General features: G+C 68.3%; 46 protein-coding genes, 1 tRNA gene and 2 pseudogenes (2 of these 49 cut by a window edge). 25 read left to right on the forward strand and 24 right to left on the reverse strand.

Annotation, left to right across the window (positions count from 1 at the left end):
- Positions 1–1,270 (forward strand): annotated as a pseudogene (locus tag AC1RRV_RS05600) (M14 family metallopeptidase); it begins 1,575 nt to the left of the window's first position.
- A gap of 246 nt (positions 1,271–1,516) precedes the next feature.
- Here the strand turns inward: AC1RRV_RS05600 and ggt are convergent.
- From ggt to AC1RRV_RS05625, 5 genes are all read right to left on the reverse strand, one after another.
- Positions 1,517–3,253 carry a gamma-glutamyltransferase gene (gene ggt / locus AC1RRV_RS05605; protein WP_492858592.1) on the reverse strand — a complete coding sequence of 579 codons (1,737 nt, stop codon included), beginning with the start codon at positions 3,251–3,253 and terminating at the stop codon, positions 1,517–1,519.
- Between the two features lie 74 nt (positions 3,254–3,327).
- Positions 3,328–6,585, reverse strand: coding sequence for a TonB-dependent receptor domain-containing protein (locus AC1RRV_RS05610; RefSeq protein ID WP_492858593.1), 3,258 nt, complete (start codon positions 6,583–6,585; stop codon positions 3,328–3,330).
- 129 nt (positions 6,586–6,714) lie between these two features.
- Positions 6,715–7,710: a FecR family protein gene (locus tag AC1RRV_RS05615; RefSeq protein ID WP_492858594.1), complete on the reverse strand. Its 996-nt coding sequence runs from the start codon at positions 7,708–7,710 to the stop codon at positions 6,715–6,717.
- A complete protein-coding gene (locus AC1RRV_RS05620; RefSeq protein ID WP_492858595.1) occupies positions 7,674–8,264 on the reverse strand; it encodes an RNA polymerase sigma factor in 591 nt (196 codons plus the stop codon). The genes AC1RRV_RS05615 and AC1RRV_RS05620 overlap by 37 nt, the downstream gene beginning before the upstream one ends.
- A gap of 89 nt (positions 8,265–8,353) precedes the next feature.
- A complete protein-coding gene (locus tag AC1RRV_RS05625) occupies positions 8,354–10,006 on the reverse strand; it encodes an MFS transporter (protein WP_492858596.1) in 1,653 nt (550 codons plus the stop codon).
- A gap of 213 nt (positions 10,007–10,219) precedes the next feature.
- On the opposite strand from AC1RRV_RS05625, the gene AC1RRV_RS05630 reads away from it, so the two are divergent.
- From AC1RRV_RS05630 to AC1RRV_RS05640, 3 genes are all read left to right on the forward strand, one after another.
- Positions 10,220–12,961, forward strand: coding sequence for an AMP-binding protein (locus AC1RRV_RS05630; RefSeq protein ID WP_492858597.1), 2,742 nt, complete (start codon positions 10,220–10,222; stop codon positions 12,959–12,961).
- 59 nt (positions 12,962–13,020) lie between these two features.
- Positions 13,021–13,626, forward strand: a complete 606-nt coding sequence (locus AC1RRV_RS05635; protein ID WP_492858599.1) for a peptidylprolyl isomerase — start codon at positions 13,021–13,023, stop codon at positions 13,624–13,626.
- Between the two features lie 164 nt (positions 13,627–13,790).
- Positions 13,791–15,482 carry an ankyrin repeat domain-containing protein gene (locus tag AC1RRV_RS05640; RefSeq protein ID WP_492858600.1) on the forward strand — a complete coding sequence of 564 codons (1,692 nt, stop codon included), beginning with the start codon at positions 13,791–13,793 and terminating at the stop codon, positions 15,480–15,482.
- Here AC1RRV_RS05640 and AC1RRV_RS05645 read toward each other — a convergent pair.
- From AC1RRV_RS05645 to AC1RRV_RS05655, 3 genes are all read right to left on the reverse strand, one after another.
- Positions 15,479–17,029, reverse strand: a complete 1,551-nt coding sequence (locus tag AC1RRV_RS05645; RefSeq protein ID WP_492858601.1) for a tryptophan halogenase family protein — start codon at positions 17,027–17,029, stop codon at positions 15,479–15,481. The genes AC1RRV_RS05640 and AC1RRV_RS05645 overlap by 4 nt on opposite strands.
- A gap of 10 nt (positions 17,030–17,039) precedes the next feature.
- Entirely contained in the window at positions 17,040–18,593 is a 1,554-nt protein-coding gene (locus AC1RRV_RS05650; protein ID WP_492858602.1) for a tryptophan halogenase family protein, read from the reverse strand.
- A gap of 223 nt (positions 18,594–18,816) precedes the next feature.
- Complete coding sequence (locus tag AC1RRV_RS05655) at positions 18,817–21,900, reverse strand: TonB-dependent receptor (protein WP_492858603.1); 3,084 nt, start codon at positions 21,898–21,900, stop codon at positions 18,817–18,819.
- 649 nt (positions 21,901–22,549) lie between these two features.
- Here AC1RRV_RS05655 and AC1RRV_RS05660 point away from each other — a divergent pair.
- The 3 genes from AC1RRV_RS05660 (at position 22,550) to AC1RRV_RS05670 (ending at position 27,118) form a co-directional block, all read left to right on the forward strand.
- Positions 22,550–23,593 carry a LacI family DNA-binding transcriptional regulator gene (locus AC1RRV_RS05660; protein WP_492858604.1) on the forward strand — a complete coding sequence of 348 codons (1,044 nt, stop codon included), beginning with the start codon at positions 22,550–22,552 and terminating at the stop codon, positions 23,591–23,593.
- Positions 23,594–23,655: 62 nt separating this feature from the next.
- The gene (locus AC1RRV_RS05665; protein WP_492858605.1) at positions 23,656–25,944 is read left to right on the forward strand and encodes a beta-glucosidase family protein; all 2,289 of its coding nucleotides are present in this window, start codon (positions 23,656–23,658) and stop codon (positions 25,942–25,944) included.
- A 250-nt stretch (positions 25,945–26,194) separates the two neighbouring features.
- Positions 26,195–27,118 (forward strand): Gfo/Idh/MocA family protein, encoded by a 924-nt coding sequence (locus tag AC1RRV_RS05670; RefSeq protein WP_492858606.1) that lies wholly within the window; start codon positions 26,195–26,197, stop codon positions 27,116–27,118.
- A 134-nt stretch (positions 27,119–27,252) separates the two neighbouring features.
- On the opposite strand, the gene AC1RRV_RS05675 is transcribed toward AC1RRV_RS05670, so the two are convergent.
- From AC1RRV_RS05675 to AC1RRV_RS05685, 3 genes are all read right to left on the reverse strand, one after another.
- A complete protein-coding gene (locus AC1RRV_RS05675; RefSeq protein ID WP_492858607.1) occupies positions 27,253–28,845 on the reverse strand; it encodes a fatty acid--CoA ligase in 1,593 nt (530 codons plus the stop codon).
- Positions 28,846–29,138: 293 nt separating this feature from the next.
- Complete coding sequence (locus tag AC1RRV_RS05680; protein WP_492858665.1) at positions 29,139–29,855, reverse strand: copper resistance protein B; 717 nt, start codon at positions 29,853–29,855, stop codon at positions 29,139–29,141.
- A gap of 56 nt (positions 29,856–29,911) precedes the next feature.
- Positions 29,912–31,588, reverse strand: a complete 1,677-nt coding sequence (locus AC1RRV_RS05685) for a copper resistance system multicopper oxidase (protein ID WP_492858608.1) — start codon at positions 31,586–31,588, stop codon at positions 29,912–29,914.
- Between the two features lie 48 nt (positions 31,589–31,636).
- Between AC1RRV_RS05685 and ybaK the strand changes: the two genes are divergently transcribed.
- The 3 genes from ybaK (at position 31,637) to AC1RRV_RS05700 (ending at position 32,896) form a co-directional block, all read left to right on the forward strand.
- Positions 31,637–32,113, forward strand: a complete 477-nt coding sequence (ybaK, locus tag AC1RRV_RS05690; protein WP_492858609.1) for a Cys-tRNA(Pro) deacylase — start codon at positions 31,637–31,639, stop codon at positions 32,111–32,113.
- A 251-nt stretch (positions 32,114–32,364) separates the two neighbouring features.
- A tRNA-Met gene (locus AC1RRV_RS05695) sits at positions 32,365–32,441 on the forward strand.
- A gap of 41 nt (positions 32,442–32,482) precedes the next feature.
- The gene (locus AC1RRV_RS05700; protein WP_492858610.1) at positions 32,483–32,896 is read left to right on the forward strand and encodes a GFA family protein; all 414 of its coding nucleotides are present in this window, start codon (positions 32,483–32,485) and stop codon (positions 32,894–32,896) included.
- A gap of 28 nt (positions 32,897–32,924) precedes the next feature.
- Here the strand turns inward: AC1RRV_RS05700 and AC1RRV_RS05705 are convergent, their stop codons facing one another.
- The 3 genes from AC1RRV_RS05705 to AC1RRV_RS05715 form a co-directional block, all read right to left on the reverse strand.
- A complete protein-coding gene (locus AC1RRV_RS05705; protein ID WP_492858611.1) occupies positions 32,925–33,464 on the reverse strand; it encodes a DUF1993 domain-containing protein in 540 nt (179 codons plus the stop codon).
- Between the two features lie 86 nt (positions 33,465–33,550).
- Positions 33,551–34,258, reverse strand: coding sequence for a histidine utilization transcriptional repressor HutC (gene hutC, locus AC1RRV_RS05710; RefSeq protein ID WP_492858612.1), 708 nt, complete (start codon positions 34,256–34,258; stop codon positions 33,551–33,553).
- Positions 34,255–35,643: a formimidoylglutamate deiminase gene (locus tag AC1RRV_RS05715; RefSeq protein WP_492858613.1), complete on the reverse strand. Its 1,389-nt coding sequence runs from the start codon at positions 35,641–35,643 to the stop codon at positions 34,255–34,257. The genes hutC and AC1RRV_RS05715 overlap by 4 nt, the downstream gene beginning before the upstream one ends.
- Before the next feature lie 85 nt (positions 35,644–35,728).
- On the opposite strand from AC1RRV_RS05715, the gene hutI reads away from it, so the two are divergent.
- Positions 35,729–36,934, forward strand: coding sequence for an imidazolonepropionase (gene hutI / locus AC1RRV_RS05720; RefSeq protein WP_492858615.1), 1,206 nt, complete (start codon positions 35,729–35,731; stop codon positions 36,932–36,934).
- Entirely contained in the window at positions 36,919–38,457 is a 1,539-nt protein-coding gene (gene hutH / locus AC1RRV_RS05725) for a histidine ammonia-lyase (protein WP_492858616.1), read from the forward strand. The genes hutI and hutH overlap by 16 nt, the downstream gene beginning before the upstream one ends.
- A gap of 47 nt (positions 38,458–38,504) precedes the next feature.
- On the opposite strand, the pseudogene AC1RRV_RS05730 reads toward hutH, so the two are convergent.
- Positions 38,505–38,576: pseudogene (locus AC1RRV_RS05730) on the reverse strand (hypothetical protein); the annotation flags it as partial.
- A gap of 5 nt (positions 38,577–38,581) precedes the next feature.
- On the opposite strand from AC1RRV_RS05730, the gene hutG reads away from it, so the two are divergent.
- The 5 genes from hutG (at position 38,582) to AC1RRV_RS05755 (ending at position 42,178) form a co-directional block, all read left to right on the forward strand.
- Complete coding sequence (hutG, locus tag AC1RRV_RS05735) at positions 38,582–39,403, forward strand: N-formylglutamate deformylase (protein WP_492858617.1); 822 nt, start codon at positions 38,582–38,584, stop codon at positions 39,401–39,403.
- Positions 39,400–41,064, forward strand: a complete 1,665-nt coding sequence (gene hutU, locus AC1RRV_RS05740; protein WP_492858618.1) for a urocanate hydratase — start codon at positions 39,400–39,402, stop codon at positions 41,062–41,064. Before hutG ends, hutU begins: the two co-directional genes overlap by 4 nt.
- 204 nt (positions 41,065–41,268) lie before the next feature.
- Positions 41,269–41,643: a hypothetical protein gene (locus AC1RRV_RS05745; RefSeq protein WP_492858619.1), complete on the forward strand. Its 375-nt coding sequence runs from the start codon at positions 41,269–41,271 to the stop codon at positions 41,641–41,643.
- Positions 41,640–41,906, forward strand: a complete 267-nt coding sequence (locus tag AC1RRV_RS05750) for a DUF5985 family protein (protein ID WP_492858620.1) — start codon at positions 41,640–41,642, stop codon at positions 41,904–41,906. The genes AC1RRV_RS05745 and AC1RRV_RS05750 overlap by 4 nt, the downstream gene beginning before the upstream one ends.
- Complete coding sequence (locus AC1RRV_RS05755; RefSeq protein WP_492858621.1) at positions 41,903–42,178, forward strand: DUF5985 family protein; 276 nt, start codon at positions 41,903–41,905, stop codon at positions 42,176–42,178. Before AC1RRV_RS05750 ends, AC1RRV_RS05755 begins: the two co-directional genes overlap by 4 nt.
- A 12-nt stretch (positions 42,179–42,190) precedes the next feature.
- Here the strand turns inward: AC1RRV_RS05755 and AC1RRV_RS05760 are convergent, their stop codons facing one another.
- From AC1RRV_RS05760 to AC1RRV_RS05770, 3 genes are read right to left on the reverse strand one after another with little or no spacing between them, the layout of a single operon-like run.
- Positions 42,191–43,102, reverse strand: a complete 912-nt coding sequence (locus AC1RRV_RS05760; protein WP_492858622.1) for a ribokinase — start codon at positions 43,100–43,102, stop codon at positions 42,191–42,193.
- A gap of 32 nt (positions 43,103–43,134) precedes the next feature.
- Complete coding sequence (gene fliP / locus AC1RRV_RS05765) at positions 43,135–43,935, reverse strand: flagellar type III secretion system pore protein FliP (protein WP_492858666.1); 801 nt, start codon at positions 43,933–43,935, stop codon at positions 43,135–43,137.
- Entirely contained in the window at positions 43,932–44,252 is a 321-nt protein-coding gene (locus tag AC1RRV_RS05770) for a flagellar biosynthetic protein FliO (RefSeq protein WP_492858623.1), read from the reverse strand. Before AC1RRV_RS05770 ends, fliP begins: the two co-directional genes overlap by 4 nt.
- Positions 44,253–44,360: 108 nt before the next feature.
- Between AC1RRV_RS05770 and flgB the strand changes: the two genes are divergently transcribed.
- The 3 genes from flgB to fliE are packed head-to-tail and all read left to right on the forward strand — an operon-like array spanning position 44,361 to position 45,561.
- Positions 44,361–44,804, forward strand: a complete 444-nt coding sequence (flgB, locus tag AC1RRV_RS05775; protein ID WP_492858667.1) for a flagellar basal body rod protein FlgB — start codon at positions 44,361–44,363, stop codon at positions 44,802–44,804.
- Positions 44,805–44,815: 11 nt separating this feature from the next.
- A complete protein-coding gene (gene flgC / locus AC1RRV_RS05780) occupies positions 44,816–45,235 on the forward strand; it encodes a flagellar basal body rod protein FlgC (RefSeq protein ID WP_492858624.1) in 420 nt (139 codons plus the stop codon).
- Between the two features lie 11 nt (positions 45,236–45,246).
- Positions 45,247–45,561 carry a flagellar hook-basal body complex protein FliE gene (fliE, locus tag AC1RRV_RS05785; protein WP_492858625.1) on the forward strand — a complete coding sequence of 105 codons (315 nt, stop codon included), beginning with the start codon at positions 45,247–45,249 and terminating at the stop codon, positions 45,559–45,561.
- A 99-nt stretch (positions 45,562–45,660) separates the two neighbouring features.
- Here fliE and AC1RRV_RS05790 read toward each other — a convergent pair whose 3' ends face one another.
- Positions 45,661–45,816 carry a hypothetical protein gene (locus AC1RRV_RS05790; protein WP_492858627.1) on the reverse strand — a complete coding sequence of 52 codons (156 nt, stop codon included), beginning with the start codon at positions 45,814–45,816 and terminating at the stop codon, positions 45,661–45,663.
- 147 nt (positions 45,817–45,963) lie between these two features.
- Here AC1RRV_RS05790 and AC1RRV_RS05795 point away from each other — a divergent pair, with 147 nt between their 5' ends.
- Together AC1RRV_RS05795 and AC1RRV_RS05800 are read left to right on the forward strand one after the other, a co-directional pair.
- Positions 45,964–46,758 (forward strand): ATP-binding cassette domain-containing protein, encoded by a 795-nt coding sequence (locus AC1RRV_RS05795; protein ID WP_492858628.1) that lies wholly within the window; start codon positions 45,964–45,966, stop codon positions 46,756–46,758.
- Positions 46,751–48,298 (forward strand): glycine betaine ABC transporter substrate-binding protein, encoded by a 1,548-nt coding sequence (locus AC1RRV_RS05800; protein ID WP_492858629.1) that lies wholly within the window; start codon positions 46,751–46,753, stop codon positions 48,296–48,298. Before AC1RRV_RS05795 ends, AC1RRV_RS05800 begins: the two co-directional genes overlap by 8 nt.
- Here AC1RRV_RS05800 and mopJ read toward each other — a convergent pair.
- The 5 genes from mopJ to AC1RRV_RS05825 all read right to left on the reverse strand — a co-directional run bounded on the left by mopJ (position 48,295) and on the right by AC1RRV_RS05825 (position 53,315).
- Positions 48,295–48,792, reverse strand: a complete 498-nt coding sequence (mopJ, locus tag AC1RRV_RS05805; protein ID WP_492858668.1) for a motility/cell cycle regulatory protein MopJ — start codon at positions 48,790–48,792, stop codon at positions 48,295–48,297. The genes AC1RRV_RS05800 and mopJ overlap by 4 nt on opposite strands.
- A gap of 195 nt (positions 48,793–48,987) precedes the next feature.
- Complete coding sequence (locus AC1RRV_RS05810; RefSeq protein WP_492858630.1) at positions 48,988–49,407, reverse strand: Ros/MucR family transcriptional regulator; 420 nt, start codon at positions 49,405–49,407, stop codon at positions 48,988–48,990.
- 226 nt (positions 49,408–49,633) lie between these two features.
- Complete coding sequence (locus tag AC1RRV_RS05815) at positions 49,634–50,857, reverse strand: DUF2336 domain-containing protein (RefSeq protein WP_492858669.1); 1,224 nt, start codon at positions 50,855–50,857, stop codon at positions 49,634–49,636.
- A gap of 56 nt (positions 50,858–50,913) precedes the next feature.
- Positions 50,914–51,798, reverse strand: a complete 885-nt coding sequence (locus AC1RRV_RS05820; RefSeq protein WP_492858631.1) for a crotonase/enoyl-CoA hydratase family protein — start codon at positions 51,796–51,798, stop codon at positions 50,914–50,916.
- Between the two features lie 182 nt (positions 51,799–51,980).
- Positions 51,981–53,315 carry a cytochrome P450 gene (locus AC1RRV_RS05825; RefSeq protein WP_492858632.1) on the reverse strand — a complete coding sequence of 445 codons (1,335 nt, stop codon included), beginning with the start codon at positions 53,313–53,315 and terminating at the stop codon, positions 51,981–51,983.
- A gap of 179 nt (positions 53,316–53,494) precedes the next feature.
- Between AC1RRV_RS05825 and AC1RRV_RS05830 the strand changes: the two genes are divergently transcribed.
- The 3 genes from AC1RRV_RS05830 to AC1RRV_RS05840 form a co-directional block, all read left to right on the forward strand.
- A complete protein-coding gene (locus AC1RRV_RS05830; RefSeq protein WP_492858633.1) occupies positions 53,495–55,162 on the forward strand; it encodes a GMC family oxidoreductase in 1,668 nt (555 codons plus the stop codon).
- Between the two features lie 26 nt (positions 55,163–55,188).
- Positions 55,189–56,727 (forward strand): acyl-CoA synthetase, encoded by a 1,539-nt coding sequence (locus AC1RRV_RS05835; RefSeq protein ID WP_492858634.1) that lies wholly within the window; start codon positions 55,189–55,191, stop codon positions 56,725–56,727.
- Between the two features lie 88 nt (positions 56,728–56,815).
- On the forward strand, positions 56,816–56,820 hold the 5' end (the start) of the coding sequence (locus tag AC1RRV_RS05840) for a MaoC family dehydratase (protein WP_492858635.1). The gene runs 445 nt beyond the window's last position; 5 of the gene's 450 nt are visible here — the first part of the coding sequence; its start codon is at positions 56,816–56,818; its stop codon lies off the right edge, out of view.

Here is a 56,820-nt window from a genome sequence, read left to right on the forward strand (position 1 = left end):
GGCCCAGGCCTATCGCCCGCACATCATGGACATGTTCGAGCCGCAGGATCATCCGCACGACCTGGACTATCCGGGCGGCCCGCCCAAGGCGCCCTACGACGTCACCGGCTACACCCTGGCCTACCAGATGGGCGTCAAGTTCGATCGCATCCTGGATGGCTTCGAGGCGCCCACCACGCGGGTCCCGGACCTGATCGCCGTGACACCGGGTTCAGTGAAAGGCTCCGGCGGCGCGGGCTGGCTGGTCAGCCACGAGACCAATGCCAGCTTCACCCTGACCAACCGCCTGCTGAAGGCCGGCGCCAAGGTCTATTGGGTCAAGGACGGCGCCAAGGCGGGTAAGGTCGCTTTCGGCCCCGGCGCCATCTGGATCCCGGCCTCGCCCACCGCCAAGGCGGTGATCGACAAGGGCGTGAAGGACTTAGGGATCGACGCCTACGCGGTCGGCGGCAAGCCCTCGGGCGCGACGATCGTCCTCAAGCCGGTCCGCGTCGGCCTGGTCGACGTCTATGGCGGCTCGATGCCCTCGGGCTGGAACCGCTGGATGTTCGAGAAGTTCGAGGCGCCCTTCCAGGTCGTCTACCCGCAGCGCCTGGACGCCGGCGACATCGCCAAGGACTTCGACGTGCTGGTGTTCCCGGACGGCGTGGTTCCGGCCCCCGCCGAGGGCCCGTTCAAGGCCGGCCGCGGCGGCCAGCAGCCCAAGCCCGAGGACATTCCGGCCGAGTACCGCGCCTGGCTGGGCCGGGTGACCGACGACAAGACCCTTCCCCAGATCGCCGACTTCGTGAAGGGCGGCGGCACGGTCGTCGCCATCGGCGCCTCCACCCGCCTGGCCACGGCCCTGGGCGCGCCGGTCGAGGTCGCCACCGCCAAGATGGAAGACGGCAAGCTGAAGGCCCTGACGACCCGCGAGCTCTACATTCCCGGCTCGGTGCTGCGCGCCAAGGTCGACCCGAAGCAGCCGCTGGCCTATGGGGCTTCCGACCAGGTCGACGTGTTCTTCGACCGCAGCCCCGCCTTCACCCTGAAGGCCGACGCCAAGGGCGTGGCGCGCGTGGCCTGGTTCGACGCCGACAAGCCCCTGCGCAGCGGCTGGGCGGTCGGCCAGGAGAAGCTGAAGGGCTCCACCGCCATGCTCGACATCGACGTCGGCAAGGGAAAGGTCTTCGCCTTCGGTCCCGAGATCACCCAGCGGGCGCAGTCGTACGGGACGTTCAAGTTCCTGTTCAACGGCCTGCTGTATGGGCCGGCGGTGAGCGGGAAGTAGCGCTCTCTAGCCTCCAAACCAAACAAGCCGTGTCATCCCGGGCGGCGTAGCCGACCCGGGACCCAGGGGGGTGAAAGAGCGCCATGCGCGCCGCCCCTGGGTCCCGGCTCTACGCTGCGCTTCGGCCGGGATGACACGGCTTTTGTGCGTCTGGTCAGCCACCCACAAATGAAGATCGCCGCCGGAGGGGCAGCTCCGGCGGCGAATGATCGTGCCCGTGGGGTGGCTCGGGGGGGAGTATGACCCCTAGGGCGCGATCGCCTCGGCTCCCGGACGACGCGGATCCGCGCCGCCCAGATAGAGACCCTTGTCGATCATGATCGACTGGGCGGAGCCCATGGTCTCGTCCGAGGATAGGGGGTGGCCCATCGCCTTGAGGGCGGCCACCGTGTCGGGATTGAAGTTCGGCTCGACGCGCAGGTTGTCGCTGGCGTCCTGGAAGATGCGCGGCTGATGCGTGGCCTCGGCCACGTTCATCTTGAAGTCGACGACGTTGACGATGACCTGCAGCACCGTGTCGATGATCGTGCTGCCGCCCGGCGTGCCGGTGATCAGCCAAGGCTTGCCGTCCTTGAAGATCATGGTCGGCATCATGGTCGACAGCACGCGCTTGCCCGGCTGCAAGGCATTGGGCGGCGCGGTCTTGCCGTCGCGCTTGGCGCGCCAGGCCGCCTCGTGGGCGTAGTTGTTCATCTGGTTGTTCAGCACGAAGCCCGCGCCCTCGACCATCACGCCCGAACCGAAATCGGCGCCCAGGGTGAAGGTGTTGGAGACCGCGTTGCCCTCGGCGTCCGCCACCGAGAAGTGGGTGGTGTTGTGGCTCTCGAACGCCCACGGATCGCCGACGCCCATTTCCTTGGCGCTCTTGGCCTTGTTGGGATCGATCAGCTTGGCGCGCGCGGCGCCGTATTCCTTGGAGACGTAGCCGCGCAGCGGGACCTGCACGAAGTCGGTATCGCCCAGATAGCGATACCGGTCCGCGTAGCCCAGCTTCATGGTCTCGGCCATCAGGTGCAGCGACTTGGACGAGCCCGCGCCGGACGCCGTCAGGTCGAAGGTCTCCAGGATGTTGAGCATTTCCAGCAGCGTCGCGCCGCCGGCGCTGGCGGGCGGCGAGGTCTTCACCGTCAGGCCACGATAGCTCCCGACCAGCGGCGGCCGGAGGACGGCCTTGTACGCGGCCAGGTCTTCCGCCGTGATCAGGCCGCCGTGCTTCTTCATGTCGGCCGCGAAGCGCTGGGCGATCTCGCCCTTGTAGAAGGCGTCGGCGCCGTGATCGGCGATCTGGCGCAGGGACCAGGCCAGGTCCGGCTGCTTCAGGGTCTCGCCCGGCCGATAGAGCTCGCCGCCGGTCTTGTAGAACGCCTGCTTGCCGGCCTCGCTCTCCGAGAGGCGCTGCTTGCCCCAGCTGAAGACGAAGGCCTCGTCCGGCGACAGGGTCACGCCGTCGGCGGCCAGCTTGTAGGCCGGCTCGACGACCGACTTCCACGGCAAACGACCGTACTTCTGGTGTGCCAGGAACAGGCCCGCCACCGTGCCGGGCACGGTCGGGGCGCGATAGCCCTTGGAGGCGACGTCGTCGATCTCCTTGCCCTTCTCGTCGACGAAGGTCTCGAGCTGGGCGGCCTTGGGCGCGATGCCGCGATAGTCGATGAAGACCGTCTGATCGGTCTTGGCGATATAGACCATCATGAAGCCGTCGCCGCCGATATTGCCCGCGCGCGGCAAGGTCACGGCCAGGGCGAAGGCGGTGGCGACGGCGGCGTCCACGGCGTTGCCGCCCTGGCGCAGGATGTCGGCGCCGACCTTGGTGGCGATGGCGTTTTGGCTGACCACCATGCCCCGCTCGCCGACCACCGGCGAGTGGATGCTGGGATACTCCAGCAGCTGTCGCTTCTGGGCCAGGGCCCCGGTCGAAGCGATCGGCGTGAGCGTCAGGGCCAGCGCCGAGGCGGCCGTCGCGAACAGGCGGAAGGGTTTCAAGGTCGAGCCTCGCAATACGGGACGCGCGAAGAGAAACGGGGCGGCCCGCGAGGACCGCCCCGAGGTCGGGAGAACTAGAAGCGCTTGCTCAGGTTCATGTACCAGTAGCGGCCCGTGGCGTTGTGCAGGGCCCCCAGGTAGCCGAAGTTGGCCGAGGCCACCGGCGGATCCTTGTCGAACACGTTGCGGGCGCCGACGCGGATCGTCGAGCCGTCGAACATGCCGTCCTTGAAGGCGTACTGGCCGTAGAGGCTGACCGTGGTCCATTCCTTGACCGGGAAGTACTCGCCGTTCACCTGGGCCGGACCGGTGTCATAGACCTGGCCGACATAGTTCACGAAGGCGCCGGCGCCCCAGCCGTTGTTGCGCCAGGTGAAGCTGGCGGTGCCGCGGAACTCGGGGAAGCCGTCCATCTGGATCTGGTTGCCGGCCGACGAGATCGTCAGGCCCGGCAGCTCGCCCCCGGCGACCGCGGCTTGCAGTTGCGCCTCGAGCGGGCTGGCCGACTGGTCGTACTTCAGCAGCTTGGCGACGTTGACCGACAGGCCGAAGTCGCCCCAGGCGGTGTCGTCCAGGTCGTAGTCGACGCTGAAATCGACGCCCTGGACCATGCGCGGCTGCAGGTTCTGATAGGTGTCGTTGATGTAGGCGATGTTGCCGACCGTGGCCGAGCCGACCGGCGCGTCACGCACGACGTTCGGGTTCGATGAGCCGTGCAGGCGCTGATAGTAGTCGAAGGCGATCGCGTTATAGCCGCCCACAACGCCGATGACGCCCTTCTCGCGGATCGACCAGAAGTCCGTGGTCAAGGCCAGCTTGCCGAACGCGCGCGGGATGAAGGTCGGCTCGTAGACGAAGCCGACCGTGGCGTTATCCGCCTCTTCCGGCTTCAGGTTCTTGTTGCCGCTGCGCACCTCGATCGTGCTGATGCTGGCGCAGGTCGTGGCGTTGATGCGGCAGGCGCCGTAGTCGATGCGGCTGTTCGAGACCGTCGCGCCGTCGCTGTAGAACTGCGGCAGGTTCGGCGCGCGGAAGCTCTGCGAGACCGAACCCCGGATGGCCAGGCCCTGGCCGACCTTCCAGTAGATCGCGCCCTTCGGCTTGTAGACGCTGCCGAAGTCCGAATAGTCCTCGCCGCGAGCGGCGATCTGGAGGCTGACTTCCTCGACGAACGGGATGCTCATCTCGGGCGAGATGATCGGCACGGCCAGTTCGAAGAAGGCCGACTTGATCGAGCGGTGGGCCTTGACGTCGACGGAGCCCGACGCCCCCATGACGTCGGTGCCGTAGGTCAAGCCGGTGACGCTGTTGGTGTACTTGACCTTGCCGTCCAGGCGGTTGTCGCGATCGTCCAGATAGGTCTCGCGGCGCCATTCGACGCCGGCCGCGACGCCGACATCGCCGCCGGGCAGGCGGAACAGGTCCTTCTTGGAGACCTTGAAGTCGGCCAGGGCCAGCGAGGTCTCACTGATCCGATAGACATTGATCAGGAACGAATTGATCGTGTCGCGATTGCTGACCGTGGCGTCGCCCAGCGAATAGTTGTCCAGGCTGCCGCCGTTGAACGGGTTGTAGGCCGACGCGTCGGTGCGGTTCACGGCCTGCTGGAACAGCGTGTTGCTGATCGCATTGTGGGTCATGTCCTTGGTGCGCGCCTTCGAATACAGCAGCGCGGAATCCCACTTCCAGCCGTTCCACCGGCCCTTCAGCCCACCCAGCAAGCGGAAGCTGTCATCCGTCACCGTGTAGGTGCGCGGACCGGTGTCGACCGGGCGGTAGGTGGTGATGTTCATCGCCAGGCCGGTGGTCGGGACGCCGGTCAGGCCGGCCAGGCGGTTCGGGCTGGTCGTCGGACCGAAGGGGTTCCAGTAGGCGTTGGCCGCGATGCTGATCGGCGCGGTGCTCAGCGGGGCCGACTGCTCGCGGCTGCCGGTGAACAGGGCGTGGTAGTAGCCCGCCTCGCCATAGGCCGTCAGGTCGCCGAAGTCGTGCTCAACGGTCGAGAACAGGTTGGTGCGCTCGACGCCGCCCTTCAGGGTGCGGTCGGGGTTTTCGTCATAGCGCAGGACGCGGTCGGTCGTGCCGGTGATGGTGCCGGCGCGCAGGCAGAGGTTGCCCGTCAGTACGGTGCTGGAGCAGCCGGCGGCGGTGTTGCTCACCGGTTCGACGTGGAAGACGCCCGAGGTGGTCAGGGCCACCGTGCCCTGGCGCACGGCCGTGGTCGACGGGATGACCGTGAACGAACCCCAGGGGCTGGAGGTCGAACGGCTGTCGAAGGTGGTGTTGTCCACCCACGGGGTGTTGGCGATCTGCGCGCGGTGATCCTCGCTGGCGGCATAGTCGCGCTCGGTCGCCATCAGGCGGCTGCGGCTGGTGTAGTTGCCGAAGAAGGTCAGACGCGTGCCGTCTTCCAGGCGCGTGCCGGCCTTCACGTTGAAGGAGCCTTCCTGGTAGCTGGTGCCTTCCGAGCCGCCGTATTGCGCTTCCAGCTTCAGGCCGCGAAAACGGGTGTCGAGCACGGTGTTGACCACGCCCGCCACGGCGTCGGTGCCGTAGATGGCCGCGGCGCCGTCGCGCAGGACTTCCACGCGCTTGACGCCCGCGACCGGGAACGAGTTGGTGTTGACGGTCTGGACCGGAACCAGGTTCTCGGTCTGGCTGCCCGGCGCCAGCACGGCGCGGCGGCCGTTCAGCAGGGCCAGGGTGTTGCCGGTGCCGAGGCTGCGCAGGTTCAGCGAGGCCACGTCGCCGCGCGCGTCGTTCAGGTTGCCGGTCGTGCGGGCTTCCTGGAACTGAACGTCGCCGGCCTGCGGGATGGCGCGGAACAGTTCGTCGCCCGACACCGCGCCGGTGGCGATGATGTCGTTCTCGCTCATGACCGACACGGGCAGAGCTTCCGTGGTCCGGGCGCCTTCGATCTGCGAGCCGACGACCACGACGGCTTCGACGACCTGGGCCTCGTCAGTCGACGCGCCGGCCCCCGCGCTCGAGGACTGGGGGAGGTCGGACGGAGCCTGGCGCAGCGTGATGGTCTTGCCGTCGTCCGACTGGACGACCAGGCCCGCGGCCTTGGCCAGGCGGGCCAGGGCGTCGGCGTCGGCGACGTCGCCGCTGACGGCCGGCGTGCGCTTGCCGGTGGCCGCTTCGAACGGGAACAGGACCTGCTTGCCCGACTGCTTGGCGAAGGCCTGCAGCGCGGTCACGGCGTCACCGGCCGGAATGTTGAAGCTGTGACGGGCCTCCTGCGCCAGGGCCGGACCGGCCAGGACCAGGACGGCGGCGGACGCCATCAGGAAGCCGCGAACCGTGCGGCGGTGGGTGTCGATCGACATTCTTCTTATAACCCCTCGGGACGTTCTCCATCCCCATGGGGGAACGCCTTCGAAAGACCGACGTGGGCGCGCCGGGTTTCCGCCATACCGAACGGAGATTTTTCAGCCCATTTTTTGGGGCTGAGACGACTAGCCCCGACGCGACAGGCGGATCGCGCCGTCGGCGCCCGCCGAGGCCCGCACCGGGAAGGCGCTGGTCACGGCCGCCACGAAGCTCTTGGGCTCGGTGGTCTGGAAATAGCCGGCCAGACGCAGCCCCGAGATCGACGGATCGGCGATGCTGATCTGCTGGCGATTGTAGCGATTGAACTCGGCGACCGCCTGCTCCAGCGACTGGCCGTTCAAGGCGATCGCGCCCTGACGCCAGGCCAGGGCCCGATCGATCTCGTTCTCCGACACCGCCCGCGAGCGGCTCCCGGCCGAGCTGTAGATCGCCGCGACGCCGGCGGTCAGGCGCAGCTCGTCCTTGTGCTCGGTGGGCGCCGGGTCGAGATCGACGGCGCCCTTCCGGACGGTCACGGCCGCGCCGTCGGAGCGCAGCCGCACGGCCATCTCGGCCCCGCCGTCGGCCTCCATCACCGCGTCGGCGGCCTTGATCACGAAGGGTCGCGAGTCCTTGGCGGCCTCGAACACCGCCTCGCCCCGGATCAGCTTCACCTCGCGCACGCCGTTGCGATAGCGCACGACCACCTTGCTGTTGGTGTTCAGCTCGATGCGGCTGTTGTCGCTGAGCACCACGACCCGGCGCTCGCCGATCGCGGTGGCGTAGGCGGTCGAGCCGCCGAAGGTCATGACACCCGTGACCGTCAGGGCGATGGCCGCGGCGGCGGCCATGCCGCGCGCCCAGGGCGACTGGCCGAGGCTGGGCAGCGACAGGCGGCGCGCCGGGACCAGCAGGTCGCGATCCGGCCGCTCGCTGGCCGGGCGCAAGGCGCGCAGGCGTTCGAGGCGCGCCCAGACGGCGGCCTCGCGTTCGAACGCGGCCTCGTGCTCGTGGCTGTCGTCGCGCCAGGCCTCGAAGGCGGCGCGATCGGCGGCTGAACACGAGGGATCGTCAAGCCGGACCACCCAGAGGGCGGCCGCCTGCCTCACCGCTTCGCGTCGTGATCCCGTCTCGCGCTCCATGAGCGTCCTTCGTCGACCTTACTCTTGCGTCCGATACGACGTCCCAGCTTGTCGGAACAGTACCGAAGGCCCTTCACCAGATGCTTCTCAACAGTAGAGACGGACAGGCCGAGCCGAACCGCTATCTCGTCTGGCGAGAGGCTATAAACTTTTCTCAACGTGAAGACGCGCCGGCACTGCGCGGGCAGTTCGGCGATCGCCTCGGCCAGGGCCCGCAGCTCTTCCCGTGATTCGAGCACCATGTGGGCGCCGGGTGTCTCGTCGATCGGCTCGATGCGGTCGAAATCGGCGACGGCGGTGATGGTCAGCACCTTGCGGCGGCGCAGGGCGTCCAGGGCGCAGTTGCGCAGGATGCGGGTGGCGAAGGCGGCGGGGTTGCTGACCTCGCGCCAAGTCCTGCAAGCGATAGCGCGCGCGAAAGTCTCGTGAACCAGGTCCTCGGGATCGGTCTGCCCGTCGCGGCAGAACCGCCGGGCGTAGGCCAGCAGATCCGGCTCGAGCGGTAGGATCTCGCGCCGGAACCAGGCGCGCCGGTCTTCGTCTTCTTGCGCCATGGACGCTCCCCTCGACAGGCAGCCAAGCCCATCGGGAGCCGGATAGCAACCCGGCGGCGACGCGGCCGCCGGGTTGCTTCGCATCCAGCCTAATCGTCGATCACGTTGTTGCGGGTGTCTTTCAGGAACAGCCCGCCCACGACGGCGGTGACGCCGGCGATGATCACCGGGTACCAGAGACCCGAATAGATGTTGCCGGTCGCCGCCACGATGGCGAAGGCCGTGGTCGGCAGGAAGCCGCCGAACCAGCCGTTGCCGATGTGATAGGGCAGCGACATGGCCGTGTAGCGGATCCGGGTCGGGAACAGTTCGACCAGCATCGCCGCGATCGGGCCGTAGACCATGGTCACGTAGATGACCAACAGGGCCAGCAAGCCGACGACCACGGGCTTGTTGACCGTGGCCGGATCGGCCTTGGCCGGATAGCCGGCGGCCTTCAGCTGGTCGCCGAGATCGGCTTCCCAGCTCTTGCGCGCGGCGGCGAAGGCCTTGCCCGTGGCCCCCTTGGCGTCGAAGCCTTCCAGGTTCACGGCCCCCACCTGCACCGAGGTCGGCGAGCCGGCCGAACCGGCGTGGGTGCTGTAGGTGACCCCGGCCTTGGCCAGATACGCCTTGGCCACGTCGCAGGGCGTGTTGAACTTGGCCTTGCCGATCAGGTCGAACTGGAAGGCGCAGGTGGCCGGATCGGCCGACACCACGACCGGCGACGAGGCCGCGGCGTGGGCCAGGGCCGGGTTGGCGTAGGTGGTGATGCCCTTGAAGATCGGGAAATAGGTCGCCGCCGCCAGGACGCAGCCCAGGATGATGATCGGCTTGCGGCCGATCTTGTCCGACAGCCAGCCGAAGATGACAAAGAACGGCGTGCCGATCAGCAGGGCGACCGCGACCAGGGTGTTGGACAGCGCGCCGTCCAGCTTCAGGGTCTTTTCCAGGAAGAACAGGGCGTAGAACTGGCCCGTGTACCAGACCACCGCCTGACCCATCGTCAGGCCGAACAGCGACAGCAGCACGACCTTGAGGTTCTTCCAGTTGCCGAAGGCCTCAGCCAGCGGCTTCTTGGTGCCCTTCCCCTCGGCGATCATCTTCTGGAAGGTCGGGCTCTCGTGCAGCTTCAGGCGGATCCACAGCGACACGCCCAGCAGCAGCATCGAGACCAGGAATGGAATGCGCCAACCCCACGCCTTGAAGGCCTCTTCGCCCAGCTGGGTGCGGGTGAACAGGATCACGGCCAGCGACAGGAACAGGCCGACGGTCGCCGTGGTCTGGATCCAGCTGGTGTAGAAGCCGCGTTTGCCGGGCGGGGCGTGCTCGGCGACGTAGGTGGCCGCGCCGCCATACTCGCCACCCAGGGCCAGGCCTTGGACCAGACGCATGACCACCAGGGCGATCGGCGCCGCGATGCCGATCTGGGCGTAGGAGGGCAGCAGGCCGACCACGAAGGTCGACAGACCCATCAGCAGCATGGTGATCAGGAAGGTGTTCTTGCGGCCCCAGATGTCGCCCAGACGTCCGAAGATCACCGCGCCCAGCGGCCGGATCGCGAAGCCGGCGGCGAAGGCCAGCAGCGCCAGGATGAAGCCGGTCGTCTCGTTGACGCCCGAGAAGAAGTGATTGGTGATGATCGCCGCCAGCGATCCGTACAGATAGAAATCGTACCACTCGAACACCGTGCCGAGGGACGACGCCCCGATCACCAGCGCGTCGCGCCCTTTCGTGGGCGCGGCTTGGCTGTCAGCCCCCATACGCTTAGTCCCTTCCCTCGATCACGCCGCGCGTTCCCCCGCGCGGTCGCCTGAACCTAACTCAGAGAACCGGATTCATAGATCAAGGATTTCTGGTAGCGCTACCGCCAATTCAAGAACGCTGGTTCGCCATACGAAGCCTTAAGGTTGCGACGGCATGCTGACGGCGAAAAGCGCCCTTCGGAACAAGGGCTTCGCTGCACGCAGGCCAGAATGTCCGCTCCGCTCGCGCCCCTGATCCACGCCCGCTTCGAGGCCCAGGCCCGCGCCAATCCGGACGCTGTCGCCCTTTCGGGCGCGCGCGGGACAATCACCTACGGCCAGCTCGAAACCCTTTCCCGCGCCCTGGCCGCGCGCCTGACCCAAGGCGTCCTGACCGGAATCCTGGCCACGCGCGGCCCGCGCATGGTCGTCGCCATGCTGGCCTGCGCCCGCGCCGGCGCGCCGTTCGTGGTGCTGGACCTGGCCTATCCCCTGCCCCGCCTGCGCAAGATGCTCGACATCTGCCGGCCGGGCCTGCTGCTGGAAGCCGGCGCGACGCCGGAGGACCTCTCGGACCTGCCGCGCCTGGAGGTTTCCCTCACGCCGGGCGAGACGACGGACATCGCCCTGCCGGCCGTCGATCCCGACGCCCCCGCCTATCTGCTGTTCACCTCGGGCAGCACCGGTGAGCCCAAGTGCGTCGCCGTCTCGCATCATCCGCTGGTCAATTTCGTCGGCTGGCAGGCGCGGACCTTCGACCTCGGCGCGGAGGATCGCTTCACCCTGCTGTCGGGCCTGTCGCACGACCCGGTGATGCGCGACGTCTTCACGCCGCTGAGCCTGGGCGCTGGCTTGCACGTTCCCGACCAGGCGACCCTGACCGCGCCGGGCGGCCTGTCCGCCTGGTTCGCGCAGGTCCGGCCGACCGCGGCCCACATGACCCCGCCGCTGGGCCAGCTGCTGACCGCCGCCAAGGGCCAGGCCGCCCTGCCCGACCTGCGCTACGTCTTCTGGGGCGGCGACGTGCTGCGCCGGAGCCTGGTCGACACGGTCACCGCCCTCGCGCCGAACTGCGAGAGCGTCAATTTCTATGGCGCGACCGAAACGCCGCAGGCAGCCACCTTCCATCGGGTTCCGCGCCAGGCCGACGGCGAGGAGCGCCTGCCGATCGGACGCGGCATCGACGGCTTCGAGGTCGTGGTCGTCGACGAGACGGGAGCCGAGGTCGCCGACGGCGCCGTGGTCATCCGCTCGGCCTTCCTGACCCTGGGTTCGGTGCGCGAGGGTCGCCTGCCCGCCCCCGCCGCGCCCAAGTCGCAGGACTACGCCACCGGCGATCTTGGCCAGCGCGGCGCCGATGGCGCAGTGACCGTGCGCGGCCGCCAGGACGACCAGGTCAAGATCCGCGGCTACCGCGTCGAGATGGCCGAGGTCACCGCCGCCGCGCTGCGCGCGCCCTACATCTCCCAGGCCGTGACCCTGAACATCGGGACCGGCGAGACCGCGCGCCTTGGCCTGTTCGTTCAGCCGCTGAACCCCGACCTGATCTTGGACGCCGAGGCCTTGCGCGCGCGCCTGGCCGCCGCCCTGCCCGACTACATGGTCCCGGACACGATCGTCGTCCTGCCCACCCTGCCCCTGCTGCCCAACGGCAAGGTCGACCGCCAGGCGCTGATCGAGCAGGCCCAGGCCCGTCCCGCCGCCGCGCCCGCCCGCGCCGCCGCCTCGCCGCTGGAAAAGACCCTGGTCGCCGACTGGAGCGACCTGTTCGCCCGCGAGGTCGGGGTCGACGACAGCTTCGCATCGCTGGGCGGCGACAGCCTGTCCTACGTCACCGCCTATCTCTCGCTGGAAGAGGCCCTGGGCCAGGTGCCAGAGGGCTGGACCACCCTGAGTCTGGCCCAGCTGGCCGCCACCGTCGGCGGCGAGGCGCCGAGGAAGGGCGTCCTGGCCTGGATCGAGAGCGCCATACTGCTGCGCGCCGTCGCGATCTGCGGCGTGGTCGCCAGCCACTTCCAGCTGATCTTCACCGGCGGCAGCGCCACCAGCGCCCTGCTGTTCGTCTCGGGCTACATCTTCGGCTCATTGCAGCTGAACGAGATGGAGCACGGCAAGTCGCTGAAGCCCTTGGGCCGGCTGCTCAAGGGCCTGCTGCTGCCGCTGTTCGCCTACGAGCTGGCCAACACCGCGCTGAAGCTGGCCACCCACGAGACGGTGCGGCTCTCAAGCCTGCTGCTCTATACCGACTTCATGGACTATCGCGGCCTGCCGGCCGACGGGCCCAACGCCTATGGCGGCCACGATCCGGTGATGTGGTACGTGCACTGCATCTTCCACGTCATCCTCCTGTACGGCTTGGTGTTCTGGCTGCTGGACCGGGTGGTCAAGCTGGCCAAGCCGGCGCTGGCCACGGCCCTGACCATCCTGACCCTGGGCCTGCTGGGCCGGTTCCTGCTGCCGTTCGCCTTCGTGCCCGACTTCGGCCGTGCGCCGCTGGACATGATGTCGGTGTTCAAGCACGCGCCCAGCACCCACATGGCCACCTTCGCCCTCGCCGCCCTGGCCGGCTTCCTGAAGGGCCGCTGGCGGGTCGTGCTGACGATCGCCGCCACCCTCTACGCGGTGGCCAGCGCGCCGTTCTACACGATCGGCGACGCGGCGGTCCTGGCCCCGATCGCGGCCCTCGTCCTGTTCGTGCCCAAGGTCCCCTGGCCGCGCCTGCTGTCCAAGCCCGTCTACCTGATCGCCGGGGCGTCGCTGTTCATCTACCTGATCCACTTCAAGGTGCTGGGGATCTGGACGCGCCTGACCGACGCCCCACTGGTGTTCGCCTGGGCCGGGGCGATCGTGGCCGGCGTCGTCGCCTGGGGCTGCTGGAACTTCGGCCTCAAGCAGCTCACGACCCTGCCGACGCTGCTGCGTCGCCTGGACCCACGCAAGCCTCTGGCCAAGCCCGCGCCCGCCGTTTCCTGAGGTCGACGGCGGTCGTTTCGATCGGCTAGGGTCCGCGCCGAACCACCGGAAGGACCCCGATGACCAAGCCGACGATCGCCCGCCGCACGATGCTGGGCGCCTTCAGCCTGTTCGCTGCTTCCCCCGCCCTCGCCGCCGGCAAGCCGCGCGTGGCCATCGAGACCGACAAGGGGACGATCGTCGTCGAGCTGGAGGACAAGAAGGCCCCGATCACGGCCAAGAACTTCCTCTACTATGTCGACAAGCACCGCTTTGACGCCGGGCAGTTCTTCCGCGCCAACCGGGCCAAGGGCGCGCCGGGCGCCGGCTCGATCCAGGGCCAGCCCAAGCCCTATTCCCGCCGCGCTCCGCCGATCGCCCACGAGAGCACCTTGCGGACGGGCCTGAAGCACAAGGCCGGCGCCATCTCTATGGGCCGTGACGCGCCGGGCTCGGCCACGGCCGACTTCTTCATCTGCGCCAGCGCCCAGCCCTATCTCGACGCCAAGCCGGGCAAGTCCGACGCCGCCCAGGGCTACGCCGTATTCGGCTATGTCGTTCAGGGCATGGATGTCGTGAAGAAGATCCTGGCCGGCCGCACCGACGGCGCGACCAACGTCCCCTCGATGAAGGGCCAGATCCTGAACCCGCCGGTGAAGATTTTGTCGATGAAGCGGGTCGGTTGACGACCGGCCTGCGCTGGGCTTTTGATGGGTTCAGCGCGCTTCTGGAGCGCCGCCTGTCCGCGGCAAGGGAGACTTCTCCCATCCAGCCTACCTTCTTTGGTCTTACGAGCCCTTCTTCCGGCCCTTCGTAAGCGGACGCTCGGCCATGGGAAGGAAGGTTTGCCATGAGCCGTGAGCTCACTGCGAAGACTCGACTCGAAACCCTGCGCAAGGACGCCAAGCGGTGGCTGAAGGCCTTGCGCGCCGGCGACCCCGCGGCCAGGGCCCGGCTGTTGTCCGCCTGGCCCAAGGCCCCGGCCGACGCGGGTCTGCGTGATCTCCAGCACGCCCTGGCGCTGGAGTATGGCCAGGAGAGCTGGGTCGCCCTGAAGGCCGCCATCGACGACCTGGCCATCGCGCGCCAGACCCGCGCCGAGCGGATCGCCCAGATCCTGCGCCACGGCTGGGACGGCGAGCCGGCCATCGCCCGGCGAATCCTGAAGCGGTATCCGGAGCTGGCCCGCGACAGCCTGTTCACGGCCGCGGCCTGCGGCGATCTCGAAACCGTCGAGCGGCATCTGGCCCGCGATCGGGAAGCCGTCCGCCGCGTCGATCCCGTGCGCGGCTGGACGGCGCTCGCCCATACCGCCTACGGCCGCCTCGACGAGGCCAACGGCCTGGCCATAGCTCGCCGCCTGCTGGACGCCGGCTCCGATCCGAACTTCGGCTTCACCGACGACTGGGAGACCCCCTTCAAGGTGCTTACGGGCGCCATCGGCCTGGGAGAGGGCGCCAAGCCCAGCCATCCGCAGGCCGAAGCCCTGGTCGCTCTGCTGGTGGCGGGAGGCGCCGAGGCCTACGACTCCCAGGCGCTCTACAACGTCTCGATCGTCGGCCACGACACCCATTGGTACGACGTGCTGTGGCGTCAGGCCGAGGCGGCGGGAAAGCTCGACGACTGGCGCGTGAAGGGCCCCGGTCGGCTGGGCGAGCACCTGGGCTGTTCGACCCTGAACTACCTGCTGGGCAACGCGGTCGGTCAGAACCACCTGGCCCGCGCCCAGTGGCTGTTGGAGCGCGGCGCCGACGCCAACACACCCCACGCCTACGAGAAGCGCCCCGTCCTGGCGATCGCGCGGCTGTCGGGCTCCATGGCGGTCGCCGACCTGCTGGAAGCCCATGGCGCCACGCCGATCACCTTCAGCGGCGCCGAGGATCTGCAGGTCCTGGCGCTGCAAGGCGACGAGACGGCCGCCCAGGCGCTCGTGGCCGCGCAACCGGAGCTGATCAGCCAGCCGAGATCCCTGCTGGCCGCCGCCGAACACGGCAACGCCGGCGCCGTGGCCCTGCTGCTCCGCCTCGGCGCCGACGCCCACGGGGCGGACCACGAGGGGATCACGCCCCTGCACCGTGCGGTGCAGTCCGGCTCGCTGGAGGCGGTCGAGCGCCTGCTGGCCGCCGGCGCCGACGTCGACCGGCGGGAACGCAAGTGGCGCGGCACGCCGCTGAGCTGGGCGACGGTCCTGGGCCGGCCGCGCGTGGCCGAGCGGCTCGCGCCGCTGAGCCACGATGTGCGGGCCCTGGCCAGTCAGGCGCGGCTGGAGCGCCTGGCCGCCGTGCTCGCGGCCGATCCGTCCCTGGCCAACCACCAGCTGCCCGGCGATGCGCCGACCCCGCTGTTCTGCCTGCCGGACGACGAGGACGACGCCGTCGCCGTCGCGCGCCTGCTGCTGGACCACGGCGCGGATCCGACGCCACGCAACGACCGGGGCGACACCCCGGCCGACGCGGCGCGCAAGCGCGGCCTGGACGACGCGGCGGAACTGTTGGCGGGGTCGTCATCCCACGCCCGCAAGGCAGGGAGGGAGACCCTCTAAGCCACCGTCTTGAACGGCGCCGCCACCGCCTCCGGCGGCGGCGCCGGACAGTTCTGGGCCAGGAACTCGCCATGGCTGGGCAGGCCCGCGACCTGGGCGGCCAGGATCGGCTTGGACTGGTCCAGGGTCTGGGAGATGACCTCGTACGGCACGGTGTCGACCAGCTGCTGGTAGCGCCTGGGCCGCACGCCCATGCCTTCCATGACCGACTGCCAGGACGGATTGCGGAACATCTCGTCGACGCCCTCGCGCAACACGGCGTGGGCGCGGAAGAGCTCGATGCGTTCCTTCAGGCTGTCGGGGATCGGCGCCTCGCGGCAGGCCTTCCAGAACGGCGTGTCCTCGCGCTGGGTCGTGCAGTAGTGCAGCACGATGAAGTCGCGGATCTCCTCGTAGTCTGCGGCCATGCGGCGGTTGTATTCGGCCGCCAGCGCCGGGTCGAAATCGCGGTCCGGGAAGAACCGCAGCAGGAAGTCGATGCCGCGATAGATCAGGTGCAGCGCCGTCGATTCCAGCGGCTCGATGAAGCCGCCCGCCAGGCCCGCGGCGACCACGTTCTTCTCCCACAGGCGCTGGCGCATGCCGGTCTTGAACGGGATGAACATGGGGTTCATCAGCATCTCGCCCTCGAGGTTCTTGACCAGGGTGGCGCGCGCATCGTCGTCGCTGAGATGCTTGGAGCTGAACACATAGCCGTTGCCCGCCCGGTGCTGCAGCGGGATGCGCCAACGCCAGCCGGCGTCCTCGGCCTTCGACAAGGTGAAGGGGTGCGGCGGGCCGACGTTCTGGGTCTGCACCACCACGGCGCGGTCGCAGAGCAGCATGTCGGACCAGTCGACGAACGGCACGTCCAGCGCCTTGCCGATCAGCAGGGCGCGGAAGCCCGAGCAGTCGATGAAGAGGTCGCCGGCGACCTCGTGGCCGTTCTTCATGACCACCTTGGCGACCGAGCCGTCCGGGTGGGTGACTACGTCGGTGACGATGCCCTCGGTGCGCTTGACGCCCCGCGCCTCGGCGAAGTCGCGCAGGAACTTGGCCACCAGCCGCGCGTCGACGTGCAGGGCGTAGCTGGCCCCGGCGATCAGGGTGCGCTGGGCCTTGAACGGCAGCATGAACTTCCACTGGTCGGCCATCACCGTGCCGGGCGCGAAGTCCTGCAGGTTCGACGGGTGGCCGTTGGCCTTGGCGCGCAGCCAGCACTGGTAGAACTCGTGCGGGCCGATCGGGCCGCCGATGGCGCCGAACGGGTGGTAGTAGCGCTCGCCCTTCTGCTTCCAATCCTCGAACCGGATGCCCAGCTTGAAGCTGGCCTGGGTGGCCTGGATGAACTCGCGCTCGTCGACGCCCAGGCTGGCGATGAGTTGCAGGAACGGCGGGATGGTGGACTCGCCGACGCCGATCGTGCCGATCTCGTCGGACTCGATCAGCTCGACCTCGCAGCCACCTTTCTCGAAATAGTGGCTGAGCATCGCCGCCGAGATCCAGCCGGCCGAACCGCCGCCGACGATGACGATCTTCTTGATGGCGTTGGGATTGGTGTCGGTCATCAAGCGTCTCCTACTGGGCGGCCATGGCCGAGCGCGCTGGCGCGCTCGGGTCTGAAAGTTTCGGCGGGCGGCAATACTCTTCCAGGAAAGCCCCATGCGGCGGGGCGGCGGCCACCACGTCCCGCACGGCCTTGCGCATCTCGGCCAGCGGCGCGCTGAGCGCCTTCGGATCGATGCCGTCCAGCGCGGGATCGACCATCTCCGGCAACAGCTCGAACCCGGCATAGATCGCCATCCAGCTGGCCGGCTGGAACATCTCCCAGCGGTAGCGGACGAAGTGGCCGCGCTGGCGGAACAGGTCGACCTTGCGCTGGAGAGTGTCGGGCAGGGTCACGGCGTTGCAGTCGCGCCAGAAGGCGGTGTCGCCTCTCTTGTTGGCCCAGTAGTGCAGGATGATGAAGTCGCGCACGCGCTCCATCTCACGCTTGGACCAGTCGTTGAATTCGTCGACCAGTTCCGGCGCGAAATCCTTGTCCGGGAACAGCGCCTTGATCTTGTCGATGCCCGTCTCGATCAGGGCGATCGAGGTGCTTTCCAGCGGCTCGAGGAAACCCGACGCCAGGCCAAGCGCGATGACGTTCTTGTTCCAGACCTGTTTGCGGCGACCGGGGTTGAAGGCGATCCGGCGCGGCTCGAACAGCAGCGGATCCGGGATCGCGGCCTTCAGCTCAGCGAGGGCGTCCTCGTCGCTGATATGGCGCGAGGAATAGACGTAGCCGTTGCCATAGCGGTGCTGCAGCGGGATGCGCCAGCGCCAGCCGGCGCTGTGGGCGGTGACGTCCGTGTACGGCATCGGATCGCCGACACCTTCGCTCTGCACCGCATAGGCGCGGTCGCAGAACAGCACGTCGTTCCAGTGCTCGTAGCCGGTCTGCAGCGCCTCTTCGATCAGCAGACCCCGGAAGCCCGAGCAGTCGATGAACAGGTCACCCTCGACGGTGTCGCCCGTATGCAGGTCCAGCGCGGTCACGAACCCGGTCTCGGGATGCAGATTGACCTTGGTGATCTTGGCGTCGATCCGGCGCACGCCGTTGTCCTCGGCCACCCGACGCATCAGCTGGGCGAACAGGCTGGCGTCGAAGTGCAGGGCCCAGTCGAAGATCGACAGGCTGGAGGCGGGATTGCGCGACGGGGCCATGAACTTGCCCGCCCGCGCCAGCGAGGCGCCCAGCGAGTAGTCGGCGATGTCGGTCGGCTCGCCGGCCTGGGCCAGCTTGCGCCAATAGTGATGAAACGGGATCCCGCGCAGGTCCTGACCGAACAGGCCGAACGGGTGGATGAAAGAATGGTCCGGCCGCGTCCAGCCGTTGAAGCGGATGCCCAGCTTGCAGGTCGCCTGGGTGGCCCGCATCACCTCGATGTCGGACAGGCCCAGCTGCTGGTAGAAGCCGCGGATGGTGGGGATGGTCGCCTCGCCCACGCCGATCGTGCCGATCTCGGAGCTCTCGACGAGGGTGATCTCGATCGGACCGCCCTGGAAGTGCCGCCGCAGCGCCGCGGCCGCCATCCAGCCGGCGGTGCCGCCGCCGACGATCACGAGCTTGCGGATTCTGTTGTCCTGCATGGAGCGCTCCCGACTCCCGGTCTCTAATGTCCGGTTGATCCCAGGCTAGCCATTCATGCCCAGGCCGGACAGGTCTCGCCGCCTCAAAAAAGTAGCCGCCGTGGGAATCCACGGCGGCCGCAGGAGGTGAGAGGGCCTTTGAGCGTGGCGGCCACGCTCAAAAATGTTTGAGATCGAGCCTGTCCGCTTCTGATGTTTCCATCAGAAGCGGACAGGCTCTTGCTTACCAGCGCGCCCGGACGCCCAGCGTGTAGCGGGGTTCGAACTCGTTCTGGCGGATGTACTGGGTCTTACCCTTGGCGAAGCGAGCGTAGTAATCCTCGATCTCGCCCGTCACGTTCGACCCGTTGAAGTAGAGGGTGACGTTGTCGCGCAGGCTGTAGCTGACGTTCACGTCCACGTAGCCGGTGCTCTTCTGGTAGATCGGGATGTTGCTGCTCATCACCTCGGCCAGGCGGTCGGTGCGATAGTTGTAGGCGACGCGCGCCTGCAGCTTGTCGTCCTGATACCAGCCGACCAGGTTGAACTGGTGCTTGGAGTTGTCCTGGAAGGCCAGCTCCTCGCCGTCCAGACCCACCCGTGACTCCTTGCTCGGCGAGTAGGTGTAGTTGGAGTCCACACCGAAGTTCGAGAAGAAGCCCGCGTCCGGCATGAAGTCGCTGACCGCCAGCTTGGCGCCGACTTCCACACCCTTCACCTCGCCGCCGTCGCCTTGGATAGGCAGGGTGACGTTGACCGTGCGGCGGATGACGCCGTCCTGGTCGGGGAAGCGGCCGGTGGTGACGCCGTTGGTCACGAAGCTGTCGATCTTCAGCTTGAAGGCCGAGATGTTCAGCATCGAGGCGCTGCCGAAGTAGTACTCGATAGCGCCGTCGAAGTTCGACGCCCGCCACGGGTTCAGCATCGGGTTGCCCGAGGCCTCGCCGCTGGTGACGCAGCGGACGTTCGGCAGGGCCGCGCCGCAGTCGGCGGTGTTGATCTTCAGACCGCCGCCATAGCTGCCCAGGTCGAGGGGCTGCATCGTCTTGCTGTAGGCGAAGCGGAACTTCAGGCTGTCGTTCAGATCGTAGGAGACGTTCAGCGACGGCAGCCAGTCGGTATATTTGCGACGGGTGACCTGGTCGCCCGCGTCGGCGTTGGTGTCGCCGTAGTTGCGGGTGTCGCCGGTGAGGTTCTGCTTCACCGTCAGTTCGGTCTCGATGACGCGCAGGCCGAAGTTACCCGACAGCCCGCCGACCTCGAAGTTGGCCGAACCGAAGGCGCTCTGCTCGTTCAGGCGGACGTCGTAGGTCTGGCCCGGGATCTGGACGCGGATGGCGCCGCCGAAGACCTTCTTGTGGAAGGCTTCCGCGTCGTCGAAGTCGCGCGGATCGATGGCCCAGAAGCCCGGCATGCCGCTGGTCACGCCGCCCAGGTCGTCGACCCAGACCACGTTGTTGTAGGTGTCCAGACGCGTCGGCGCATTGACTGTGTAGCCCTGGAAGACCGGCAGGCCCGTGACCGGATGCGGCACGAACTCGCCCGCCTGGCACTGGTTCTGGTTCATGACGACGTCGATGGCCTTCCACTGGGCCTCGCAGCCGCCGGCCGGCACCGGCAGGCCGTTGGCCTGCACCGCGCCCGGCGAGCCGCCGTAGAAGCCCGAGAACAGGTGGAACTGCTCGACCTCGACGGTGCGCTTGCTCTGGCGAACGCCCGCATCGACCTTGGTGATGAAGCCCAGCAGCTTGTCGTCGAACTTGTAGTGACCTTCGGCGCTGAACACGTTCATGTCCGAATTGACTTCGTTGTTGCCCTCCGACGAGAAGGCCCCAATGGCGTAGCTATCCTTGTTCGCCATGTAGTCCTTGAGGGTCTTGCCCGCCCCAAGGCCGCCGGCCAGCGGACGGTCGAAGCCCGACCACACCGGATGATCGCCGCTGATGTTGTAGTGCAGCTGCGGATTGGCGCCGTAACCCAGCGGGTTCGGATCCAGATAGCAGCCGCCGGCGCTGCCGGTGACCGCGTTGGTCCGGCGCGAGGCCGCGAACTTGTCGCAGATGGCCTTCGGATAGAAGGTGCCGCGCGTGCGGTCGGCCGGGTCGCGGAACAGGTTGAAGCGACCGTCGGCATAGCGCCAGTTGCTCAGGTCGCCCTGGGCCTGGCCGTTCATGCTCAGGCGATCGCCGTTGGCGCGGATGGCGCGCGCTTCGAAGGTGAACGGACCGCCGTTGTCGTAGTTCAGTTCCAGATTGTAGTTCTTGGTCTTCGACTTGGTCGTGCGGTTGACCGAGAAGGAGTTCACCCACCAGGCATTGATGTCGTACTCGTCGACGGCCAGCCAGTTGCTGATGCCGACCGGCGAAGAAACCGTGGGCTTGTTCCACGTGCCGAAGGCGCCGCCATCCCAGCGGTTGGAGATGTTGATGCCGACAGCGCGGTTGTACTCGTCGAGCTTGGCGTAGAAGCCCTCGGCGATCAGGGTGAAGCCTTCGCCCAGATCCGCCTCGAACGCGGCGTTGATGCCCAGGCGCTTGCGCTCGACGACGCGGTTGAAGCTCTCGTAGCCGTGGGGCGAGATGTAGCTGGTGGAGAAGCCGCCACCCCAGTCGTTGTTGCCCGACAGGCCGACGGTGCCCGAATAGTTGTTGCCCAGGTTCGCCTTGCTGGCGGCCGCGCCGACCATCAGGCCGACCCGGTCGTTGCGCCAGTTGACGACGCCGTTCAGCAGGTAGTCGTCCTTCTTGGTGCGTTCGCCGCGCTGGGCCTCGGCCGCGCCGGTCAGGGTAAGGCCTTCGCCGAACTGGAACGGACGGCGCGTACGCAGGTCGATCGTGCCGGAGATGCCCGAAAGGGCGTTCTTGGCGTCGGTCGACTTGTAGACCAGCACCTGGTTCATCAGCTGCGACGGCACGTCCAGCAGGTCCGGCTGGGCGTTGCCCATGTTGCCGGCGCTCAGATACTGCTCGCCGTTCAGCAGGGTGATCACCTGCCGCAGGCCGCGAATGTTGACGGTCTTGCCTTCGCCGGCGTCGCGCTGGATCTGGATGCCCGAGATCCGCTGCAGCGAGTCGGCGATGGTCACGTCCGGCAGCTTGCCGATGTCTTCAGAGGAGATGGCGTCGACGATCGCGGCCTCGCGGCGCTTCACGTCCACGGACTTCATCTGCGACCCGCGAACGCCGGTGACGACGATCTCTTCGACCTGGGTGTCGCTACCGCCCGCTTGGGCGAAGGCTCCGGTGGCCAAGGCCAACTGAGACGCGCCGGCGACCAGCGCCAGCGTCAAGCCGCGCCTGAGCACGACGTTCCTTGCTTCCTGTGACAATTCCTCGCTCCCCAAAATAATTCGTTCTTGTTGGCCGCCCGCCCGCTCCTCGCGCCGCCGCTCTGTGGCGGCTTTCGAGAAGCGTTTGAGGCTTTGCGGACCAGGACAATCGCGTGTCTTGCGACTGTCCAAATCCCTCGGCGGCCCCGGCGCCCGGACATCCGATTCCAGCCCCGCGCCTTCATCGAACGCTGTCACATTCTCCAAATGTCCCGAGCAAGTCAACAAGAATGTCAACGTTGTCATTCCAGCAGGACAAGGGTTTTGGAGCGCTCCGCATGCAACCTGGAGCGTAAGGCCCGGCGAGGTCAGCCTCACATTGGCGAGCCAAATGCGGCACAGTGACGTTGATTTAATTGGCCTTTATCACGCCACCCGCGACCCCAGGGGCCATTCTTTGTGGAGCCGTCACAATGTCTCCAGCGGGAGGCGACTCCGCCCCCAAAATCGCGAGCAACGCTACGCCACTTCGCCGAAATGTCCTGAAAATGTCCTTACGATCGACTTTTTTTGACCCGTTTTTGTCCTGATGACATGACATGCGAGACAGCATGGACTATGGCTTGGTCGTTCGCCGCCTTGCGGGCGCCGCCTTTCACTGATGGGGTGCGGGCCGACAAGCTTGGCGGTTGGACGGGTACGGGGACCTATGACGACGATCAACGACGTGGCCGATCGGGCGGGCGTTTCGCCCAAGACCGTCTCCCGCGTTCTCAACGATCACGACAGTGTCAGCGCCAAGACGCGCGATCGCGTCCGCGCGGCCATGAACGACCTGGGCTATCAGCCCAGCGCCGTGGCCCGCAGCCTGCGCTCGCAGGGGTCCGGCTCGGTCGGCGTGCTGATGGGCGACCCGTCCGGCGGCTATCACACCCGCGTCCACCACGCCCTGCTGCTGGCCTGTGTCGAGACCGGACGTCACCTGTCGGTCGATCTTTCCGAAGGGCCCGTCCCCGGCTGGCAGGACCGCGTCCGGGCCTTCGTCCGCGACGGCGGCATCCGCGAGATGATTCTGCTGCCGCCCGAGTGTGACTTCGGCCCGATGAAGGAGCTGATGCGTGAGCTGGACGTGCGCTGCGTGCTGATCGCGCCGACCACGCCCGACCCGCAGTTCCCCGCCATCGGCATGGACGACCGCGCCGCCGCCCGCGAAGTGGTCGAGCACCTGTTCTCGCTGGGCCACACCCGCATCGGCCACATCGCCGGCCATCCGGATCACGCCGCCAGCACCCACCGCCGCAACGGCTTCTTCGAGGCCTATGCCGCGCGGGGCCTGCCGCGTCCGGCCCCCGAGCTGATCGTCCAGGGCGAGTTCACCTTCAAGACCGGCCTCGACGCGGCCAAGGCGCTGCTGGACATCGACGAGCCGCCGACCGCGATCTTCGCCAGCAATGACGACATGGCCGCCGCCACCTGCATGGAGGCCCAGCGCCGAGGCCTGCGCATTCCCGACGACCTGTCGGTGGTCGGTTTCGACGACGCGCCGATCGCCGGCGTGATCTGGCCGACCCTGACCACCATTCGCCAACCCTTCGAGCAGATGGCCCTGCGCGCGATGCAGACCTTCGCGGCGTGGAGCGCCAACGAGGGCGCCGGCAAGACCAACACCCCCTTCCTCGCGCAGCACAGCCTGATGGCGCGCGAGTCCACCGGTCCGGCCCGGAGCGGTCCGCCGCCCCGACGAAAGACTTAAGACCCCCTCCCCCGACCCGGCCGAAGCCGCGCGGGGCTCAAGAACAAGACCACGGAGGAAACATGACTCGGACGACCTGGCGGGGCCTCTCGCTCGCCCTGCTGATCGGCGCCTCGGCCTCGGCGCTGACCGTCGCCCCGGCCCTCGCGCAAGCCGCCAAGCCGGCCGCCGCCGCGCCCGCCCATCCGTGGCTCAACGCCAAGCTGGACGCTGACAAGCGGGCCGACCTCGCCTTGGCGGCGATGACCAACGATGAGAAGTTCACGATCATCTTTGGCTACTTCGGCTCGGACATGAAGCCGAAGTACACGCGCCACAAGGACTCGCTGGAGGCCTCGGCCGGCTATGTCATCGGCGTTCCGCGCCTGGGCATCCCGGGCCAGTGGCAGACGGACGCCGGCGTCGGCGTCGCCACCCAGGGCAGCCACCAAGGCCTGCGCGAACGCACCGCCCTGCCGTCGGGCATGGCGACCACCGCCACCTGGAACCCCGAACTGGCCTTCAAGGGCGGCGCCATGATCGGCAAGGAGGCCCGCGACTCTGGCTTCAACGTCCAGCTAGCCGGCGGCGTGAACCTGATGCGCGAGCCGCGCAACGGCCGGAACTTCGAATATGGCGGCGAGGACCCCTGGCTGGCCGGCGCGATGGTCGCCGCCCAGATCCGCGGTATCCAGTCCAACAACATCATCTCGACGATCAAGCACTACGCGCTGAACGGCCAGGAAACCGGCCGCTTCGTGGTCAGCTCCAACATCGACGACGCGGCCGCCCGCACCTCGGACCTTCTGGCCTTCCAGTTCGCCATCGAGCAGTCGGACCCGCACTCGGTGATGTGCGCCTACAACCGCGTCAACGGGACCTATGCCTGCGAGAACGACTGGCTCCTGAACACCGTCCTGAAGAAGGACTGGGGCTACAAGGGCTACGTCATGTCGGACTGGGGCGCCGACCACTCGTCGGCCAAGGCCGCCAACGCTGGCCTCGACCAGGAATCGGCCGGCGAGGCGTTCGACAAGGAGCCGTTCTTCGGCGCGCCGCTGAAGGCCGACCTGGCCGCCGGCAAGGTCAGCCAGGCCCGCGTCGACGACATGGCCCGCCGCGTGCTGCGCGCCATGTTCGCCAGCGGCCTGATCGACCATCCGCTGACCGGCGCGCCGATCGCCCTTCCCGCCGCGACCCTGGCCGCCCACGCCAAGATCACCCAGGCCGACGCCGAGGAAGGCATAGTCCTGCTGAAGAACGACGGCGTGTTGCCCCTGGCCAAGACCGCCAAGACCATCGCGGTGATCGGCGGCCATGCCGACGTCGGCGTGCTGTCGGGCGGCGGCTCGTCCCAGGTCTATCCGGCCGGCGGCCGCGCGGTGAAGGGCCTCGAGCCCGCCACCTGGCCGGGCCCGGTGATCTACTACCCATCCTCGCCGCTGAAGGCGCTGCAGGCCCGCTATCCCGGCGCCAAGGTGGTCTATGACGACGGGACCGATCCTGCCCGCGCCGCCAAACTGGCCGCCGCGAGCGAACTGGCCCTGGTCTTCGCCGACCAGTGGACCACCGAGTCCTGGGACGTCGAAGGCCTGAACCTGCCCAAGAACCAGGACGCGACGATCGACGCGGTGGCCTCGGCCAACAAGAAGACCGTCGTTGTCCTGCTGACCGGCGGCCCGGTGGTCATGCCCTGGCTCGACAAGGTCGGCGCCGTGGTCGAGGCCTGGTACCCCGGCACGTCCGGCGGCGAGGCCATCGCCCGCGTCCTGACCGGCGAGGTCGACGCCTCGGGTCGCCTGCCCGTCAGCTTCCCCAAGAGCGTGGCCGATTTGCCGCGTCCCAAGCTGGACGGGGTCGGCAAGCCCGAAGGCGAGATGTTCGACGTCGACTACAACCTCGAAGGCGCCGCGGTCGGCTACAAGTGGTACGACCTGAAGAAGGTCGAGCCGCTGTTCGCCTTCGGCCACGGCCTGTCCTACACCAAGTTCGCCTATTCGGGCCTGACGGCCAGCGCCGCTGGCGACAAGGTCACGGTCAGCTTCGACGTCAAGAACGTCGGCGCCCGCGCCGGCAAGGATGTGCCGCAGGTCTATGTCGGCCCGAAGGCCGGCGCCAATGGGGTGTCTTGGGAAGCGCCCAAGCGCCTCGCTGGCTTCAAGAAGGTTTCCCTGGCCCCCGGCGCCACCCAGCGCGTGACCCTGACGGTCGATCCGCGTCTGCTGGCCACCTGGGACGGCAAGGCCCACGGCTGGTCCATTGCAGCCGGCCAATACGACATCGCCCTGGGCTCTTCGTCTCGGGCTCTTTCCTCCACCGCCCAGGTCACCCTGGCGGCCCAAAGCCTGCCGGTTTCGCCGGCGAGCAAGTGAGGGTCGGGCATGACACCCATGAATCGTAACCGGTTCCGGGGCCCATCTCCTCATTTTTAGAAGCGGGCCTGCCTGGCAGGCCAAGGGCGGCGGGGGCCTAGCCTACCCCTGTCCCGTCGCCCCCTTCAGTCTCTTCCCTTTCAGGAGCGTCGCCTCGGCGGCGCTCCTTTTTTTGCCCGCCGCTTGCGCCGCTTCATTTATACTATAATTAGGCCGCCACGGCGCTGAACGCCGACGGGAGGAAGTACGCGTGATCCGGATCGGCCTCGTCGGCGTGGGCAAGATCGCCCATGATCAGCACATCCCCGCCCTGGCGGCGGACCCGCGTTTCACCCTCGCCGCCGCCGCCAGCCGCAGCCTGCCGGACCTCGGGGCGATCCCGGTCTTCCACGACATCGACGCGATGCTGAGCCGGGGTCCGGCGCTGGACGCCGTCGCCCTCTGCACCCCGCCCCAGGCGCGGCGCGAGACGGCGCTTTCCGCCCTGCGCGCCGGCAAGCACGTGTTTCTCGAGAAGCCGCCGGGCGCCACGGTCAGCGAGGTCGCCGAGCTGGCCGCCGTCGCCCGCGAGCATGGCGTGGTGCTGTTCACCAGCTGGCACTCCCGCTTCGCCGCCGGCGTGCCGCGAGCCAAGGCCTGGCTGGCCCGGCGCACCGTCCGCAAGCTGGCGATCGAATGGCGCGAGGACGTCCGCCGCTGGCATCCGGGCCAGACCTGGATCTGGCAGGCCGGCGGCATGGGCGTCTTCGACCCGGCCATCAACGCCCTGTCGATCCTGACCGAGATCATGCCGGCCGAGGTGTTCGTCACCGACGCGCGCTTACAGGTGCCCGAGAACGTCCAATCGCCGATCGCCGGTCATGTCGACATGACCACCCTGTGCGGCGCGGCGATCACCGCCGACCTCGACTTCCTGCAGACCGGCCCGCAGACCTGGGACATCACCGCCTGGACCGACGACGGCGTGCTGAAGCTGTCTCTGGGCGGCGCGAAGCTGGAGATCGACGGGACGGTCGTCGTGGATGGCGAGAACCGGGAATATCCGGGACTCTATGACCGGTTCGCGGGGCTGGTGGCCGAGGGCCGGTCGGAGGTGGACGTACGGCCGCTGACCCTGGTGGCGGACGCGTTCCTGGTCGGGACGCGCGAGGTCGTGGAAGCGTTCGTGGAGTAGGCCCCAAAATCCTCCCCCTAACGGGGGAGGTGTCGGCTCGAAGAGACGACGGAGGGGGAAGATGCCGGGCCAGGAGAACTTCCCCCTCCGGCCGCTTCGCGACCACCTCCCCCGCCAGGGGGAGGATTTGATCGTTAGTTCACCTGCCGCTCACGCCCCTCCCAGTACGGCGCCCGCAATTCCCGCCGTAGGATCTTGCCCGAGGCGTTGCGCGGCAGCGCCGCCACGAAGTCGACGCTCTTGGGCGCCTTGAAGTGGGCGATCCGCGTCCGGGCGAAGGCGATGATGTCCTCCGCGTCGGGGGTCACGCCGGGCTTGGCCGCGACCACCGCCTTGACGGCCTCGCCCCACTTGTCATCGGGCACCCCGATCACCGCCACCTCGGCCACGTGCGGGTGGCCGTAGACGGCGCTCTCGACCTCGGCCGGATAGATGTTCTCGCCGCCCGAGATGATCATGTCCTTCACCCGGTCGTGGATGAACAGATAGCCGTCCTCGTCCAGGTAGCCGGCGTCGCCGGTGCGCAGCCAGCCGTCGGCGTCGACCGTCTTGGCCGTGGCCTCGTCCAGCTTCCAGTAGCCGGCCATGTTCGAGCGCGAGCGGATGGCGATCTCGCCGACCGCATTGACCGGCAGAGTGGCGCCGACCTCGTCCATGACCTTGATCTCGACGCCCGGCATCGGCAGCCCCGCCGCGCGCATGCGCTTGTTCCCGGCCGGGTCGTGGTCCTCGGGCGGCAGATAAACCACCGTGCCGGTCGTCTCGGTCATGCCGTACTGCTGAACGAAGCCGCAGCCGAACACCTCCATGCACTCGCGCAGCAGATCCAGCGGGATGGGCGCCGCGCCATAAAGGATGTGGGTCAGGCGCGAATAGTCGATCTCGCGCGCCCGGGGCTGGCGCACCACGATCTGCAAAGCCGCCGGCACCATGAACATCTTCGAGACCCGGTCCTTCTCGATGAAGTCCAGCACCTTGAAGGGATCGAACTCGCGGGCCACCACGCCCTTGGCGCCGTTGATCAGGCCGACGAGGCCCCAGCCCGTGCCGCCGATATGGGCCACCGGCATGGCCACCAGGCTGACATCGGTCGGGCCCCATTGGTTCCATTCCATCGGGTTCTTCGAGGCCTCGCGGCGCATGCCCAGCAGGTTGTCGTGGGTCAGCATCGCGCCCTTGGGCCGCCCCGTCGTGCCCGAGGTGTAAAGCTGGATGGCGATGTCCGAGGTCTCGATCGGCTTGTGCGGGTCGGTGTCGGAGTGCGCATCCCGCCAGCCCTCGAAGGTCGGGTGCTCGCCCGCTCCTTCGGCCTCCATGGCGATGACCACCGGGCGATGGGTCAGCTCGGCGGCGACCTGCCCGACGTGGGCGATCAGTTCGGGGCCGACGAAGACCAGCTTGGCGTCGCTGTCGGCGACGATATAGGCCATCTCGGGCGGGGCCAAGCGCCAGCCGATCGGCGTGGTCACCACCCCGGCCTTGGCGGCCCCGATCAGAAGCTCGAAATAGTGGTCGCTGTTCTTGCCGACATAGGCGACGCGGTCGCCGGTCGACAGGCCCGCGGCGATCAAGGCGTTGGCGACCTGGTTCGCATGGCGGTCGAACTGGGCGAAGCTTGTCTCGCGGCCCTCGAAACTGAAGGCCGTCGCTTCGGGCCGCGCCTCGGCGTGATAGCGGGCGACGTCGCCCAGGGTTCGCATGCGGTCGAAGTCGATCGCGTCGGACATCAAGTCTGGCTCCCTCGGTCGCCGGATCTGGCGTCCGGTCAAACGGATGCTGGGCCCGCGTTACGTTGGCGGCAAGCTATCCGTAACGATAGGTGGCTTGAGGGGAGCCACCCTTTCATTTGCCTTCCTCGCCCTTGTGGCGAGGATCCATGGCCGGGCCAGGCCCTGGATCGTTCGACGAAGGCGCCGCCAGCGTGGTCGCGCGACGTTCCGAAGCCGCGCCAGCTGAACCATGGGTCCTGGGCACAAGGCCCAGGAAGGCGATGACTTTTTAGTGCTGGGAGCAGTCGCGTTTACCGCCAGGCCTTCACACCCACCACCACCGCCGTGCTCCCGGCGCGTTCTCCAGCAACCACCGCCGGGCCGTACGCGCGCTCGCGGACCAGGCCCACATAGGGCGCGAATTCGCGGGTGATCTCGTAGCGCAGGCGCAGGCCGCCCTCGACCCTCGCCGCCCCAGCCTCGGCCAAGTCGGCCTCGACACGCGGCTGCAGGATCAACTTCTGGGCCAGGCGCAGGTCGTAGGAGGCTTCGGCCCGCGCCGACACCTCGCCCCTGTCCGAGAGATAGGCCGCGCCCTGAACCTCGAACCAGTAGGGCGCGAGCCCCTCGAAACCCACGGTCGCATAGCTCCGACCTTTCGGCGCCAGGTCGTAGCGGACGCCGGCCTGGAGGTCGAAATAGGGACCGACCGGCCACGCGTTCAGGACCTCGGCCTCGCCGCGCTCCCAGCCGTGGCCGCCCACGCGCTCGCCCCGCGCCTTGACCACCCATTTGGAGGCGTCGCCGCCCCACCAGGCTTCGCCCTCGAACGCCTGGGCGTCATCGCCCTCGCGCGAGCGGTATTCCAGAACGTCGGCGCGGACGGTCCAGGCGGTCCCGCCGCCATGCTCCTTCATCAACTGGGCGCGAGCGGCCGCCATGGCCGCGCCGCTGTAGAAGCGCTCGGCGGCGTGGTCGGTCGGAATGGGCGGCGGCTTGACGTCGGCGGCCGGCTTCATGGCCGACATGTCGTGGCCAGCATGTGGATCCGGCGCCGGCTGATGGTGCTCGTGCTGAGCTAAGATCACGTCGCGCCCCCGTCGAGCGGCCGCACGGTGACGACGTTGAACATCCCCGCGTGCATGTGCAGCAGCAGGTGGCAGTGGAAGGCCCAGTCGCCGGGCTCATCGGCCGTCAGGTCGAAGGCGACCTTGCCGCCAGGCGCGACATTGACCGTGTGCTTCAGTGGCTGGCGGTCCTGGCCGTTGACCAGCTCGAAGAAGTGGCCGTGCAGGTGGATCGGATGGGCCATCATGGTGTCGTTGATCAGCACCACGCGGACCCGCTCGCCGCGCTCGAAGGCGATCGGTTTCTTGATCGGCCCGAACGCCTCGCCATCGAACGCCCACATGAAACGTTCCATATTGCCGGTCAGGTGGATCTCCATCGTCCGGCCGGGCGGGCGGGTGTCCTTGGGTCCGTGCAGGTTGGCGAGGTCGGCGTAGCGCAGCACCTTGTGGCCGACGCCCTCCAGACCTTGCGGCGCCTCCGCCATGCGGTCCATCGGCATCGGCGAGATGGTCTGGACGCCCGGCGTCAGCGGCACGTTCGGCGCGTTGCTCTGAGCCCGCATCGACATGTCCATGCCCGGCATGTCCATCCCATGCCCCATGCTCCCCATGCCCATGTCCTTCATGGTCGCGAGAGGACGCTTGCGCAGCGGCGGGATGGCGGCGCTCATGCCCAGGCGCGGCGCGAGCGTTCCGCGCGCCATCCCCGAACGGTCCGAAGCCTCGGCGACCAGGGTGAAGGCCTTGTCCTCGACCGGGCGCACGATGACGTCATAGGTCTCGGCCGGCGCGATCTGAAACTCGTCCACCGACACCGGCGACACCGGCTGGCCGTCGGTCGCCACGACCTCCAGCGACAGGCCCGGAATGCGGACATTGAAGATGCTCATGGCCGCGGCGTTGATGAACCTCAGCCGCACGCGCTCGCCGGGCGCGAACAGGCCCGTCCAGTTGTCGCCCGGCCCGTGGCCGTTGATCAGGTAGGTGTAGGTCGAACCCGTGACGTCGGCGATGTCGGTGGGGTCCATCCGCATCTTGGCCCAAGCGACGCGATCCTTTAGCGACTGGTCCTCGCCCGCCAGCAGGCCCGCCACCGTCTGCTTTCGCATGTTGAAGTGGCCGGCATTGGCCTTCAGCTTCCGGAACAGCTCGTGGGGATGTTCAAAGCTCCAGTCCGACAGCACCACGACGTGCTCGCGGTCGTAGGGAATGGGGTCCTCGCCCACCGGGTCGATGATCATCGGACCGTAGTGGCCGACCTGCTCCTGCAGGCCCGAATGGCTGTGCCACCAGTAGGTCCCCGCCTGTCGCACCGGGAAGTCGTAGGTGAAGGTCTCGCCCGGCTTGACGCCCGGGAAGCTGACGCCCGGCACGCCGTCCATCTGAAACGGCACCAGCAGGCCGTGCCAGTGAATGGACGTGTCCTCGTCCAGGGTGTTGGTCACCGACAGCCGGACGCGCTGGCCCTCCTTCAGCCGGATCAGCGGGCCGGGGATACCGCCATTGACGGTGACGGCGTGGCCGGTCTTCCCGTCGATCTTCGCCATGGTGTGGCCGACGGTCAGCTTGATCTCCTCGCCGGTCAGCGCTTCCGGCGACCGGCCGGACTCGCCGGCTGTCGCCCAAGCGGGCAGCAGTCCGACCGCCCCCAAGCCCAAGGCGCCGCGCAGCAAGATCCGTCGATCGATCATCGCCTATCCGTATTCCAACCTTGGGCGCACTTGGGTATCACCCGGTTCATGTCCAAGAGCACCCCCGCCACGATCGCACTGACCAAGGCCGGCGTCGCGTTCGACCTGCATACGTACGACTACGACCCCGGCTCCGAGCGCGTGGGCCTGCAGGCCGCCGAGGCCCTGGGCGAGGACGCGTGCCGGGTGCTCAAGACCCTGGTCGTGATGCTGGACGGCAAGCCCGCCTGCGCCATCCTGCCCTCGGACAAGGAGGTCAGCATGAAGAAGCTGGCCGCGGCCCTGAAGGGCAAGTCGGCCGCCATGGCCCCTGTCGCCGACGCCGAGCGGATCACCGGCTACAAGGTCGGCGGCGTCAGCCCGTTTGGCCAGAAGAAGCGCCTGCCGACCGTGCTGGAGGAAGCCGCCCTCGCCGAGCCCTACGTCTTCATCAACGGCGGCCAGCGGGGTTTGCAGGTGAAGCTCGCGCCGGCGGATGCGGTCAAGGCCCTGGGCGCGGTGACGGCGGCGATCGTGGCCGACTAAGCATTTCCGCCAAGCGCGAAACCCCGCCTTCCTGGGCCTTGTGCCCAGGATCCACGCCCGCGGGCGATCCCGACTGTCCGATCTAGCGCCGCCCCAAAGCCCAGAACACCAGCCCATCTCAAAGCGAGCCGAACGATGGGTCCTGGGCACAGGGCCCAGGAAGGCGATTGAGAGGGTTTGAATTTTTGGACGAACCGCCAGCGACTTGAAATCCCGCGCGGTTCTCGCCTATAAGCCGCGCCTCCTGGTCTGGCTGGGTAGCTCAGATGGTTAGAGCGGTGGATTCATAACCCACAGGTCGGCGGTTCGATCCCGCCTCCAGCTACCAGGATTTGACCGGCCTTCGCGCCGCGTCCTACGCTCTCCGGCATGACGGAAAACACCTTCAAAGGCGGATGCCTGTGCGGCGCGTTGCGCTGGGAAGCCGACCGCGCGCCGGACTATATGGGCATGTGCTGCTGTGGCGATTGCCGCAGGGCCTCGGGGTCCGGCTTCATCCCGTTCATGGGGTTTGCGGCCGAGGCCCTGACGATCACCGGTCCGACGCGCCAATACCGTAGCCGCGCGTTTCGGGGCGGCGAGGCGACCCGCAACTCGTGCCCGACCTGCGGCGGCCTCGTCTTCGGCGGCGAGCACGGCTTGCAAGACAGCCACACGATCTATGCCGGCAGCCTGGACGACCCGAGCCTCTACAAGCCGGCCATGCTCCTGTTCAACCGCGACCGGCCGGACTGGGTGATCCCGCCCGAGGGCGTGGCGATATTCGAGACGATGCCGGACTAGATTGGGGCCGGACTAGATTTGGGCCGGACTAACCGCCCGGAAACGTCCCCGGCCGGATGTAGGCGAACATGTGGCTGACCCAGTCGGGCTTTCCGAGCGCCACGCCCTTGTGGCGCAGGATCGCGTAGGCGGCGGTCAGGTGGAAATAGAACTGGGCCAGGGCCCAGTCGCGGACGAACTGCTCTCCGTTCATGTCGAAGACAATGCCATTGGGCATTTTCAGCTCGATCTTCTTGTCGGCGACGCCGTCGAAGACCGAAGCGGGCGTGGCCTGCAGCCGCTCCGCGGCGTCGGCCAGTTGGGCCCGCAGCCCGTCGAAGTCGGTGGCGTCCTCGGCCGGGGCGAAGGACTCCGCGCCGGTCAGGTGGCGCAGCAGGTCGCTGGATTGAGTGCAGACGAACCGCACCTGGGTCGACAGCGGGAACATGTCCGGCGCCAGCCGCGCGTCCAGCAAGTCCTCGGGCGCCACGCCGGTCTCGGCCGCGAAGGCCTCGGCCTTGGTCAGCTGGTTGCCGAGCCCCTTCAGCATCTGGACGTAGGTGGGGATGGTGAGCGCGTACAGGTCCATGGGGTCCTCCGGTCCAGGCCGCAGGAAAGCGGACAGAGCGTTGATGCGCCAACCCATAATGCGTCGTGCGCCGACGGTGGAGGGAATTAGACGGAAGGCCCAAACCTTGCGACCAGATCGTAGGCCTCGCCCGGAAACACCTGCCGCACGCGGGTGACGTGCTGGCCTTCGCGCCAGGTGCGACGGTCGACGACCAGGCAGGCCGCGCCCTCGTCCAGCGCCAGCAGGCGGGCCTCCTCGGCGTCGGCGTTGATCGCGCCGATGCGGCTCTCGGCCTCGGTCCAGGCGACGTGTTCCAGCAGCCAGGCGCCGGGAGGAACGGCGTCGAAGTCCGCCTCCGCGATCTCGGGCGCGGCCTTCAGCGAGACCACGCGGCGCTCCAGGGCGAAGGGCCGGCCGCCCGCGTCGTGGACCCCGTCCAGTTCCAGCAGCTTGCCGCCGGCCGCCAGCTCGACCTCTTCGGGACTGTCGCGGTCGGCCGCCCGCACCCGGCGCGACAGCAGGCGGAAGCCGTAGGTCTCGCCGCGCGCGACGATCTCGGACTGGATGTCAGGGATGTTCAGCACCGGGGCGTGGACCTTGGGCCGGGCCACGAACGAGCCGGCCCGCTTGCGACGCACGATCAACCCGGCCTCGACCAGGGCGGTCATGGCCTTGCTCACGGTCATCCGCGCGCAGCCATACTCGGTCATCAGCTCGGCCTCGGTCGGCGCCCGGTGGCCCGGCTCCCACTCGCCCGAGCGGATACGGGCCTCGATGTCCGAGCGGATGCGCTGGTGCAGCGGCCCCGTCACGCCAGCAGGGCCTTCAGGGTCTGGACGTAGCGCGCCTGGATCGCCTCGCGCGCATGGTGGCGGCCGCCGGAGACCAGCTGCTTGCCGTGACGCCAGACCGTGTCGATACCGCCGCCGGCGAAGACCAGGCTGTCGATCAGGGTGTCGCCCGAGCGACCGGCCAGGTTCGGGTGCTCCCGGTCCAGGGTGATGAAGTCCGCCGCCGCGCCGCGACGCAGGCCGCCGCGCCCCACGCCTAGAGCCTGCGCCCCGCCCATGGTCGCCGCGCGCCACAGGTCGCCGCCGGTCGAACGGCGCGGACCGCCCGCCAGCACATTGCGAGCCCGACGGGACAGGCGCTGGGCGTACTCCATCGTCCGCAGTTCCTCGGCGGCGCTGATCAGGATGTTGGAGTCGGTGCCGATCCCAAAGCTCCCGCCAGCCGCCAGATAGTCCGGGGTCGGGAAGATGCCGTCGCCCAGATTGGCCTCGGTCACCGGGCAGAGGCCCGCGACGGCGCCGCTCTTGGCCAGGCGCTCGGTCTCGGTGGCGTTGATATGGGTGGCGTGGATCAGGCACCACTGCTTGCCCACATCCGTGTGGTTCATCAGCCAGCGGACGGGACGCTGACCCGTGGCGGCCAGGCAGTCGTCGACCTCCTTGGTCTGCTCGGCCACATGCATGTGGATCGGACCGCCGGCGGCCAGTGGAATGATGGCGTCCAGCTCCTCGGGCGTCACCGCGCGCAGACTGTGCGGCGCGATGCCGACCACCGCCTCGGGCAGGTCGGCGGCGACGTCCCGGCAAGCCTCGACCAGGCGCGCGAAGCCGTCGACGTCGTGGATGAAGCGCTTCTGGCCATCGGTCGGCGGCAGGCCGCCGAAGTTCGCGTGGGCGTAGAACACCGGCAGCAAGGTCAGGCCGATTCCCGTCTCATCCGCCGCCGCCGCCATGCGGACGGCCATCTCGGCCGGGTTGTCATAGACGCCGCCGTCGGGCGCGTGGTGCAGGTAGTGGAACTCGCCCACCCGCGTGAAGCCGCCCTCCAGCATCTCCATCTGGCCCATGGCGGCGATGGCCTGGGCCATGTCGGGGTCGAGCCGCTCCAGGAAGCGGTACATGACCTCGCGCCAGGTCCAGAAGTTGTCCCCCGTTTCGCCGCGCGTCTCGGCCAGGCCCGCCATGGCGCGCTGGAAGGCGTGGCTGTGGACATTGCCCAGGCCCGGCAGGGCGGGGCCGAGGCGAACGGCGTCACCGGCCGAGGTGTCGGTATCGATCCGGGCGATGCGACCGTCGGTAATCGTGAACTTTACGCCGCGCGCCCAGCCGTCGGCCAGCAGGGCGCTCTCGCACCAGACCACGGTCGAAGAGTCGGGGTCGCCTGTCGGATTCTGCGCGTCGGTCACTGGACAAGCCTCATCGTTCGCAAATATGTCTATACATATTGAAGCGCGCCGCAAGGGTCGGCTAGCGCGGTTTGGAGGCAGGCTCATGCGCTGTGATCGGGTGTGGATCAACGCCCGTCTCGCCACCCTCGCGCCGGACCGCGAAGGGCTGGGCATCGTCGAGGACGGCGTCCTCGCCTGCCTGGACGGTCGCATCGCCTATGTCGGCTCCGCCGCCGACGCGCCTGTCTTCGAGACCGCCGAAACGATCGATGTCGAGAGCCGTTGGATCACCCCCGGCCTGATCGACCCGCACACGCATCTGGTCTTCGCCGGCGACCGCGCCCACGAGTTCGAGCTGCGCCTGGCCGGGGCCAGCTACGAAGAGATCGCCAGGGCCGGCGGCGGCATCGTCTCGACCATGCGCGCCACCCGCGCGGCCTCGGAAGAAGAACTGGTGCAGGCCGCCCTGCCCCGCCTCGACGCCCTGATCGCCGAGGGCGTCACGACGGTCGAGATCAAGTCCGGCTACGGCCTATCGCTGGACGACGAGGTCAAGAGCCTGCGCGCCGCCCGCGCCCTGGCCGAGATCCGCCGCGTCGGGGTCAGCACGACCTTCCTCGGCGCCCACGCCCTGCCGCCGGAATATCGCGACGATCCGGACGCCTATATCGCCCTGGTCTGCGAGAAGATGATCCCGGCCATCGCCGCGCGGGGCCTGGCCGACGCGGTCGACGGCTTCTGCGAGGGCATCGGTTTTTCGCCTGCACAGATCCGCCGCGTGTTCGAGACCGCCCGCGACCACGGCCTCCCGGTCAAGCTGCACGCCGAGCAACTGTCGAACCTGAACGGGGCCGCCCTGGCGGTCGAGTTCGACGCCCTGTCTGCCGATCACCTGGAGCACCTGGACGCGGCGGGGATACAGGCCATGGCCGCTTCTCGCACCGTCGCGACCCTGCTGCCGGGCGCCTACTACTTCACCCGCGAGACCAAGGTCCCGCCGATCGCGGCCCTGCGCGAGGCCGGCGTGCCGATGGCCCTGGCCACCGACTGCAATCCCGGCACCTCGCCCCTGACCTCGCCGCTGCTGGTCATGAACATGGCCGCCACCCTCTTCCGGATGACCGTCGAGGAGTGCCTGGCCGGCGTGACGCGCGAGGCCGCGCGGGCCCTGGACCTGCTGAACGACCGCGGGACGCTGGAGGCCGGCAAGGCCTGCGATCTCGCCATCTGGGACATCGAGCGTCCCGCCGAACTTGTCTATCGCATGGGCTTCAACCCGCTCCATGCGCGCGTGTGGAGAGGCCAGTGACCGACCTTGTTCTGAACCCCGGCGCGGTCCCGCTGGCCGAGTGGAAGATGATCTATCGCGGCGCGACCGCGCGGCTGTCCGAGACCGCCTGGCCCGTGATCGCCGAGAGCGCCAGAGCCGTCGAACGCATCCTGGCCCGCCACGAGCCGGTCTACGGCATCAACACCGGCTTCGGGAAACTGGCCAGCGTCCGCATCGGCGACGCGGACCTGGAAACCCTGCAACGGAACATCGTCCTGTCCCACGCGGCGGGCGTCGGCGAACCCTCGCCGGTTCCGGTGATCCGCCTAATGCTGGCCCTGAAGCTGGCCAGCCTGGCGCAGGGCGCTTCAGGCGTCCGCGTCGAGACGGTGCGCCTACTGGAGGCGATGCTGGTCCAGGGCCTGACGCCGGTTGTGCCGTGCCAGGGTTCGGTCGGCGCCTCGGGCGATCTGGCGCCGCTGGCCCACATGGCCGCGACCATGATCGGGGTCGGCGAGATCTTCGTTGGCGACCAACGCCTGCCGGCCGCGGAAGCTTTGAAGCAAGCCGGCCTGGCGTCCCTCACCCTGGGCCCCAAGGAGGGCCTGGCGCTGCTGAACGGCACCCAGTTCTCGACCGCCAACGCCCTGGCCGGGCTGTTCGAGGCCGAGCTGCTGTTCCAGTCCGCCCTGGTCACCGGGGCCCTGTCGACCGAGGCCGCCAAGGGTTCGGACACCCCGTTCGATCTCCGCATCCACACCCTGCGCCGCCATGCCGGCCAGATCGAGACCGCCGCCGCCTTGCGCGCGCTGATGTCGTCGTCGGAGATCCGCGCCTCGCACCTGAAGGAGGACGAGCGCGTCCAGGACCCCTACTGCCTGCGCTGCCAGCCGCAGGTGATGGGCGCGGCCCTCGACATCCTGCGCCAGGCCGCCGCGACGCTGGAGACCGAGGCCAACGGCGTCTCGGACAATCCGCTGATCTTCCCGGAAACGGACGAGGCCCTGTCGGGCGGCAACTTCCACGCCGAGCCGGTGGCCTTCGCCGCCGACATCATCGCGCTGGCGGTCTGCGAGATCGGCTCGATCGCCGAGCGCCGTATCGCCATGCTGGTCGATCCCGCGCTGTCGGGTCTGCCGGCCTTCCTGACGCCGAAGCCCGGCTTGAACTCGGGCTTCATGATCCCGCAGGTCACGGCCGCCGCCCTGGTCTCCGAGAACAAGCAGAAGGCCTATCCGGCCAGCGTCGACTCGATCCCGACCTCGGCCAACCAGGAAGACCACGTCTCGATGGCCGCCCACGGCGCGCGGCGCCTGATGGGCATGGTCGAGAGCGCCACGGCCGTGCTGGGCATCGAGCTCCTGGCCGCCGCGCAGGGCTGCGATTTCCACGCGCCGCTGCGGTCCAGCGAGGCCCTGGAGGCGGTGCGCAAGCTGACGCGGAGCAAGGTCCCGCACCTCACCGACGACCGTCACTTCCATCCGGACATGGAGGCCGCCAACGCCTTGGTGCGATCGGGGGCGGTGATCGCGGCGGCGGGTGAATTGCCGGGAGTCAGCTGATGACCGCTACAAATTCCCTCGTCATCCCGGAAGCCTCGCAGAGGCTATCCGGGACCCAGGGGCGACCGCACTGCACCGGCCCCTGGGTCCCGGCTCTCCGCTGCGCTGCGGCCGGGATGACGGAATGAATTGGCTCCAAGTCGTTCGCGGGTCCGCCCCGCTGATCGTCAGCCTCCCGCACACCGGCACGGAGATCCCGGCCGAGATCGAGGCCCGCCTCGTCTCGCCCTGGCTGGCCCGCAAGGACGCCGACTGGTGGGTCGACCGGCTCTACGCCTTCGCCGCGGGCATGGGCGCGACGATCGTTCGGACGGCGATCTCGCGGACGGTGATCGACGTCAATCGCGACCCGTCGGGCGTCTCGCTGTATCCGGGCCAGACGACGACCGAGCTCTGCCCCACCACCACCTTCGACGGCGAGCCGCTGTACCGCGACGGCCAAGCGCCCGACGCGGCCGACATCGCCGCGCGGCGCGAGGCCTATTTCGAGCCCTACCACGCCGCCCTGCGCACCGAGATCAACCGCCTGCGCGCGGTCCATCCGACGGTGGTGCTGTACGAAGCCCACTCGATCCGCTCGCGCGTGCCGCGCCTGTTCGAGGGCGAGCTGCCGCAGTTCAACCTCGGGACCAACAGCGGCGCCAGCTGCGACGACGCCCTGACCGCCGCCGTCGAGGCCGCCTGCGACGCCTCGGGTCGGAGCCGCGTCACCAACGGCCGCTTCAAGGGCGGCTGGACCACACGCCACTACGGGCAGCCTTCGAGCGGCGTCCACGCCATCCAGATGGAGCTGGCCTGCCGGGGCTACATGGACGATCCCGCTGACGCCCCGACACCCGACACCTGGCCCACGCCCTTCCACGCCGACCGCGCTGGACCCCTGCGCGCGGTGCTGGAGGACGTTCTTTCCGCCTGCCTTTCCTTCGCCGCCCGGAGCCCCGCATGACCCGCCGCGACAACACCCGTGTCATCCGCCCCGCCACCGGGACCGAGCTTTCCGCCAAGTCGTGGCTGACCGAAGCGCCGCTGCGGATGCTGATGAACAACCTGCATCCCGACGTCGCCGAGCGTCCGGAGGAACTGGTCGTCTATGGCGGCATCGGCCGCGCCGCCCGCGACTGGGAGAGCTTCGACAAGATCGTCGAGACCCTGCGCCGACTTGAGGACGACGAGACTCTGCTGGTCCAGTCCGGCAAGCCGGTCGGCGTCTTCCGCACCCACGCCGACGCGCCGCGCGTGCTGATCGCCAACTCCAACCTCGTGCCCCGCTGGGCGACCTGGGAGCACTTCAACGAGCTCGATCGGAAGGGCCTGGCCATGTACGGCCAGATGACCGCCGGCTCGTGGATCTATATCGGCGCCCAGGGCATCGTGCAGGGCACCTACGAAACCTTCGTCGAGATGGGCCGCCAGCACTATGCCGGCGACCTGTCGGGCAAGTGGCTGCTGACGGCCGGCCTGGGCGGCATGGGCGGGGCGCAACCCCTGGCCTCGGTGATGGCTGGCGCGGCGTGCCTGGCCATCGAGTGCCAGCCCTCGCGGATCGAGATGCGCCTGCGCACCGGCTATCTCGACAGGTCCACCGACAACCTCGACGAGGCCCTGGCCTGGATCGAGCAGTCCTGCGCCGCCAAGACCCCGATCTCGGTCGGCCTGCTCGGCAACGCCGCCGAGCTGCTGCCCCAGATGTTCAAGCGCGGCATCCGCCCCGACCTGCTGACCGACCAGACCAGCGCCCACGACCCGATCAACGGCTACCTGCCGGCCGGCTGGAGCCTGGACCAGTGGGCCGACGCCAAGGAGCGCGACCCCGCCAGCGTCGACAAGGCCGCCCGCGCCTCGATGGCCGTGCACGTGCAAGCCATGCTGGACTTCCAGGCCGCCGGCGTCCCCACCGTCGACTACGGCAACAACATCCGCCAGATGGCGCTGGAGGAAGGCGTCGCCAACGCCTTCGACTTCCCCGGCTTCGTGCCGGCCTATATCCGCCCGCTGTTCTGTCGGGGGATCGGGCCGTTCCGCTGGGCGGCGCTGTCGGGCGATCCGGAAGACATCGCCAAGACCGACGCCAAGGTCAAAGAGCTGATCCCGGACAACCCGCACCTGCACAACTGGCTCGACATGGCGGCCGAGAAAATCAAGTTCCAGGGCCTGCCGGCGCGCATCTGCTGGGTCGGTCTGGGCGACCGTCATCGCCTGGGCCTGGCCTTCAACGAAATGGTCGCCAGCGGCGAGCTGAAGGCCCCGATCGTCATCGGTCGCGACCACCTCGACTCCGGCTCGGTCGCCTCGCCCAACCGTGAGACCGAGGCGATGAAGGACGGCTCGGACGCCGTGTCGGACTGGCCGCTGCTGAACGCCCTGCTCAACACCGCCTCGGGCGCCACCTGGGTGTCGCTGCATCATGGCGGCGGGGTCGGCATGGGCTTCTCCCAGCACGCCGGCATGGTCATCGTCTGCGACGGCACCGAAGCCGCCGCCAAGCGGATCGCGCGGGTCCTGTGGAACGACCCGGCCTCGGGCGTCATGCGCCATGCCGACGCCGGCTACGACATCGCCCTCGACTGCGCCCGCGAGAAGGGCCTGGATCTGCCAGGCATCCTGTAGGGCGGATTTCGAGAGCCCTTTCGGTCTCAAAACGCTCGTCATCCCGGAAGCCTCGCAGAGGCTATCCGGGATGACGAGTAGGATGAAGCTTGGAGCGCTCGGGTTGGGTCGCGCCCAAATCCAAGAAATCCCCACGGCTCAGCTTGCTCGCGGGGTCTCGTCGCTTAAGGTCGCCCGCTCCAATGGGGCCGCCGACGAGACCACGTGACCGGGGATCCTGACGTCTTCCGCTTCATACGCGAGCACATCCGCTCGGTGTGGGCGCTGGAGCTTCTGCTGAGGCTGAAGGCCGACCCCGAGCGGTGCTGGTCGGCGGACGAGCTCGTCGAGACGCTGCGGGCGAGCCACGCCCTGGTTGACGGCAATCTGGAAACCTTGGCCGCGGCCGGCCTGATCGTTTCCGACGACAAGGGCTGCTTCCGCTATCGCCCCGCCGCCCCGGCCCTGGCGACGCTGTGCGACGAGCTGGAGGAAACCTATCGCGTGCGCCCCGTGACGGTGATCCGCTGGATCTCCGCGCCCGTGGAACGCCTGCAGTCGCTGGCCGACGCCTTCAAGTTCAAGGGAGGGGACAAATGACGCCCGCCGTCGTCTATGGCCTGTGCCTCGCGGCCAGCCTCCTCTGCGCCGGCCTGCTGACGCGGGCCTGGCTGAAGGCCCGCACCCGCCTGCTGCTGTGGACCGCCGTCTCGTTCGGCTTCCTGGCCCTCAACAACCTGCTGCTGTTCGCCGATCTCGTCTTGCTGCCGACCCAGGTTCACCTGTGGTGGCCGCGCCAGATCGCCCTGGCCGCCGCCGTCGCCGTGCTGGTCTACGCCTTCATCTGGGAGGTCGACCAATGAACCCGCTCGAGGGACTGGTCGCCGGCGGCCTGGCCGTCGGCTTCCTGGTGGTGGCGGCCTTCTTCCTGCGCTTCTGGGGTCGCACGCGCGAGTGGCTGTTCCTGGCCTTCTCGGCCGCCTTCGCCCTGATGGCGGTGAACCAGGCGCTGCCGGTGGTGCTGAACATCCCACAGGAAGAGCGCGGCGGGATCTATCTGATCCGCCTGGCGGCCTTCCTGCTGATCATCGTGGCGGTGGTCGGCAAGAACCTGAGGCGCGACCCGGAGGGCTAACCTTCGCGGCCATCACCCTTCCAAGAAGGACTCGACCTCGCGGCGGGACGGCATGGACGGCGCCGCGCCGGCCTTCTGGACCGACAAGGCGGCCGCGCCGTTGGCCAGCTCGACGGCCTCGCGCAGCTCCATGCCGGACGCCAGGGCGGCGGCCAGGGAGCCGCAGAAGCAGTCGCCGGCCCCGACCGTGTCGACGGCCTTGACCTTCTTGCCCTCGACCAGGAACGCCTCGTCGCGACGCACGGCGGCGACGCCGGCCGAGCCCAGGGTGACGATGATCGTCTGATCCGGGCGGCTCATCAGCTTGCGGGCGGCGATCGAGACCTCTTCCAGGCGCGAGGGCTCGCGGTCGAGCTTGCCGTAGGTCGCCAGCTCGGTCTGGTTCAGGATCAGGATGTCGGTCAGTGGGAACAGCGCCGCGCCCTGCGGCAGGGCCGGGGCGGCGTTCAGCACCCGCAGCGCGCCCTTGGCGGCGCCGGTGCGGAACAGGGCCTCGATGGTGGTGGCCGGCGTCTCCAGCTGGCTGAGCAGGACCCGCTGGCCCTCGATCGGCGTAGCCGACACGTGCTGGGGCGTCACCAGGGCGTTGGCGCCGGCCGTGACGACGATCATGTTCTCGGCGCTGTTGGCGACCCAGACGTGGGCCTGGCCGGTCGGCACGCCTTCCAGCTCCATCACGTCGGCGACCTGCACGCCGTAGCCGGCCAGCTTGGCCTTCAGGCTCTTGCCGCTGTCGTCGCCGCCGACGGCCCCCATGAGGCGGGTCGGCGAGCCCATGCGGGCGGCCGCGACCGCCTGGTTGGCGCCCTTGCCGCCCAGGAACAGCTCCAGAGAAAGGCCGGCCACCGTCTCACCCGGCCGCGGCAGGTCATCGACCCGCGCCACGGCGTCCAGATTGATCGAGCCGAGAACGAAAACGGTCATGGTCTTGGTCTTCTTGGTCTTTAGTTCAGTCGCTATCCGCCGCCGCCGCGCTGGAAGCTCTCCACGAGGCTCCCCGCGACGAGTCGCCAGCCGTCCACTAGCACGAAGAAGATCAGCTTGAACGGCAGACTGATCGACGCGGGCGGCAACATCATCATGCCCATGCTCATCAGGACGCTGGCGACGACCAGGTCGATGACCAGGAACGGAATGAACAGCAGGAAGCCGATCTCGAACGCGCGCTTCAACTCCGAGATCATGAAGGCCGGGGTCACCACCTTCAGCGGCGTGTCCTGGGCGGTCTTCGGCGTCGGGATCTTCGACAGGCGCACGAACAGGGCAAGGTCATCGCGGTCGACCTGGCGCAGCATGAAGCCCTTCACCGGCCCACTGGCGGCGTCGAAGGCCTCGGGCAGCTCCATCTGGTGGTCCAGCAGCGGCTTGATGCCCGCGTCGTAGGAGCGCTCGAAGGTCGGGCCCATGACGATGGCGGTCAGGAACAGGGCCAAGCTGATGATCACCGGGTTCGGCGGGCTCTGCTGCACGCCGATGGCGGTCCTCAGCAGACCCAGCACCACCACGATCCGCACGAACGAGGTGGTCATGATCACGATCGACGGCGCCAGCGACAGCACCGTCATCAGGCCGACCAGCTGGACGACCCGATCGGTCAGGCCCGCGCCCGTGCCGAGGTTAATGTTCACCGCCGACTGGGCCATGGCCGCGGCCGGCATGACGGCGCAGGCGATGCCGGCCAGCACCGAGATGATCGCGGCGCGGCGAAGATCCTCGGCCTTGGCGCCCGTCACGGATTTGAACAGGTCGCGCATCAGACCACGGGCTCCGGAGCCTTGACCGTCGCGGCGGACACGGGCCTGGCCGCGCCGGGCGTCGGCGCCCAGTCCAGCAGCTTGCCGTCGCCCAGCAGCACCATGCGCTCCTCGCCGTCCAGGCTGACGACCACGAGGCGGCGGGTGGGATCGAGGGCCAGGCTCTCGACGATCTTCAGCCGCCGGTCCTGGCGCGAGGCGATCAGCCGGCCCACGGCGTCGGGTCCGAACTTGCGCAGGGCCCAGGCGGCCAGGCCGATCAGGCCCAGCGTGACGGCCAGCGCCGCGAGGGCGCGAAGGAATTCGATGGGATCTACCATGGACCGCCCAAAGCGAGACAACTTGGCGCAGGGAAACAACCCGCCTGACCCTGGTGTGCCTGAGGGTTCTTAATGCCGAATTAACCCTGTTTCTTCACCATGATCGCCATGGGTCCGGATGATCTTCCCCTTTTCGGCATGCTCAAGAGCCGCCTCGGTTATCTGACCGAGCGCCAGAAGCTTGTCGCCCAGAACGTGGCCAACGCCGACACCCCGGGATATCGCCCCCACGACCTGAAGGCCTTCAGCTTCCAGACCTCCCTGATGAACCAGGGCTCCGGCGCGGTCTATCGCGGCGGTCGCAGCGCGCCGACCGGTTCGGTCAGCATGATGGCCACCTCGGCCTCGCACATGGCGCCTTCGAACGCTCCCAGCGCCTGGCGGGCGACGGCGGGCGCCGATTCGGAGACCACCCTCGACGGGAATGCGGTCTCGCTCGAGGACCAGATGCTCAAGATGACCGACGCGCGGATGAACTACGACGCGGCGATCACCTTCTACCAGAAGTCCATGAACATGCTGCGCACCGCCGCGCGCAAGCCGAACGGCTAAGGACCTAAGGCATGCCCGAGATCAAGTCCCAACCCCTGGCGACCATGGCCGTGGCCTCGTCGGCCCTTCGCGCCCAGCAGGGCCGCATGCGGGTCATCGCCGAGAACCTGGCCAACGCCAATTCGACCGCGCGCACCGCCGGCGGCGATCCCTACCGCCGCCAGGTCCCGGTGTTCCAGCCGACCAAGGTCGCGGGCGCGGAAGGCGTGCAGATGCTGCGCGTCGATCCGGACCAGTCCGAGTTCAAGACCGAGTACGATCCCGGCAACCCGGCCGCCGACGCCAAGGGCTACGTCAAGCTGCCCAACGTCAATTCCCTGGTCGAGGCGCTGGACATGAAAGAGGCGCAACGCGCCTACGAAGCCAACCTCAACGTCATCGAGACGGCGCGCTCCATGCAGGCGCGCACCCTCGACATCCTCAAGCGATAAGGGGCTAGGCCATGATCACCGCGCTCGCCGCCGCCAAGGCCTACGCCTCGCAAGGCGCCATGGGTATCGGCTCCGTCGGCTCCATCGGCGGCTCCGACAAGAAGGGCGGCATCGACTTCGGCGAGCTGCTGAAGTCGACCATGGACGGTGCGACCAAGGCCTCCAAGGTCGCCGAAACCAAGATCGCCGACCAGGTGGCCGGCAAGGCCGAACTGGTCGACGTCGTCACCGCCATCAGCTCGGCCGAGGCCAGCTTGGAAACCGTGATGGCCGTGCGCGACCAGGTGATCTCGGCCTACCAGGAAATCATGCGGATGCCGATCTAGTCGGCTTTCGACTCCCCAACGAACAAAAAGAAGGGCCGCGTCCGGAAGGACGCGGCCCAGTTTGCTTCAGGGGAGAAGAACAACGAACGCTACGCCTACTCACACATGCAGAAAGGTCTTGGCCACCGTCAGCAGGCCGCCCCAGACGACGGCGTTCAACACCGAGGCCAGCAGCACCGCGAAGCCGAGAGGCCATTGGCGGGCGCGACGACGGGGACGCGGATCGAACGGGCGAGCTTGGGACGCAACAGGCATGGGACCTCCTTGAACCTGTCGCCATGGTCGAGATTGACTCGGCCCGCGCGAACCGCGCGAGCTGTCGCGCGCCGCCTTGTCGCACCCGAGGTTTGATTCAACGCTTGGGGCCGGCGAAGGTGATTCTTCCCCGCGTCCGGAGCCCCCATGACCGACGCCCTCAAGACCCCCGCCCTCAAGACCGACGCGATCGTCCTCGATCAGGTCAGCAAGTCGTACGGCGACCGCGCCGTGCTGGCGCCGACCTCGCTGACGATCGCCAGAGGCCGGTTCGTCGCCCTGGTCGGCGGATCGGGCGCGGGCAAGACCACCTTGCTCAAGCTCATCAACGGCCTTTCGGCGCCCTCGAGCGGGCGGGTGTTGATCGACGGCGCCGACATCGCCGCCGGTCCTGGCCCGGAGCTGCGGCGCGGGATCGGCTATGTCTTCCAGGAAATCGGCCTCTTCCCCCACATGACCGTGGCCCAGAACATCGGCGTCACCCCCGCCCTGCTCGGCTGGCCGGCGGGCGACATCGCCGAGCGGGTCGACGAACTGCTGGACCTGGTCGCCCTGCCGCGTGACCTCGCCGGCCGTGCGCCCTCGGCCCTGTCGGGCGGCCAGCGCCAGAGGGTCGGCGTGGCCAGGGCCCTGGCGGCGAGGCCCTCGATCCTGCTGATGGACGAGCCGTTCGGCGCCCTGGACCCGGTGACCCGCGTGGCGTTGGCCGACGACGTCCGCGCCCTGCACGAGCGCCTCTCCCTGACCACGGTGATGGTCACCCACGACGTCGGCGAGGCCTTGCTGCTGGCCGACGAGGTCGTGGTCATGGCCGACGGCGAGGTGCTGGCCCAGGCCTCGCCGCGCGCGCTGTTGGCGAACCATGCCAATCGGGTGGTCGCCGACCTGATCGCCGCGCCGCGCAAGCAGGCCCAGCGCCTGGCGGAACTGGCCCGTGGCTGATCGCCTGAACTCGGCCCTCGCCGTCCTGCCCGAGCGCCTCGGCTGGCACGTGACCCTGTCCGCCGCCGCCCTGGCCCTGGGCCTGGCCATCGCCCTGCCGTTGGGTATCGCCGCCGCCCGCGGTCCGCGCCTGAAGTGGATCGCCCTGGCCGCCGCCGGCCTGGTCCAGACCGTTCCCAGCCTGGCCCTGCTGGCCCTGTTCTATCCCCTCCTGCTGCTGCTCTCGGGACTGGCCGTAAAGACCCTGGGCCATGGCTTCCCAGCCCTGGGCTTCCTGCCCTCGCTGCTGGCCCTGACCCTGTATTCGATGCTGCCGATCCTGCGGAACGCGGCGGCCGGCGTATCCGGCGTGGACCCGGCCGTGGTCGAGGCGGCCCGAGGCGTCGGCATGACCGATCGCCAGCGCTTGTGGCGGGTCGAGCTGCCCCTGGCCGCGCCGGTGATCATGGCCGGGGTACGCACCGCCGCCGTCTGGACGATCGGGGCCGCGACGCTCTCCACGCCCGTCGGCCAGACCTCGCTGGGCGACTACATCTTCTCGGGGCTGCAGACCGAAGACTGGGTGGCGGTGCTGGTCGGCTGCGCGGCCTCGGCGGTCCTGGCCCTCACGGTCGACGCCTTGCTGGGCCTAATCGAGGACGGCGTGGCGCGGCGCGACGCGAAACGCCTGTGGGCGGGCGGCCTGGGCCTCGCCATCGGCCTCCTGGCGGCCCTGGCGCCTCTGGCCAGCGCGGCCTTGTCGCACGACCGACCCAGCTACGTGATCGGGGCAAAGAACTTCTCCGAGCAATACATCCTGGCCGAACTGATGGCGGACCGCCTGGAGGCCAAGGGCGCCGGCGTCCAGCAGCGCGTGAACCTGGGTTCGGCCGTCGCCTACCGCGCCCTCGCCTCGGGTGAGATCGACGCCTATGTCGACTATTCCGGCACCCTCTGGGCCAATGTCCTGAACCGCCAGGACAATCCCGGCCGCCAGGCCTTGCTGGACGGCCTGCGCACCCAGCTGAAAGCCCGCGACGGTGTTGTTCTGCTCGCGCCGCTGGGCTTCGAGAACGCCTATGCCCTGGCCATGCGCCGCGACCGCGCCGAGCAACTGGGGGTCAAGACCCTGGCCGACCTGGCCGCCAGGGCCCCGAACCTGGTGATGGGCGGCGACCTGGAATTCTTCTCGCGCCCCGAATGGGCCGGCGTCGAGAAGGCCTATGGCCTACGCTTCAAGGCCAAGCGCCAGTTCCAGCCGACCTTCATGTACCGGGCCCTGGCCAGCCGCGAGGCCGACGTGATCTCGGCCTTCTCCAGCGACGGGCGCATCGCGGCGGACGATCTGGTGCTGCTGGGCGATCCGAAGGGCGCGCTGCCGCCCTATGACGCGGTGATCCTGATCTCGCCGAAGCGCGCGGACGATCGGCGCCTGCTGGACGCGCTGAAGCCGTTGGGCGGCAGCATCGACGTCAAGGCGATGCAGGCGGCCAACTACGCGGTCGATCGGGATGTAGGGAAGAAGAGCCCGGCCGAAGCCGCGGCGACGCTGAACCGTTAGGCCGCGCGGATGCCCGAGAAGCCGCCCTCGGACTGGGCGCCGACCACGGCGTCGTAGCCGAGGATCATGTCGACGTCCTTGCCGTTCGTGGCCAGCGGCAGACGCAGCCACAGGATCGACATGTGCGGCGAGCCCCGCCAGGCCAGGCTGTGGACGCCGACACCCGGACGGCGCTCGTCGACAACCTTGTCCAGTTCCTTGCGCCAGTAGTCGAAGGCGGCGGTGTTGTAGACGTCGCCGATCATCCGGCCGGTGATCTCGCGGCCATAGACGCCATAGAGACCGGTGCCCGCCAGGCGCAGGCGATAGTCGCGCGGTTCATTGACGACGTCGATCAGGCTGACCGTCGGCAGCAGCCGCTTCATGCTCTTAGGGTGCAGGTCGACGCGCGCTGGGAGGCTCGCCCCCCGGCGGAGGGACGCCCAGTAGGCGAACATCTCCTGGTGAGCGCGGGCCGCCGAAGCGGATGCGCTCAATTGCGCGGACATCTTCAGAGTCCTTAACAAGCCTTTGGAATCACTCGATTCACTATCGCTTAAGGAACGAATCGGCGGCAAGTGAAAACTTGTCGCGCGACAAGATTCCCGGGGAGAGTCAACCGCGAAGAGAAACGCCCGCCATCCGGACTCGGATGACGGGCGTTGCGTTTTCTCGAGGCCCGTTAGGGCCAAGCTTTTGTTCCGACTCGGCTATTTGCCCTTGCGAGCCGGTTTGCGACCGCCCTGACCCAGGCCCATTTGCTTGGCCAGGTTCGAACGCGCCTCGGCGTAGTTCGGAGCGACCATGGGGTAGTCCTTGGGCAGGTTCCACTTCGCGCGGTAGTCTTCCGGCGTCATTTCGTACTTGGTGCGCAGGTGGCGCTTCAGCGATTTGAACTTCCGGCCGTCTTCCAGGCAGATCAAGTAGTCGGGGGTGATCGACTTCTTGACCGAAACCGCGGGCTCCTTCGGCGCCGGAGCCGGCTCGGCCATGGGAGCGCCGACAGTGGCGAGCGCGCCGTGGACCTGCTTGATCAAGGCCGGCAGGTCGGCGGTCGCGACCACGTTGTTGCCGACATAGGCGGAGACAATGCCCGCCGTCATCTCGATCAGGTCCGTTTGATCTTCCATAAGGCCTCGCCCGTCGCCAAATCTTTTGCTGGTGCGGCTGATTCCAGGATCAGTCGAGGCGTGCATACAAAGATTGCCCAGTCCGGGCAATACGGGCTCTGCAAGAGATTATCTGTAATAACCACTGTTCATCAGACGAGCTCAACCGCGCACATTACGAGTAAGTAAGGTTGAGTTCCTGATCGGCGAGAAGCAGCGACCGCGAGAGACCGGCGATATCCGGCGTTCAACGACCAAAATCGCGCGAGAGCGCCAACATCGCCGCGCGCTGGGGCGCCGAGTATTCGTCGACGGCCGCTTCATCGCCCTCGCGGATGGCCTTCAGCAGGGCCGGCGTCAGCGCCGAGGTCAGCGACCAGTTCCAGTAGCGCAGAACCGTCTGGGCGCGATCGACGGCGATGGCGTCGTAGACGGTCAGGACGCGTTCCAGGGCGTGGTCGGTGGCGCCGCTGCGGTCGACTTCCTGGCGACGCAGGCCGCGCCACAGCTGCCTTATGCAATTGCGCGGCAGGCCGGTGGCCTTGCACAGGATGGCCAGCGGCTCACCGCCCGGATCGGTGAAGATCTTGGCGCCGGTCATCGGCTTCAGGCCCGAGAGATATGAGATCTCTTCGGCCACCTCGCGGGTGAGGCCGCGCTCGGCGGTGGCGATCGCGTCGTCCAGGCTTTCGAACGGGCTCTTGGCGATGGCGGCGCGATTGCGCTGGCGGCGCTCGATGAACTGCAGGGCCTTGCGCGACAGCGGGTCCTGCCAGCCCTCGGCCGAGGCCAGGGCGAAGACGTCGCCGACGGCGTCCTGCAGGATCTCGCGCGATACCGCGAAGCGCTGAAGGATCGTCTTGCGCGCCTCGGCGTCGGCCCACCAGAACATCACATAGGCGTGGCTGGGCCGCAGTTCGCTCCGGCGCAGCAGCAGCGGGATCAGGTGCTGGGAGTCACGCGTCGCGGCGACGATGTTCTCCACGCCCTGGTGGCTGAGCTTGACCAGTTCGTTGCGCAGCAGCGTCTCGATGACCGGCGGCTCGGCCATGTCGATCAGGGCGTCGGCCACGACCTCGCTGACGCCGCGGCGCTGGGCGATCAGGCGGCGGTGCTCGATGGTCGCTTGATAGAGGCAGCTGATCAGGTCGGCGTCCGACAGCTTCTCGCAGTCGACCAGCAGGGCGCGGGCTACGGGCAGCTCGTCGCGCAGCAGCAGGCGCACGAGGACCCCGGGGATCTCGTTGAGCATGGCCAGGCGGCGGGCGACCTTCTCGCGCTCGACGGCATTGGCGTCGCGCAGCATCTCGACCAGCAGGTCGGCGGTCATCGACCGCTCGAAGGCGTTGATGCGGCTGGTCGGCAGGCAGACCACGTCGGCCAGGCGCTTGAGCAGGGTCGTGCGCGAACGCCGGGTGGGCTTTGGGGCCTCCGGGTCTTCGAACGACGATGTCAGGGCGCTTTCGTTCATCGGCATGACAAGAGCAGATCGTGCTTAACGACCAATGAGCGTGGGCCGCGACAAACTCACCGGAACTGGGGATCCTTCCATTCCGGCCAGATGTCGGGCAGGTCGCTCGACACCTTGTTCGGATAGACCGGCGCGCGCTTTTCCAGGAACGAGGTCACGCCCTCCTTGGCGTCACCGGAGGCGCCCCGCGACTGGATTGCCCGGCTGTCGGCCTTGTGGGCCTCCATGGGGTGATCGGCGCCGGCCATGCGCCACAGCAGCTGGCGGGTCAGGGCGACCGAGACCGGGGCGGTGTTGTCGGCGATCTCGCGGGCCAGAGCCCGGGCGGCGGGCAGCAGCTCGTCGGGCGCGTGCAGCGAGCGGATGAGGCCCTTGTCCAGCGCCTCTTGGGCCGGGAACACGCGGCCGGTATAGCACCACTCCAGCGCCGTCTGCAGGCCGACCAGCCGCGACAGGAACCAGCTCGAGGCGGCCTCGGGATTGATGCCTCGACGCGCGAAGACGAAGCCGAACTTGGCCTCGGTCGAGGCCATCCGGATGTCCATCGGCAGCTGCATGGTCACCCCCACGCCCACGGCCGCGCCGTTGATCGCGCCGATGATGGGCTTGAGGCTGTCGTACATCCGCAAGGTCACGCGGCCGCCGCCGTCGCGATAGATGTCGCCGACCTTGCCCTCTTCCCGCTCCAGGGCCTGGGGCGAGGTGCGATCGAAGGTGGCCCCGCCGCCGCCCAGGTCGGCCCCCGCGCAGAATGCCCGGCCCGCCCCCGTGATGATCACCACCTTCACCGCGTCGTCGGCGTCGGTGACGTCGAACACCTCGATCATGTCCTTCATCATCCGGGCGGTGAAAGCGTTCATCCGGTCCGGACGGTTCAGGGTGATCGTCGCGATCCCGTCCTCGACGTCATAGAGCAGGGTCTCGAAGGTGGGTTGCGACATGGGGGCTTCCTTCCGGTTTGGAGCGATCCAAACATGTGTATGAATTACGGGCAATCGCTGAGAAGATCCCCCCCTCCGGGGGAGGTGGCCCGGAGGGCCGGAGGGGGCAGCGCGGCGAATGCCGAGATGGCCCCCTCAGTCGCTCCGCGACAGCTCCCCCAGCGGGGGAGCATCTCGAAGCCCTAGCCCCGCTTCACGCCCAGCTTGCTGATCGCGTGGACGAAGTTGTTCGGCGCGATCTCGATGTTCCCCGTCCACTTCAGGTCCGGGAACCGCGCCAGGATCTGGCGATAGGCCTCCTCCAGCTGGATCTGGGCCACGCGCTTGCCGATGCAGGTGTGGGGGCCGTAGCCGAAGGCGATGTGCTTGCCCGCGTTCGGCCGGGTGACGTCCAGCTGGTCGGGGTTCTCGAACATCGCCGGATCGCGGTTGGCCGCGCCGTAATACATCACCACCTTCTCGCCCTCGCGGATCAGCTGGTCGTGGACCTCGACGTCGCGAGTGGCGGTGCGGCGCATGTAGATCACCGGGCTGACCATGCGGATGAACTCGTCGACCGCCCCGCCGAGTAGTGAAGGATCGTCGATCAGCTTCTGCTTCTGGTCCGGGAACTCGGTCAACAGCTTCATCGCGCCCGACAGGGTGTTACGCGTCGTGTCGTTGCCGGCGAACACGATCAGCAGCCACGAGCCGTCCAGATATTCGTCGGCCAGCAGAGCGCCGTCGACCTGGGCCCGGGCGATGGCGGTCATCAGATCGGCCTGCGGCTCCTCGCGGCGCTTGAGCAGCATCCGGCGGCCGTACTCGAACATCTCCTCGACGCCGTTGTTGAAGTCCTGGACGAACTGCATCAGCTCCAGGGTCGGGGCGATCGGGGCGGCGGCGTTCTGCACCGCCAGGTCCTGGGCGCGTTCCAGATAGTGCATCCAGCCCAGGAACTTCTGCCGGTCCTCGGGCGGCACGCCCAGGATCTCGCACAGGGTGAACAGCGGCAGGATCGAGCTGAAGTGCTCGACCATGTCAATCTCGGCGCCGTCCGCCAGCAGCGGCTCCATAGCGTCCAGCAGCCGGGTCACCTCGGCCCGCACCCGCTCGGTCAGGCCGCGCAGATAGGCCGGCGTGAAATAGGGCATGTGCTCGCGACGCAGCTGCAGATGATGCGGCGCGTCGAGATTGATCATGGTGTCCATCGACGCCCGGAACAGCAGGGCGTGGCGCTTCTCGGGCGTGCCCATCGACATCAGGATGCCGCCGCGCTGGGACGAGAAGGCCTCCGGATCGCCATTGACCCGCTGGACGTCGTCGTAGCCGGTCAGGGCCCAGAAGCCGGGACCGTCATAGGGCTCGGCGTGCCACATCACCGGCGCCTCTTTCCGCATCCGCGCGAAGTCGGCCCAGGGCTGGCCCTGGCTGAAGCGAAAAATGTCGGCGAGGTCGACTCCGCCCAGCGTCGGATAGGTCGGCGGCGCGCCTGGACCGGCCTTGCCGTCCACCACCGTCTGGCTGATCAGATCCATCGCGCGTCTCCCCAAGGCGCTCATGCGAACGCCGTTCTTTGGAGGTGACGATAACCCGGAACGGCCCGTGGCCAACGGCGCCGCGACGGCAACTTGCGCGGCGGTCCAATCTGGGCTCACCCTCTCAACTGAACATCGATCACGCGGGTTACACGCGGACGATACAAAGGGAGAGTGCGATGAGCGGGATCATCGAGGCCGACTACGTGATCGTGGGCGCAGGTTCGGCGGGCTGCGTGCTGGCCGCTCGCCTGTCCGAAGGCGGCAAATTCAAGGTGGTGCTGCTGGAGGCCGGCGGCGACGACCGGCCGACCAAGAACCTCTCCCAGTTCGCGTCGAACCTGATGATCCACATCCCGGTCGGCTATTCCTCGACCCTCAAGGATCCCAAGGTCAACTGGCTCTACACCACCGAGCCGGACCCCGGCACGGGCGGACGCCAGCACATCTGGCCGCGCGGCAAGGTGCTGGGCGGCTCGTCCTCGATCAACGCCATGCTCTATGTCCGCGGCCAGGCCGCTGACTATGACGGCTGGCGTCAGCTGGGTTGCGAGGGCTGGGCCTGGGACGACGTCCTGCCCTATTTCCGCAAGGCCCAGAACCAGGAGCGCGGCGCCTGCGACCTGCACGCGACGGGCGGTCCGCTGAACGTCGCCGACATGCGCGACGCCCACCCGATCTCCGAGGCGCTGATCGAGGCCTGCGACCAGGCCGGCATCCCGCGCTATCCCGACCTCAACGGCCCCGACCAGGAAGGCGCCACCTGGTACCAGGTGACCCAGAAGAACGGCTCGCGCTGCTCGTCCGCCGTCGCCTATCTGCACCCGGCCATGAGCCGACCGAACCTGCGGGTCGAGACCAATGCCCTGGCCAGCCGCGTCCTGTTCGAGGGCAAGCGCGCCGTCGGCGTAGAGTTCATGCAGAACGGCGTCAAACGCGTCGCCAAGGCCAAGGGCGAGGTGATCCTGGCCGGCGGCGCGATCAACTCGCCGCAGCTGCTGCAGCTGTCCGGCGTGGGTCCCGGCGCGCTCCTGCGCGAGCACGGGATCGCGGTCGTCGCCGATCTGCCCGGCGTCGGCGAGAACCTGCAGGATCACTATATCGTCGCCGCCCGCTATCGCCTGAAGGCCGGCACGATCTCGGTCAACGAGCAGAGCAAGGGCGGACGCCTGGCCGCCGAGGCCATGAAATACCTGCTGTTCCGCAAGGGCCTGCTGACCCTGTCGGCGGCGCACGTGGCGGCCTTCTGCAAGTCGCGACCGGATCTGGCGGGACCGGACATCCAGTTCCACATCCTGCCCGCCACCATGGACCTGGAGAAGCTGTTCAACGAACAGAAGATGGAGCTGGAAGGCGCGCCCGGCATGACCATCGCCCCCTGCCAGCTGCGGCCGGAGAGCCGGGGCCATATCCGGATCAAGTCGGCCGATCCGTCGACCTATCCGGCCATCTTCGCCAACTATCTGTCCGACCCACTGGACCAGGAGGTCACCGTCGCGGGCCTGAAATGGGCGCGCAAGATCGGCGCCCAGCCGGCCATCGCCAAGTATGTCGAGCAGGAGATGAACCCGGGCCCGGGCATCCAGACCGACGAGCAGCTGCTGGAGTTCGCGCGCCAGACCGGCTCGACCCTCTATCACCCGGTCGGCACCTGTCAGATGGGAACCGGGCCGGCCGCCGTGGTCGACGCCCAGCTGCGCGTGCGCGGCGTCGAGGGGCTGCGCGTGGTCGACGCCTCGATCATGCCGCGCCTGATCTCGGGCAACACCAACGCGCCCTCGATCATGATCGGCGAGAAGGGCGCGGCGATGATCCTGCAAGACGCCAAAGCGGCCGTGGCGGCCTAGCCCGAAACTAGAGAGGTCACCCGGCGATGCACCCCTACCTCCACGCCCAGACGCAAGGCGACAAGCCGGCCTACATCATGGCCGGGTCCGGCGAGGTCGTGACCTACGCCCAGCTGGACGCGCGGTCGAACCAGGGCGCGCATCTGTTCCGCGCGCTGGGCCTGAACGCCGGGGACGTCATCGCCATCCTGATGGAGAACAACGCCCGCTTCTTCGAGGTGGCGTGGGCGGCGCAGCGGGCCGGACTCTACTATGTCTGCGTCTCGACCAAGCTGACGGCGGCCGAGGTCGAGTACATCCTGAACGACTGCGGGGCGAAGGTGTTCGTCACCTCCACCGCCATGGGCCCGCTGATCGACGAGGTCGCGCGGCTGGTCCCCGACCTCACCCTGTTCGCGATCGGCGGCCCGTACGGCGCCTATGCCGACTTCGAGGAGGCCCGGGCCAGCGAGCCGACCACGCCAATCGCCGACGAGACCGCCGGCTCGGACATGCTCTATTCGTCCGGCACGACGGGTCGCCCCAAGGGCGTCAAGCCGGCCCTGAACGGCGGCCCGATCGACGCGCCCAACGCCTTGCAGATGATGGCCCAGGGCCTGTTCGGCTTCTCGGGCGACAGCGTCTACATCTCGCCGGCCCCGCTCTATCACGCGGCCCCGCTGCGCTGGTGCATGACCGTGCATAAGCTGGGCGGCACGGTGATCGTGATGGAGAAGTTCGAGCCCGAGGCGGCGCTGGCCCTGATCGAGAAGCACCGGATCAACTGCGGCCAGTTCGTCCCGACCCACTTCGTGCGGATGCTGAAACTGCCCGAGGCGGTTCGGGCGAAGTACGACGTCTCCAGCATGAAGTCGGCGGTCCACGCCGCCGCACCCTGCCCGGTGCCGGTCAAGGAACAGATGATCGCCTGGTGGGGTCCGGTGATCTACGAGTACTACGCCGGCACCGAGGGCAACGGCTTCTGCTGGATCAATTCCGACAACTGGCTGGCCCACAAGGGCAGCGTCGGCCAGGCCGTGCTGGGCGAACTGCGCATCTGCGACGACGCCGGAGATCCCGTCCCGCCGCGCACCGAGGGCGCGGTCTATTTCGCCAACGGCCCGGCGGTGAACTACCACAACGCCCCCGACAAGACGGCCGAGAGCTACAACAAGCACGGCTGGACAACGCTGGGGGACGTGGGCTGGGCCGACGAGGAGGGCTACCTCTACCTCACCGACCGCAAGAGCTTCATGATCATCTCCGGCGGGGTGAACATCTATCCGCAGGAGATCGAGAACCTGCTGATCACCCACCCCAAGGTCGCCGACGCCGCCGTGGTCGGGGCTCCGCACGAGGAGATGGGCGAGCAGGTGGTGGCGGTGATCCAGCCGATGGCCTGGCTCGAGGACCACACCGATCTCGCCGAGGAGCTGATGGCCTTCGCCCGGGCCAATCTCAGCCACGTGAAGTCGCCGCGCCGCATCGACTTCATGGCCGAGCTGCCGCGCCACCCGACTGGCAAGCTCTACAAGCGCCTGATCCGCGACGCCTACTGGGGCAAGGGCGAGAGCCGGATCGTGTAGGGCGGCGTTCGCCGCCTTGCCCTCGCCGCCGGCCCGTGCCACCTAACCAAACAACTGTTTGCCAAGAGTGAGTGGGGAGAAGAACACCATGAA

It is taken from the genome of Caulobacter sp. GW821-FHT11E10, from assembly GCF_058808375.1.

Bases quoted from the DNA above. Each gene is read 5' to 3' on its own strand.
- AC1RRV_RS05610 (WP_492858593.1), bottom strand. From the start codon at position 6,585: ATGTCGATCGACACCCACCGCCGCACGGTTCGCGGCTTCCTGATGGCG.
- AC1RRV_RS05615 (WP_492858594.1), bottom strand. From the start codon at position 7,710: ATGGAGCGCGAGACGGGATCACGACGCGAAGCGGTGAGGCAGGCGGCC.
- AC1RRV_RS05620 (WP_492858595.1), bottom strand. From the start codon at position 8,264: ATGGCGCAAGAAGACGAAGACCGGCGCGCCTGGTTCCGGCGCGAGATC.
- AC1RRV_RS05625 (WP_492858596.1), bottom strand. From the start codon at position 10,006: ATGGGGGCTGACAGCCAAGCCGCGCCCACGAAAGGGCGCGACGCGCTG.
- AC1RRV_RS05630 (WP_492858597.1), top strand. From the start codon at position 10,220: ATGTCCGCTCCGCTCGCGCCCCTGATCCACGCCCGCTTCGAGGCCCAG.
- AC1RRV_RS05635 (WP_492858599.1), top strand. From the start codon at position 13,021: ATGACCAAGCCGACGATCGCCCGCCGCACGATGCTGGGCGCCTTCAGC.
- AC1RRV_RS05640 (WP_492858600.1), top strand. From the start codon at position 13,791: ATGAGCCGTGAGCTCACTGCGAAGACTCGACTCGAAACCCTGCGCAAG.
- AC1RRV_RS05645 (WP_492858601.1), bottom strand. From the start codon at position 17,029: ATGACCGACACCAATCCCAACGCCATCAAGAAGATCGTCATCGTCGGC.
- AC1RRV_RS05650 (WP_492858602.1), bottom strand. From the start codon at position 18,593: ATGCAGGACAACAGAATCCGCAAGCTCGTGATCGTCGGCGGCGGCACC.
- AC1RRV_RS05660 (WP_492858604.1), top strand. From the start codon at position 22,550: ATGACGACGATCAACGACGTGGCCGATCGGGCGGGCGTTTCGCCCAAG.
- AC1RRV_RS05665 (WP_492858605.1), top strand. From the start codon at position 23,656: ATGACTCGGACGACCTGGCGGGGCCTCTCGCTCGCCCTGCTGATCGGC.
- AC1RRV_RS05675 (WP_492858607.1), bottom strand. From the start codon at position 28,845: ATGTCCGACGCGATCGACTTCGACCGCATGCGAACCCTGGGCGACGTC.
- AC1RRV_RS05680 (WP_492858665.1), bottom strand. From the start codon at position 29,855: ATGTCGGCCATGAAGCCGGCCGCCGACGTCAAGCCGCCGCCCATTCCG.
- AC1RRV_RS05685 (WP_492858608.1), bottom strand. From the start codon at position 31,588: ATGATCGATCGACGGATCTTGCTGCGCGGCGCCTTGGGCTTGGGGGCG.
- ybaK (WP_492858609.1), top strand. From the start codon at position 31,637: ATGTCCAAGAGCACCCCCGCCACGATCGCACTGACCAAGGCCGGCGTC.
- AC1RRV_RS05700 (WP_492858610.1), top strand. From the start codon at position 32,483: ATGACGGAAAACACCTTCAAAGGCGGATGCCTGTGCGGCGCGTTGCGC.
- AC1RRV_RS05705 (WP_492858611.1), bottom strand. From the start codon at position 33,464: ATGGACCTGTACGCGCTCACCATCCCCACCTACGTCCAGATGCTGAAG.
- hutI (WP_492858615.1), top strand. From the start codon at position 35,729: ATGCGCTGTGATCGGGTGTGGATCAACGCCCGTCTCGCCACCCTCGCG.
- hutG (WP_492858617.1), top strand. From the start codon at position 38,582: ATGAATTGGCTCCAAGTCGTTCGCGGGTCCGCCCCGCTGATCGTCAGC.
- hutU (WP_492858618.1), top strand. From the start codon at position 39,400: ATGACCCGCCGCGACAACACCCGTGTCATCCGCCCCGCCACCGGGACC.
- AC1RRV_RS05750 (WP_492858620.1), top strand. From the start codon at position 41,640: ATGACGCCCGCCGTCGTCTATGGCCTGTGCCTCGCGGCCAGCCTCCTC.
- AC1RRV_RS05755 (WP_492858621.1), top strand. From the start codon at position 41,903: ATGAACCCGCTCGAGGGACTGGTCGCCGGCGGCCTGGCCGTCGGCTTC.
- AC1RRV_RS05760 (WP_492858622.1), bottom strand. From the start codon at position 43,102: ATGACCGTTTTCGTTCTCGGCTCGATCAATCTGGACGCCGTGGCGCGG.
- AC1RRV_RS05770 (WP_492858623.1), bottom strand. From the start codon at position 44,252: ATGGTAGATCCCATCGAATTCCTTCGCGCCCTCGCGGCGCTGGCCGTC.
- flgB (WP_492858667.1), top strand. From the start codon at position 44,361: ATGGGTCCGGATGATCTTCCCCTTTTCGGCATGCTCAAGAGCCGCCTC.
- flgC (WP_492858624.1), top strand. From the start codon at position 44,816: ATGCCCGAGATCAAGTCCCAACCCCTGGCGACCATGGCCGTGGCCTCG.
- fliE (WP_492858625.1), top strand. From the start codon at position 45,247: ATGATCACCGCGCTCGCCGCCGCCAAGGCCTACGCCTCGCAAGGCGCC.
- AC1RRV_RS05790 (WP_492858627.1), bottom strand. From the start codon at position 45,816: ATGCCTGTTGCGTCCCAAGCTCGCCCGTTCGATCCGCGTCCCCGTCGT.
- AC1RRV_RS05795 (WP_492858628.1), top strand. From the start codon at position 45,964: ATGACCGACGCCCTCAAGACCCCCGCCCTCAAGACCGACGCGATCGTC.
- AC1RRV_RS05810 (WP_492858630.1), bottom strand. From the start codon at position 49,407: ATGGAAGATCAAACGGACCTGATCGAGATGACGGCGGGCATTGTCTCC.
- AC1RRV_RS05815 (WP_492858669.1), bottom strand. From the start codon at position 50,857: ATGAACGAAAGCGCCCTGACATCGTCGTTCGAAGACCCGGAGGCCCCA.
- AC1RRV_RS05820 (WP_492858631.1), bottom strand. From the start codon at position 51,798: ATGTCGCAACCCACCTTCGAGACCCTGCTCTATGACGTCGAGGACGGG.
- AC1RRV_RS05825 (WP_492858632.1), bottom strand. From the start codon at position 53,315: ATGGATCTGATCAGCCAGACGGTGGTGGACGGCAAGGCCGGTCCAGGC.
- AC1RRV_RS05830 (WP_492858633.1), top strand. From the start codon at position 53,495: ATGAGCGGGATCATCGAGGCCGACTACGTGATCGTGGGCGCAGGTTCG.
- AC1RRV_RS05835 (WP_492858634.1), top strand. From the start codon at position 55,189: ATGCACCCCTACCTCCACGCCCAGACGCAAGGCGACAAGCCGGCCTAC.